This is a genomic window from Cellulomonas chengniuliangii, assembly GCF_024508335.1.
Lineage (GTDB): Bacteria > Actinomycetota > Actinomycetes > Actinomycetales > Cellulomonadaceae > Cellulomonas_A > Cellulomonas_A chengniuliangii.
Map to the genome: position 1 here is coordinate 3,479,460 of NZ_CP101988.1, position 54,106 is coordinate 3,533,565.

At 71.7% G+C, this 54,106-nt stretch carries 60 protein-coding genes and 1 pseudogene (2 of these 61 only partly in view); 27 read left to right on the top strand and 34 right to left on the bottom strand.

Annotation, left to right across the window (positions count from 1 at the left end; all coding sequences use genetic code 11):
- Positions 1-631, bottom strand: partial view of a class I SAM-dependent methyltransferase gene (locus NP064_RS16150; RefSeq protein ID WP_227568651.1) — the 5' portion only. The gene continues 512 nt to the left of window position 1, outside the view; 631 of the gene's 1,143 nt are visible here — the first part of the coding sequence; it begins with the start codon at positions 629-631; its stop codon lies beyond the left edge, outside the window.
- On the bottom strand, positions 628-1,020 hold the full coding sequence (locus NP064_RS16155; RefSeq protein ID WP_227568671.1) for a YchJ family protein: 393 nt from the start codon (positions 1,018-1,020) through the stop codon (positions 628-630). The genes NP064_RS16150 and NP064_RS16155 overlap by 4 nt, the downstream gene beginning before the upstream one ends.
- Before the next feature lie 97 nt (positions 1,021-1,117).
- Between NP064_RS16155 and NP064_RS16160 the strand changes: the two genes are divergently transcribed.
- Positions 1,118-1,534, top strand: a complete 417-nt coding sequence (locus NP064_RS16160; protein WP_227568650.1) for a VOC family protein — start codon at positions 1,118-1,120, stop codon at positions 1,532-1,534.
- 21 nt (positions 1,535-1,555) lie between these two features.
- On the opposite strand, the gene NP064_RS16165 is transcribed toward NP064_RS16160, so the two are convergent.
- Genes NP064_RS16165 through NP064_RS16185 form a run of 5 tightly spaced genes read right to left on the bottom strand, consistent with a single transcriptional unit; the run spans position 1,556 to position 4,571 of the window.
- On the bottom strand, positions 1,556-2,068 hold the full coding sequence (locus NP064_RS16165; protein WP_227568649.1) for a hypothetical protein: 513 nt from the start codon (positions 2,066-2,068) through the stop codon (positions 1,556-1,558).
- Positions 2,068-2,499 (bottom strand): hypothetical protein, encoded by a 432-nt coding sequence (locus tag NP064_RS16170; RefSeq protein ID WP_227568648.1) that lies wholly within the window; start codon positions 2,497-2,499, stop codon positions 2,068-2,070. The genes NP064_RS16165 and NP064_RS16170 overlap by 1 nt, the downstream gene beginning before the upstream one ends.
- Entirely contained in the window at positions 2,486-3,877 is a 1,392-nt protein-coding gene (locus NP064_RS16175) for an ADP-ribosyltransferase (RefSeq protein ID WP_227568647.1), read from the bottom strand. The genes NP064_RS16170 and NP064_RS16175 overlap by 14 nt, the downstream gene beginning before the upstream one ends.
- Positions 3,874-4,197, bottom strand: coding sequence for a type VII secretion target (locus NP064_RS16180; RefSeq protein WP_227568646.1), 324 nt, complete (start codon positions 4,195-4,197; stop codon positions 3,874-3,876). Before NP064_RS16180 ends, NP064_RS16175 begins: the two co-directional genes overlap by 4 nt.
- Complete coding sequence (locus NP064_RS16185) at positions 4,194-4,571, bottom strand: YbaB/EbfC family nucleoid-associated protein (protein WP_227568645.1); 378 nt, start codon at positions 4,569-4,571, stop codon at positions 4,194-4,196. The genes NP064_RS16180 and NP064_RS16185 overlap by 4 nt, the downstream gene beginning before the upstream one ends.
- Positions 4,572-4,815: 244 nt before the next feature.
- On the opposite strand from NP064_RS16185, the gene NP064_RS16190 reads away from it, so the two are divergent.
- Entirely contained in the window at positions 4,816-5,862 is a 1,047-nt protein-coding gene (locus NP064_RS16190; protein WP_227568644.1) for a lytic polysaccharide monooxygenase auxiliary activity family 9 protein, read from the top strand.
- Between the two features lie 93 nt (positions 5,863-5,955).
- Here the strand turns inward: NP064_RS16190 and NP064_RS16195 are convergent, their stop codons facing one another.
- Complete coding sequence (locus NP064_RS16195; RefSeq protein WP_227568643.1) at positions 5,956-7,383, bottom strand: FAD-binding oxidoreductase; 1,428 nt, start codon at positions 7,381-7,383, stop codon at positions 5,956-5,958.
- A gap of 303 nt (positions 7,384-7,686) precedes the next feature.
- Here NP064_RS16195 and NP064_RS16200 point away from each other — a divergent pair, with 303 nt between their 5' ends.
- Positions 7,687-8,184 carry a hypothetical protein gene (locus NP064_RS16200; protein WP_227568642.1) on the top strand — a complete coding sequence of 166 codons (498 nt, stop codon included), beginning with the start codon at positions 7,687-7,689 and terminating at the stop codon, positions 8,182-8,184.
- A gap of 102 nt (positions 8,185-8,286) precedes the next feature.
- Complete coding sequence (locus tag NP064_RS16205) at positions 8,287-9,549, top strand: PP2C family protein-serine/threonine phosphatase (RefSeq protein WP_227568641.1); 1,263 nt, start codon at positions 8,287-8,289, stop codon at positions 9,547-9,549.
- Positions 9,550-9,616: 67 nt separating this feature from the next.
- On the opposite strand, the gene NP064_RS16210 is transcribed toward NP064_RS16205, so the two are convergent.
- Positions 9,617-11,899, bottom strand: a complete 2,283-nt coding sequence (locus tag NP064_RS16210; RefSeq protein ID WP_227568640.1) for an exo-beta-d-1,3/1,6-glucosidase — start codon at positions 11,897-11,899, stop codon at positions 9,617-9,619.
- Positions 11,900-12,112: 213 nt separating this feature from the next.
- Between NP064_RS16210 and NP064_RS16215 the strand changes: the two genes are divergently transcribed.
- A complete protein-coding gene (locus NP064_RS16215) occupies positions 12,113-14,452 on the top strand; it encodes an LLM class flavin-dependent oxidoreductase (protein WP_227568639.1) in 2,340 nt (779 codons plus the stop codon).
- Positions 14,453-14,459: 7 nt separating this feature from the next.
- Here the strand turns inward: NP064_RS16215 and NP064_RS16220 are convergent, their stop codons facing one another.
- Positions 14,460-15,206, bottom strand: coding sequence for an SDR family NAD(P)-dependent oxidoreductase (locus tag NP064_RS16220; protein WP_227568638.1), 747 nt, complete (start codon positions 15,204-15,206; stop codon positions 14,460-14,462).
- A 122-nt stretch (positions 15,207-15,328) separates the two neighbouring features.
- Between NP064_RS16220 and NP064_RS16225 the strand changes: the two genes are divergently transcribed.
- Genes NP064_RS16225 through NP064_RS16235 form a run of 3 tightly spaced genes read left to right on the top strand, consistent with a single transcriptional unit; the run spans position 15,329 to position 17,084 of the window.
- Entirely contained in the window at positions 15,329-16,297 is a 969-nt protein-coding gene (locus NP064_RS16225) for an SPFH domain-containing protein (RefSeq protein WP_256813705.1), read from the top strand.
- Positions 16,294-16,563, top strand: coding sequence for a type II toxin-antitoxin system antitoxin (locus NP064_RS16230; RefSeq protein WP_256813707.1), 270 nt, complete (start codon positions 16,294-16,296; stop codon positions 16,561-16,563). Before NP064_RS16225 ends, NP064_RS16230 begins: the two co-directional genes overlap by 4 nt.
- Before the next feature lie 38 nt (positions 16,564-16,601).
- Positions 16,602-17,084, top strand: coding sequence for a GNAT family N-acetyltransferase (locus NP064_RS16235; protein ID WP_227568636.1), 483 nt, complete (start codon positions 16,602-16,604; stop codon positions 17,082-17,084).
- A 53-nt stretch (positions 17,085-17,137) separates the two neighbouring features.
- Here the strand turns inward: NP064_RS16235 and NP064_RS16240 are convergent, their stop codons facing one another.
- The 3 genes from NP064_RS16240 to NP064_RS16250 form a co-directional block, all read right to left on the bottom strand.
- On the bottom strand, positions 17,138-17,356 hold the full coding sequence (locus NP064_RS16240; protein ID WP_227568635.1) for a hypothetical protein: 219 nt from the start codon (positions 17,354-17,356) through the stop codon (positions 17,138-17,140).
- Between the two features lie 106 nt (positions 17,357-17,462).
- On the bottom strand, positions 17,463-18,938 hold the full coding sequence (locus NP064_RS16245; RefSeq protein ID WP_227568634.1) for an MATE family efflux transporter: 1,476 nt from the start codon (positions 18,936-18,938) through the stop codon (positions 17,463-17,465).
- 196 nt (positions 18,939-19,134) lie between these two features.
- Positions 19,135-19,785 (bottom strand): CG0192-related protein, encoded by a 651-nt coding sequence (locus tag NP064_RS16250; protein WP_227568633.1) that lies wholly within the window; start codon positions 19,783-19,785, stop codon positions 19,135-19,137.
- Between the two features lie 126 nt (positions 19,786-19,911).
- Between NP064_RS16250 and NP064_RS16255 the strand changes: the two genes are divergently transcribed.
- The 3 genes from NP064_RS16255 (at position 19,912) to NP064_RS16265 (ending at position 22,828) form a co-directional block, all read left to right on the top strand.
- Positions 19,912-20,331 carry a YciI family protein gene (locus NP064_RS16255; RefSeq protein ID WP_227568632.1) on the top strand — a complete coding sequence of 140 codons (420 nt, stop codon included), beginning with the start codon at positions 19,912-19,914 and terminating at the stop codon, positions 20,329-20,331.
- Positions 20,304-21,629: an RNA polymerase sigma factor gene (locus tag NP064_RS16260; protein WP_227568631.1), complete on the top strand. Its 1,326-nt coding sequence runs from the start codon at positions 20,304-20,306 to the stop codon at positions 21,627-21,629. Before NP064_RS16255 ends, NP064_RS16260 begins: the two co-directional genes overlap by 28 nt.
- A 182-nt stretch (positions 21,630-21,811) precedes the next feature.
- Positions 21,812-22,828 carry a zinc-dependent alcohol dehydrogenase family protein gene (locus NP064_RS16265; RefSeq protein ID WP_227568630.1) on the top strand — a complete coding sequence of 339 codons (1,017 nt, stop codon included), beginning with the start codon at positions 21,812-21,814 and terminating at the stop codon, positions 22,826-22,828.
- Between the two features lie 32 nt (positions 22,829-22,860).
- Here the strand turns inward: NP064_RS16265 and NP064_RS16270 are convergent, their stop codons facing one another.
- On the bottom strand, positions 22,861-24,102 hold the full coding sequence (locus NP064_RS16270) for a hypothetical protein (protein WP_227568629.1): 1,242 nt from the start codon (positions 24,100-24,102) through the stop codon (positions 22,861-22,863).
- A gap of 87 nt (positions 24,103-24,189) precedes the next feature.
- On the opposite strand from NP064_RS16270, the gene NP064_RS16275 reads away from it, so the two are divergent.
- Positions 24,190-25,101, top strand: a complete 912-nt coding sequence (locus tag NP064_RS16275) for an arginase family protein (RefSeq protein WP_227568628.1) — start codon at positions 24,190-24,192, stop codon at positions 25,099-25,101.
- Positions 25,102-25,144: 43 nt separating this feature from the next.
- Here NP064_RS16275 and NP064_RS16280 read toward each other — a convergent pair whose 3' ends face one another.
- The 3 genes from NP064_RS16280 to NP064_RS16290 are packed head-to-tail and all read right to left on the bottom strand — an operon-like array spanning position 25,145 to position 26,750.
- The gene (locus tag NP064_RS16280) at positions 25,145-25,720 is read right to left on the bottom strand and encodes a TetR/AcrR family transcriptional regulator (RefSeq protein WP_227568627.1); all 576 of its coding nucleotides are present in this window, start codon (positions 25,718-25,720) and stop codon (positions 25,145-25,147) included.
- 2 nt (positions 25,721-25,722) lie between these two features.
- Positions 25,723-26,307, bottom strand: a complete 585-nt coding sequence (locus tag NP064_RS16285) for a sugar O-acetyltransferase (RefSeq protein WP_227568626.1) — start codon at positions 26,305-26,307, stop codon at positions 25,723-25,725.
- A 26-nt stretch (positions 26,308-26,333) separates the two neighbouring features.
- Positions 26,334-26,750 (bottom strand): hypothetical protein, encoded by a 417-nt coding sequence (locus tag NP064_RS16290; RefSeq protein WP_227568625.1) that lies wholly within the window; start codon positions 26,748-26,750, stop codon positions 26,334-26,336.
- A 105-nt stretch (positions 26,751-26,855) separates the two neighbouring features.
- On the opposite strand from NP064_RS16290, the pseudogene NP064_RS16295 reads away from it, so the two are divergent.
- The 5 genes and pseudogenes from NP064_RS16295 to rsgA all read left to right on the top strand — a co-directional run.
- A pseudogene (locus NP064_RS16295) lies at positions 26,856-27,040 on the top strand (YnfA family protein); the annotation flags it as partial.
- Positions 27,041-27,156: 116 nt separating this feature from the next.
- Positions 27,157-27,474, top strand: coding sequence for an ArsR/SmtB family transcription factor (locus NP064_RS16300; protein ID WP_227568624.1), 318 nt, complete (start codon positions 27,157-27,159; stop codon positions 27,472-27,474).
- Entirely contained in the window at positions 27,471-28,019 is a 549-nt protein-coding gene (locus NP064_RS16305; RefSeq protein WP_227568623.1) for an SRPBCC family protein, read from the top strand. Before NP064_RS16300 ends, NP064_RS16305 begins: the two co-directional genes overlap by 4 nt.
- A gap of 126 nt (positions 28,020-28,145) precedes the next feature.
- Entirely contained in the window at positions 28,146-28,466 is a 321-nt protein-coding gene (locus NP064_RS16310) for a DUF6176 family protein (RefSeq protein WP_227568622.1), read from the top strand.
- A 28-nt stretch (positions 28,467-28,494) separates the two neighbouring features.
- On the top strand, positions 28,495-29,517 hold the full coding sequence (rsgA, locus tag NP064_RS16315) for a ribosome small subunit-dependent GTPase A (protein ID WP_227568621.1): 1,023 nt from the start codon (positions 28,495-28,497) through the stop codon (positions 29,515-29,517).
- A 47-nt stretch (positions 29,518-29,564) separates the two neighbouring features.
- On the opposite strand, the gene NP064_RS16320 is transcribed toward rsgA, so the two are convergent.
- Positions 29,565-30,470 carry an oxidoreductase gene (locus NP064_RS16320; RefSeq protein ID WP_227568620.1) on the bottom strand — a complete coding sequence of 302 codons (906 nt, stop codon included), beginning with the start codon at positions 30,468-30,470 and terminating at the stop codon, positions 29,565-29,567.
- A gap of 131 nt (positions 30,471-30,601) precedes the next feature.
- Here NP064_RS16320 and NP064_RS16325 point away from each other — a divergent pair, with 131 nt between their 5' ends.
- Entirely contained in the window at positions 30,602-31,483 is an 882-nt protein-coding gene (locus NP064_RS16325) for a helix-turn-helix transcriptional regulator (protein WP_227568619.1), read from the top strand.
- Positions 31,484-31,549: 66 nt separating this feature from the next.
- Complete coding sequence (locus NP064_RS16330; protein ID WP_227568618.1) at positions 31,550-32,179, top strand: dihydrofolate reductase family protein; 630 nt, start codon at positions 31,550-31,552, stop codon at positions 32,177-32,179.
- Between the two features lie 45 nt (positions 32,180-32,224).
- Here NP064_RS16330 and NP064_RS16335 read toward each other — a convergent pair whose 3' ends face one another.
- Entirely contained in the window at positions 32,225-34,075 is a 1,851-nt protein-coding gene (locus NP064_RS16335) for a carboxypeptidase-like regulatory domain-containing protein (RefSeq protein ID WP_227568617.1), read from the bottom strand.
- Positions 34,076-34,342: 267 nt separating this feature from the next.
- Here NP064_RS16335 and NP064_RS16340 point away from each other — a divergent pair, with 267 nt between their 5' ends.
- Positions 34,343-35,326, top strand: a complete 984-nt coding sequence (locus NP064_RS16340) for an HNH endonuclease (RefSeq protein WP_227568616.1) — start codon at positions 34,343-34,345, stop codon at positions 35,324-35,326.
- A gap of 52 nt (positions 35,327-35,378) precedes the next feature.
- Here the strand turns inward: NP064_RS16340 and NP064_RS16345 are convergent, their stop codons facing one another.
- A complete protein-coding gene (locus NP064_RS16345) occupies positions 35,379-36,251 on the bottom strand; it encodes an SMP-30/gluconolactonase/LRE family protein (protein ID WP_256813709.1) in 873 nt (290 codons plus the stop codon).
- Positions 36,252-36,470: 219 nt separating this feature from the next.
- Between NP064_RS16345 and NP064_RS16350 the strand changes: the two genes are divergently transcribed.
- Positions 36,471-37,871 (top strand): glycoside hydrolase family 10 protein, encoded by a 1,401-nt coding sequence (locus NP064_RS16350; protein ID WP_227568614.1) that lies wholly within the window; start codon positions 36,471-36,473, stop codon positions 37,869-37,871.
- Positions 37,872-38,013: 142 nt separating this feature from the next.
- Here NP064_RS16350 and NP064_RS16355 read toward each other — a convergent pair whose 3' ends face one another.
- Positions 38,014-38,700, bottom strand: coding sequence for an ArsR/SmtB family transcription factor (locus NP064_RS16355; protein ID WP_227568613.1), 687 nt, complete (start codon positions 38,698-38,700; stop codon positions 38,014-38,016).
- Between the two features lie 64 nt (positions 38,701-38,764).
- Here NP064_RS16355 and NP064_RS16360 point away from each other — a divergent pair, with 64 nt between their 5' ends.
- Both NP064_RS16360 and NP064_RS16365 read left to right on the top strand, forming a co-directional pair.
- Positions 38,765-39,226, top strand: coding sequence for an OsmC family protein (locus NP064_RS16360; protein ID WP_227568612.1), 462 nt, complete (start codon positions 38,765-38,767; stop codon positions 39,224-39,226).
- Positions 39,223-39,636, top strand: coding sequence for an ACT domain-containing protein (locus NP064_RS16365; protein WP_227568611.1), 414 nt, complete (start codon positions 39,223-39,225; stop codon positions 39,634-39,636). The genes NP064_RS16360 and NP064_RS16365 overlap by 4 nt, the downstream gene beginning before the upstream one ends.
- Before the next feature lie 26 nt (positions 39,637-39,662).
- Here the strand turns inward: NP064_RS16365 and NP064_RS16370 are convergent, their stop codons facing one another.
- From NP064_RS16370 to NP064_RS16380, 3 genes are all read right to left on the bottom strand, one after another.
- A complete protein-coding gene (locus NP064_RS16370) occupies positions 39,663-39,932 on the bottom strand; it encodes a hypothetical protein (RefSeq protein WP_227568610.1) in 270 nt (89 codons plus the stop codon).
- Positions 39,933-40,097: 165 nt separating this feature from the next.
- Positions 40,098-40,850 (bottom strand): class I SAM-dependent methyltransferase, encoded by a 753-nt coding sequence (locus tag NP064_RS16375; RefSeq protein WP_227568609.1) that lies wholly within the window; start codon positions 40,848-40,850, stop codon positions 40,098-40,100.
- Positions 40,851-40,872: 22 nt separating this feature from the next.
- Positions 40,873-41,835, bottom strand: coding sequence for a ketopantoate reductase family protein (locus tag NP064_RS16380; protein ID WP_227568608.1), 963 nt, complete (start codon positions 41,833-41,835; stop codon positions 40,873-40,875).
- A gap of 125 nt (positions 41,836-41,960) precedes the next feature.
- On the opposite strand from NP064_RS16380, the gene NP064_RS16385 reads away from it, so the two are divergent.
- Entirely contained in the window at positions 41,961-42,527 is a 567-nt protein-coding gene (locus NP064_RS16385) for a TetR/AcrR family transcriptional regulator (protein ID WP_227568607.1), read from the top strand.
- A gap of 31 nt (positions 42,528-42,558) precedes the next feature.
- Here NP064_RS16385 and NP064_RS16390 read toward each other — a convergent pair whose 3' ends face one another.
- From NP064_RS16390 to dnaB, 5 genes are all read right to left on the bottom strand, one after another.
- On the bottom strand, positions 42,559-42,828 hold the full coding sequence (locus tag NP064_RS16390; protein ID WP_256813711.1) for a hypothetical protein: 270 nt from the start codon (positions 42,826-42,828) through the stop codon (positions 42,559-42,561).
- A gap of 56 nt (positions 42,829-42,884) precedes the next feature.
- A complete protein-coding gene (locus NP064_RS16395) occupies positions 42,885-43,355 on the bottom strand; it encodes a GNAT family N-acetyltransferase (RefSeq protein ID WP_227568605.1) in 471 nt (156 codons plus the stop codon).
- A gap of 160 nt (positions 43,356-43,515) precedes the next feature.
- A complete protein-coding gene (locus tag NP064_RS16400; RefSeq protein WP_227568604.1) occupies positions 43,516-43,656 on the bottom strand; it encodes a hypothetical protein in 141 nt (46 codons plus the stop codon).
- Positions 43,657-44,029: 373 nt separating this feature from the next.
- Positions 44,030-44,797 carry a hypothetical protein gene (locus NP064_RS16405; RefSeq protein ID WP_227568603.1) on the bottom strand — a complete coding sequence of 256 codons (768 nt, stop codon included), beginning with the start codon at positions 44,795-44,797 and terminating at the stop codon, positions 44,030-44,032.
- A gap of 52 nt (positions 44,798-44,849) precedes the next feature.
- Complete coding sequence (dnaB, locus tag NP064_RS16410; protein WP_227568602.1) at positions 44,850-46,226, bottom strand: replicative DNA helicase; 1,377 nt, start codon at positions 46,224-46,226, stop codon at positions 44,850-44,852.
- Positions 46,227-46,556: 330 nt separating this feature from the next.
- Here dnaB and NP064_RS16415 point away from each other — a divergent pair, with 330 nt between their 5' ends.
- The gene (locus tag NP064_RS16415) at positions 46,557-47,900 is read left to right on the top strand and encodes an MATE family efflux transporter (RefSeq protein WP_227568601.1); all 1,344 of its coding nucleotides are present in this window, start codon (positions 46,557-46,559) and stop codon (positions 47,898-47,900) included.
- 100 nt (positions 47,901-48,000) lie between these two features.
- On the opposite strand, the gene rplI is transcribed toward NP064_RS16415, so the two are convergent.
- The 5 genes from rplI to NP064_RS16440 all read right to left on the bottom strand — a co-directional run bounded on the left by rplI (position 48,001) and on the right by NP064_RS16440 (position 52,228).
- Positions 48,001-48,450 (bottom strand): 50S ribosomal protein L9, encoded by a 450-nt coding sequence (gene rplI, locus NP064_RS16420; RefSeq protein WP_227568600.1) that lies wholly within the window; start codon positions 48,448-48,450, stop codon positions 48,001-48,003.
- A 15-nt stretch (positions 48,451-48,465) separates the two neighbouring features.
- Positions 48,466-48,702: a 30S ribosomal protein S18 gene (rpsR, locus tag NP064_RS16425; RefSeq protein WP_227568599.1), complete on the bottom strand. Its 237-nt coding sequence runs from the start codon at positions 48,700-48,702 to the stop codon at positions 48,466-48,468.
- An 83-nt stretch (positions 48,703-48,785) separates the two neighbouring features.
- Entirely contained in the window at positions 48,786-49,307 is a 522-nt protein-coding gene (locus NP064_RS16430; RefSeq protein WP_227568598.1) for a single-stranded DNA-binding protein, read from the bottom strand.
- A 62-nt stretch (positions 49,308-49,369) separates the two neighbouring features.
- Positions 49,370-49,663 (bottom strand): 30S ribosomal protein S6, encoded by a 294-nt coding sequence (rpsF, locus tag NP064_RS16435; RefSeq protein WP_227568597.1) that lies wholly within the window; start codon positions 49,661-49,663, stop codon positions 49,370-49,372.
- A 177-nt stretch (positions 49,664-49,840) separates the two neighbouring features.
- A complete protein-coding gene (locus NP064_RS16440; protein WP_227568596.1) occupies positions 49,841-52,228 on the bottom strand; it encodes a transglycosylase domain-containing protein in 2,388 nt (795 codons plus the stop codon).
- 346 nt (positions 52,229-52,574) lie between these two features.
- Between NP064_RS16440 and NP064_RS16445 the strand changes: the two genes are divergently transcribed.
- Together NP064_RS16445 and NP064_RS16450 are read left to right on the top strand one after the other, a co-directional pair.
- The gene (locus NP064_RS16445; RefSeq protein ID WP_227568595.1) at positions 52,575-53,231 is read left to right on the top strand and encodes a PadR family transcriptional regulator; all 657 of its coding nucleotides are present in this window, start codon (positions 52,575-52,577) and stop codon (positions 53,229-53,231) included.
- A protein-coding gene (locus NP064_RS16450; protein ID WP_227568594.1) for an inositol-3-phosphate synthase crosses the window boundary here: on the top strand, positions 53,228-54,106 show its 5' portion. The gene runs 216 nt beyond the window's last position; only the first 879 of its 1,095 coding nucleotides appear in the window; its start codon is at positions 53,228-53,230; its stop codon lies off the right edge, out of view. Before NP064_RS16445 ends, NP064_RS16450 begins: the two co-directional genes overlap by 4 nt.

Sequence of the window (54,106 nt, forward strand, 5' to 3'; positions counted from 1 at the left end):
CGTGCGCGCACACCATCACACTGCGCCCTCCGGGCAGGCTGTGGCGCTCCCGCGCGGGCCAGGCGCCCGCGGGCCGCTGATCCTCGGGGAGCGGGTCGGCGGCGACCAGCACCCGGGACTTCTGCCGCGCGAGCCTGGCCTGCACCGACGCGAAGTGCCGGCCGAGCACGTCGTTCATCGTGCGGCTCATGTGCTTGAGCCGGCCGCCGGCCACCACCACGACCCGGGGGTCGGCGTGCTCGGCGATCAGGCCGGCGATCTCGTCGAGCGCCTCGAGCGATCGCGGCAGCTGCAGCAGCACCACGCGGGCCCCGGCCACCAGGGACGGGCCCAAGGGCAGCGACTCGAAGGCGCCGGCAAGGCCCGCCCGCTCCGCGTTGGCCGCGAGCGCGAGCTCGCCCGTCAGACGGTCCTGGTGCGTCCTCATCCCCGTGGCCCCGAGCCGGGCGGCAGCGCCCAAGGTCAGCGCGCCGTAGTGGTCGCCGATCACGACGACGGAGCCTGCGGGCGCCTCCGCCAGCGAGGGGGCTGCCTCGTCAAGGATCAGCCGGTCCGAGGCGTCCACCGCGAACAGGTTCGGCGCCTCCAGGTCCGGGGCGCGCCGCAGCGTGTCCAGCACGTCGTCGGTCATGACGTCACCCCCGCGACGTAAAGCCAGGCGCCGTCCTCCCGGACGAACCGGCTGACCTCGTGCTGCGAGCCCGCGCCGTCAGCCGACCGGTAGAACGCGCGGAACTCGACCGTCCCGTCGGCGTCGAAGGGCCCGCCGGCGGTGCTGGCGACGATGTCGAGGCGGTACCAGCGGACATCGGGATCGAGCTCCAGGGTCGCCGGTCGGGCGCTCGGGTGCCACGTGCGCAGCAGGTAGTCGACATCGCCGACCGCGAAGGCGGAGAACCGCGAGCGCATCAGCGCCTCCGCCGTGGGCGCCAGCGCCTCGCCGCGGTGGAACCGCCCGCAGCACTCGTCGTAGGTCTGGCCGCTCAGGCACGGGCAACGGTCGTGGTTCACGTCGTCCATCATCCCGCGAGTTCTGGCCGCTCTCGGCCCAGATGTGCCCCGCAACGGCCCGGTCTAGTGTCCGAGAGGAAGGCCATCGACTCATCGGAGGACGACCATGAGCACCCAGGGAAACGACGCCCCCGGCCTCTCATCGATCACGGGGATCCGCACCGTCGTGGTGCCGGTCACGGACATGGACCAAGCAGTGGGCTTCTGGACGAGCGCGCTCGGCTTCGAGGTCCAGATGGACAGCACCTTCGACGGGGACCGGCGCTGGGTCGAGGTGGCCGCTCCGAACTCCGCGGACGACGCCACCACCATCGGCCTCACGAGCGGCTCGGACCTCCCCACCGGGGTTCAGACGGGCATCCGGCTGACCACCGACGACGCAGCCGCGGCGTGGCGGGCCCTCTCCGAGCTGGGCGTCGACGTGGACGAGGTGCTCGACCTGCCCGGCACGCCGCCCATGTTCACGTTCCGCGACGGCGACGGCAACGAGCTGGTCCTCGTGGAGATCCCGGCCCAGGGCTGAGCCCGACCAATCAGCCCTGGCTCACCTACGCTCGGCGACCTGGGCGGGCCACGGCCCGACGAACTTCCCAGGTGAACCGATCTCGTTCGGCGCCGCCGCGAGCGACTGCTGGACCGCCCGGGTCACCCGCGCGGTCAGCTCGGCGAGGGTGTCGCCCCACTCGGTGGGCGATGCCGTGACATCCGCGACGTCGAGCTCCTCGAGCACCAGCAACGGCGCCGCGATTCCCGGCGTCTCGAACTCCGTCAACCGGTGCCACACCGAGCCGGGGCGCACCACGATCTCGGCGTCGGCGGGGCGCTCCGCGAACATCGAGACGTCGCGACCCGTGCGGTTCAGCAGCACCAGGAGCCGCCCCGCCGTGAAGTTCTCGCTCGCGACCCGCGCGTCACGCGACGCCGCGAGCACCCCGGTCACCACGCCCAGCGGAGGCGGCTCCACCTCACCGGCGGCCAGACCTCGGAACGCGATCCCGTTGAACGCAGGCAGTTTGTCGATCGCATCCAGGAACTGGCCGAGCCCGGACTCGCTCATCAGTGGTCCTCTCCCTCAGGCCGCTTCGCGGCTCGCTCACGCTCACGTGCGCGGATCACGCTCGGACGCTCATCCTCCGGCAACAGGTTCCCGTGGCCGTCGTAGTCGTAGATCAACTCCGCATCCCACGTCGGCGGCTCGATCGGAGGGTCGAACACCACCTCGGTGCCGTCCGGAAGGGTCCTCCCCACAGTCCGAGTGATGACCGGGAACTTGCCCTTCTCCCGGCTGATCTTGCTCGGATCAAAAGGGCCCCACTCGCGCTCGTACTCCTCGTCGATCCACTCCAGGTAAGCCCGCTCGCGCGCCTCATGGTCAGCCGGATCGAGAGCCATCAACTCGTCCGCCGACAAGAACCGATACAGGCTCCGCGGATCGACATCCTCTTCCGGAGGCACAGGAGGGGACTCACGCTTCTTACGAAATATCATCGACAACCTCCCTGGCCGCCATCTGCCAAAATCCCCCTGGATCCCACTCTCGGCTCATCACGCGAAGTGGCGCCCCAGGGAGAACTAATACCTCAGCTTCGCGGCCATAGTGCGATAGTGCTCGCACATCAACCCCGCGTCGGCCACCCCTGATCGTTATGAACGCGTTGCCACCATTCCTGAATTCCTCCGCGATCGAGGGTTTGGTGCTGGTACTCCAGAACGCCGGATCGGAGACCTTCTCCCCGGGTTGCCAGCGTTGGAGGACGTCAGCAGGAAGGTCTGTCCCCCGAAAGTACGTCCCACTTGTCTGAGGAAGTTTGCTGAGCCCTGCCACCGCATCGTCGACGTCCCGCTGGATTCGCGCCGCATCCTGCGGAGAAGGTGGTGACGTTCCTCGCAGGAAGCCGTTCATCTCCTCATACCCGTCGTCAGTGGTGTAACGATAGATCGCCTTCACCTCGTCAGGTGTGAGGTCGGGATGGCGACCGGCAACGGCGTCGGCCCACGCGTCGAGGTCTCCCCCGTCCCGTGGGTGGCTCAGGTCGGAGATGTCGGGCAGCGCCGTCCGAGCCGGCGGCGTCGAGGGCAGACGCGAGGGCAGGAAGACGTCGCCGACGTCAGGGCTCTTGGCGCGGACGCTGCCGGCGAGCTGCCGCAACGCGTCCTTCATGGCCTCGAGCAGGTTCTTGAGCGACTTCGCCGAGGTGAGCACGTCGGTGACGGACTTGCCGACCTTGGTGGCCAGCGAGCTGACACGTGTCGAGACCTGCCCCACGATCACCGGGGTGGCCAGCCCGAGGGTGAACACCGCCTCGGCCGCCCAGGAGATGATCGAGCCGACCAGCTGGGCCAGGGTGTCGCGCACCAGGTCGTGCACCACCTGCACCACCATCGCGCAGGTCGTCAGCGCCGATCCCATCGCCGACGCCGAGTCGCCGGTGACTCGGATGCGCTCGGCCAGCGCGTCGGCGTAGGCCGCGTAGGCGGTGATCGACTCCCCCGACATGTCTTCCAGGTCGGCCCGCACCACCCGGACGAGCTCGTCCCCGGCAGCGCCCATCGCTCCGGCGACGTTGTCCCATGTCCCCGCGAAGCCCAGCACCGCTCCCGCGTCACCAGTCAGATCGTTGAGCCACCCCTTGAGCGGCTGCAGGTGCTCCATCAACCAGCCCAGGCCCGCCGCGATCAACGACCCCAACGGGTCGATCACGGTCGCGGCGACGTCCATCACGGCCCCCACCCCGGCCATGCCCGTCGACAGCCACGACCCGGACTCGAGGGCCGAGCACAGGTCCGCCACCGACTCCACGACGCCCAGGCCGCCGAACGCCGACGACGTGTTGACCGGCCCCGCGACGAGCGGGTTGGCGCTCACCGGTCGAGCGCCGCGAGGAGACCACGGAGAGCTTCTTGCACCCGCTCGTCGACCGCGTCGATGGATCGCGCCATGGACCCCAGCTCGCCGACGGCGGCGTCGGACGCCTCGTGGACCGCCGAGATCGCCTGCCGTGCGGCGTCGTCCACACCCTGCACGATCGGCGGCAGGAACGAGCACAGCAACCCGAACGCCCCGCTGTGGAGGCTCGTCGTCGCGGCGGCGGCCTTCGCGGTCGCGAGGTCGGAGGCAACCTGCTGGACCCGGGCCGCGTGGCGCCGCAGCACCTCGGTGTCCACGACCATCGCGTCCGCGCTCACCGGGATACCTCGCGCGCGTCGAGCTCGGCGCGCAGCTGGCCGCTGATGGCCGACCCCTCGCCGTACGCGTCGTCGGTCACGGCCACGGCGCGCCGTCCCGCGTCCCGAGCGGCGGCGTCGACCGTCTCGCGGATCAGCGCGGCGAGGTCGTCCGGCCGCAGCGCCGTCGCCGCGTCGGCGAGCACCAGGTCGGTCAGCCTGCCCGTCGCATCGACCTCGGCCTCGACCTCGCCGCGGCTGCTGCGCATGCGGCCGCGGACGCGGTCGATCGACGCCTTGACCTCTCCGGCCCGCCGGGCCCGTTCCTGCGCGTCGGCGATGTCGCGCTGCACCTTGGCGATGGCTGCGTCGGGGTCGTCGTAGAAGGCCGTCACGCGCGCAGGCTACCGAGAGATGGGCCGTTTCGACCCGGTCTGTCCCTCGATCGGTCCAGCGACGAGGAGATCGCTCCCTAAACCATTCGCGTGCTGGTCCGACGCCCGTCCGGCGTCGAAAGTGGCTGTGCACTCGACTGTGGTGGTCATGACCTCCGCGAGCGACACAGCCGTCCTCCTGATCGGGGCGCCCGCAGGACGCGGGGACCACACGCAGCCAACACGCCGAGCACCGGGAGATCGCATGTCCATCCGCGCGCATCTGCGCAAGGTCGCCGTCGCACTACCCCTCGCCATCGTCGCCGCCGCGCTCACCACCTCGCTCGTGGCCACCACCGCGTCCGCCCACGGGTCGGTCACCGACCCGCCCACACGCAACTACGGGTGTCTGGACCGCTGGGGCGACCGGCACCAGGCGCCCGAGATGCAGCAGCAGGACCCGATGTGCTGGGGCGCCTTCCAGGCGAACCCCAGCGCCATGTGGAACTGGAACGGCCTCTACCGCGAGAACGTGGGCGGGCGCCACGAGCAGGCCATCCCCGACGGGCAGCTCTGCAGCGGCGGCCGCACCGAGGGCGGCCGCTACAACTACCTCGACACCCCGGGCAACTGGACCGCCACGTCCGTGCCCAACAACTTCACGCTGACTCTGACCGACGGGGCGCAGCACGGCGCCGACTACCTCAAGGTCTACGTGTCCAAGCCGGGCTTCGACCCCACCACCCAGAGCCTGGGGTGGGGTGACCTGACCCTGCTGAAGGAGACCGGTCGCTACGCCCCGGCAGGGCAGTACCAGACCGACGTGAGCATCCCGGGCCGGAGCGGCCGCGCGGTGCTCTACACGATCTGGCAGGCCAGCCACCTCGACCAGTCGTACTACCTGTGCAGCGACATCGTCATCGGCGACGGGCCGATCCCGACGCCCACGGTCACCCCGACCGTGACGCCCACGCCGACGGTGACCCCGACCGTCACCCCGACACCGACGCCCACGGTGACCCCGACCATCCCGCCCGTCGGCGCCTGCGCGGCGACAGTAACCGTCGGCAACAGCTGGAACGGCGGCTACCAGGCGCAGGTGACGGTCACGGCCGGCTCCAGTGCGATCAACGGCTGGAAGGTCACCGTCAACGGGGCGACCATCACCCAGGCGTGGAACGGCACCCTGTCTGGCGGCAACGTGATCAGCAACGCCTCGTGGAACGGCAGCCTGGCGGCTGGCGGGTCCACGACCGCCGGATTCCTCGGCACCGGGTCGACCAACCTGACGGCCACCTGCGCGCTCGCCTAGCCCCACCCCGCACGGCGCGGTCCCGTTGCCGCGCATGCCGCCGGTCGGCCCTGACCTCCACGCGTCGGGGCCGACCGGTCAGGCGCGAGCCAGTCAGGTGGCCGGGGCGGGCCGCACCGGGTGGACGGGGTGGACGGGGTGGTTCGACCGGAACAACCCGTCCGGATCGACGGCCTGCTTGACCTCGCGCAGCCGGCCCACCGCCTCGGCGCCGTAGGCGTCCTCGATCGGCTGATCGGCCTGCAAGAAGGTGATCCCCAGCCCGTGCTCCGAGCGCGGCACCGCGGAGACCAGGCCGCGCAGGGCCTCGTCCACCACCGCCGCCGCCTCAGGACTGAACGCCGGCGCCATCGCCGCGAGCACGTAGCCGGGCCGGATCTGCGCTCCCGGCCCGGTGCTCGGGTCCGCGGCGGTCTGCGCGCCGCCCAGGTGCCGCATCTGCACACCCACCAGCGGTGTCCCGCTGCCGACGCCAGCGGTGGCGAGCACGTGCTCGAGGACGTCGTCGTCGAGCACGTCGAACGGGTGGGACACCGCGCGCATCGGCGGCCCAGGCTCGACGGGCTCCTCGGCGATGCCGCCGATCTCGCTCGCGCGCAGCGCCCGCACGGTCTCGCGGATGGTCGGGCCCACGGCCCGCAGCGGGGCGAGCAGCGCCTCCGCCTCGTCGGGGAGGCCGACGAACATGACGTCGACGCTCATGAACGAGCGGCCGCGCACCTCCTCGGGGATCTGCGGCAGGTCGGGAAGGTGCATGAGCATCGCCCAGGTGGCGAGCTCGTCGGGCGCGGTGCGGGTGACCTCGGCCCACGCGCGCAGGACCTCGGGAGCCTGCTCGCCCGCGAAGGCGAGGCGTCCGCCGTAGAGCTCGGGCGCGGGGTGGAGCGCGATCTCGACGGCCGTCACCACCCCGAAGTCGCCCCCGCCTCCGCGCAGCGCCCAGAAGAGGTCGGGGTCGGACTCGGCGGTGACGGTGTGCGACGTCCCCGTGGCGTCGACCAGGTCGACGGCGAGCAGTGAGCTGGCGGGGGTGCCGAAGGCCCGGCCGAACCAGGACAGCCCACCGCCGAGCATCAGGCCCACGACGGTGACGCTCGGATTGGAGCCGGACAGAGCGACCAGCCCTGTGCCGTCCAACGCGTCGAACATGGCCTGCCAGGAGACGCCCGCGCCAACCCGCGCCGTCCGGCGGGCTGCGTCGACGGCGATCTCGTCGAGGGCCGCCGTCCGCACCAGCACCGTGCCGTCGAGGTGCGCGGTGGCGCCATGGCCGCGTGGCTGGGCGGCCACAGCCAGCCCGTGCTGCTGGGCCCAGCGCACCACCGCCTCGACATCGGCGGCGTCGGCGACGTGCGCCACGAGCGCGGGCTGCTGGTCGACGCCGGAATGCCACGGGCGTCGGGATGCCTCCCACTCCTCGTCCTCGGCGGCGACCACCGGCCCGCGGTGCGCGCCTCGGAGCAGAGCGATCGCCGCCTGGTCGAGCGCTGGGGCGTTCACGGACGAGCGGGTCTCGGACATGACGGGCCTCCGGTCGGATGACGGGCGCGCAGCAGTCATTCCATCGTGGAGCACGCCGCCGACACGGGCCACGGGTCTCTCGTCGCGACCATCGCCCGCCCGGACGGATCGGCACTGCCCACGCCACACAGCGATCGACGGCGGACTCGCGCGCATTGTTGTCGCCATCCAACAAATGGTTCGCCGTGCTGCTCGTCAGACCTGCGTGTCACGGGTACGCGCGAACAGGGGTTTCAGGTCGCGCGGTCGGGACCGGGATGCAAGCGTGGTAGCGCACTCACCACACCGACACTGGAGGCTTTCATGGCTGCACCCCGCACACCCGGTGGCAACGCCACCCGCGAGCCTCACAAGGCGAAGACCACCGGCCTCGTCGTGGCCGCAGTAGGGATCGTGCTGTTCAACATCTCGCCATTTCTCAACTGGGTGAACCCCGATGGGGCCGACCCCAGGACGGGGTATGAGACCGACTCCCTCGTGCCCTTCATCGCCTACCTGGGGATCGGGCTCCTCATCGCGCTGATTTACGCGAACAAGCGGGCTCGGCGCGGGCAGCACCGGGGCCTGACGCTGGTGACCATGGCCGTGGGCATCGCCGCGGCTATTCAGTGCCTGGCCTTCGCGATCAACCCCATGGGCGGCCTCGAGCGCGGTGACGACCTGTCAACCGACATCGGGGTGTGGGTCGGCCTCATCGGCGCGGCGATCTGGGCCATCGGCGCCGGCCTCCTGGCGAAGGAAGACGAGGGCGACGACCGCGTCGCCGACAGTCAGGTCGCCAACGCGGCAGGCACTCGCTGATCGTCAGCGGGCGGTGGAGGGGACCGACTGTCGTCTCCACCGCCCGCGCGACGTCCCAGGGTTTCCTCGGCGGCCGCCGTCCGGGCGTGGCATCGTTGAACAGTGACGGATTCCCCTCTGGTCGACATCTCCTCCCTGCTCACAGCCGCAGAGGACGTGTCCCCCGCCGAGGCGATGTCCGCTGCCGCGGACACGCTGCGCCGGACCTTGGGCGTCGAGTCCGCCTCGTTCCTGATCGCCGACGCCGCGGGCAACACGCTCGTCGACCACGCTGACCCCGACATCCGCTTCTCGCTCGACGGCACCGACCCGGGACGCGCCTGGCGCGAGCAGCGGATGGTGCAGGACGCGCGCGGACGCGCCTACGCGCCTGTCACCGTGCGGGGCGACGCCCTGGGCGTCCTCGCGGTGCAGATGCCGCACGGCTCTGGCGCAGACGCCGCCGAACTGGCGCTCGATGCGGCGTCGGCCGAGCAGCTCGCGGCGGTGGCGCACGCCCTGGGCTACGTCGTGGTCGCCAACCAGCGCCACACCGACACCTACGAGACGGCCATGCGGTCAGCCGACTTCACCCTCGCCCGGGAGATCCAGCGCCGGCTGCTGCCGCTCGGTTTCGTGTGCGAGGGAGGCTCCTTCACGCTCGCCGGCTGGCTCGAGCCCTCCGCCAGTGCCGCCGGTGACACCTTCGACTACGTCGCGTCCGCCGACCGGCTCATCGCCACCCTCACCGACGCCGTCGGCCACGACCTCAACGCCGCCCTCCTCGCGACGCTCACGGTGAACGCGCTGCGCAACGCCCGTCGGCAGGGGGCCACCCTGGTCGAGCAGGCCCACGCCGCCAACACGGCGCTCATCGGCTACGGCGGCAACGCCGGCAGCGGTGTCGGCGACTACGTCACGGGAATCCTCCTGGAGATCGACCTCCGGCCCTCCGCCGACCCGGACGACGGCGACGGCAGCGTGGTGGTCCGGATCATCAACGCGGGGCACCCTGGCGCCCTCCTGCTCCACGACGGGCACGTCACCAACGTCGCGCCGACCAACAACCCGATGCTCGGTCTGCGGGCGCACGAGTACCAGCCCCAGGAGATCACGATGCACCCGGGCGACCGCCTCCTGCTGATGACCGACGGCATGCTGGAGCGCAGCGCCGCCGCCTTCGACCTGCCCGGGGCGCTCCGCGACACCGCCGACCAGCATCCCCGGAACGTCGCGCAGGACATCTCACGCACGTTCCTCGAGACCGTGGGCGCCGAGGTCCAGGACGACGCCGCCCTGCTGCTGATCGAGTGGCACGGCGGCACCACGCGCCGCCGGACCAACCACGGGTCAGACACCACGCACGGGTCAGCCGACGCGCGGTAGTCGCGTCGGACAGCCCCGAGCTCGGCGACCCCCTCACATCGGACGGGCCTGGACGCCGGCGACGAGCTCAGTCGGCCGTGACCGTGAAGCCCGCGCGCAGCAGTGCCTCATCGCGTGAGCACGGCCCGACGAGCAACTCGAAGGCGCCCGGCTCCACGAGGCGGCGCCCGTCGGCGTCGACCAGCGTGCAGTCGGCCACTGGCAGCTCGAGGTCCACGGTGCGGCTCTCCCCTGCTGGCACCTCGACCTGGCGGTACGCCTTGAGCTCCTTGTCGGCCCAGGTGACCGACGTGACGGTGTCACTGAGATAGACCTGCACGGTCTCCACCGCGGGCCGCGATCCGGTGTTGCGCACGGTGACCTGGGCCCGGACCGTGTCCGCGAGGCCGACCTCGGGGGTCAGCACGCGCAGGTCCTCGTACTCGACGGTCGTGTAGGCGAGCCCCTCGCCGAACGCGAACGCGGGGCTCTGCGTGAGGTCGGCGTAACGGGCGCCGTGCTGGCCGCGGACCTGGTTGTAGTACGTGGGCTGCTGGCCGACGTGCCGCGCGAACGAGATGGGCAGCCGCCCGGACGGCTCGATGAGGCCGAGGGCGAGCTCGGCGACGGCGCGGCCGCCCCGCATGCCAGGGTTGGCGGCGTAGACGATCGCCGCGGCGCCCATGGCCGAGGGCGGCAGCACCAGCGGCTTGGAGCTGACGAGCACCACGATCATCGGCGTCCCGGTCTCCGCGAGCGCGTCGAGCAGGGCCACCTGCCCGCCGATGAGCTCGAGGGTCGCCGTGGACCGGCACTCGCCGATCAGCTCGATGCGGTCTCCCACCACGGCGACCACGTAATCGGCGGCCTGCGCTGCGGCGACGGCCTCGGCGATCATCGCCGCGTCGGGCTCGGCGGGGATGACCACCTCGGGCCGGGGCTGGCCGTCGGGGAAGAACTGGCCCTCGGGGTCGGGGCCGACGGTCAGGATGTCCGCGCCGCGGGCGTGCGTGACGGTCCAGTCGGACGGCACGTGGTCGCGGAAGCCGTCGAGCACGGTCTGCGTCATGTGGCGCGGCATCCCGCCGACCATCCAGTCGACCTGCCCGGACGCGCCGGCCCAGTCGCCGAGCTGCGTCTGCGGGTCGTCGGCGTTCGGGCCGACCACCGCGACGGTGCGCGGCGTCCCGTCGCCCACGGCGCGCCCGCCGGCGTCGGCGGTGAGGCCGCCGGCGAGCGGCAGCGTGCCGTCGTTGGACAGCAGCACCACGGCGCGTCGGGCGACCTCGAGGTTGAGGGCGGCGTGCTCGGCGATGCCGATGACCTCCGCCTGGCGGGCGGAGTCGGGCAGGCGCGGGTTCTCGAAGAGCCCGAGCTCGAACTTCAGCGTGAGGATGCGGCTGACGGCGGCGTCGACATCGGCCTCGGTGACCAGGCCCCGCGCGACGGCCTCCTGGGCGCCCTCGAAGAACTGCGGGGTGGTCATGACCATGTCGTTGCCGGAGCGCAGCGCCGCGGCGGAGGCCTGCACGTAGTCGGGGAACAGGTTCTGCTCCCAGACCATGCGGCCCACGTTGTCCCAGTCGGTGACGAGGGTGCCGGTGTAGCCCCACTCGCCGCGCAGCACGTCGTTGAGCAGCCACTGGTTGACGGTGATCGGCACGCCGTCGGTGGACTGGTACCCGAGCATGAACGTGCGGCAGCCCTCGCGGGCGACCCGCTCGAACGGCGGCAGGAACCACGAGCGCAGCTTGCGGCGCGAGATGTCGGCCTCGCTGGCGTCGCGGCCGCCCTGCGTCTCGGAGTAGCCGGCGAAGTGCTTGGCGCACGCGAGGATCGCGGTGGGGTCGTCCAGCCCGTCGCCCTGGTAGCCGCGCACCATCGCGGAGGCCATCTCGCCGATCAGGAACGGGTCCTCGCCGAACGTCTCGCTCACCCGGCCCCAGCGCAGGTCGCGCGTGATGCAGAGCACCGGGGAGAACGTCCAGTGGATGCCGGTGGCGGCGACCTCGACGGCGGTGGTGCGGGCGACCTGCTCGACGAGCCCGGGGTTCCAGGTGGCGGCCATGCCGAGCTGGGTGGGGAAGATCGTGGCGCCCTCCCAGAAGGAGTGGCCGTGGATGCAGTCCTCGGCGACGAGCAGCGGGATGCGCAGGCGCGTCTTCTCGGTGAGGGCGGCCGCCTCGAGCACGTTCTCGGGCGAGGTGTGCAGGATGGAGCCGACGTGCAGGTCCTGGACCAGGCGCTGGACGCCGTCCTGGGCGTTGAGCTGCAGCATCTGCCCGACCTTCTCGGGCAGGGTCATTCGGCCCAGGAGGTCCGCGACCCGCTCGGGGACGGGCAGGGTGCTGTCGAGGTAGGGCAGGGTCACGGGGGTCCTCTCACGGCGGCTGTGGCGTGCTCTCCGGGGAGCACCGTACCGGTCGCGGCGTCACGCTTCGAATCGATTCGAAGCAGGGTGCGTCGCCCGCCCTCGGATCCCCGGGCGCCCGCGTCACGGGGTTAGTTGCGAATTCAACTACCTGTGCCTACGATCGACGGGCTGGACGGTCCTGTCCGGCGGCGCCGATCGAGCGAGGCACGCATGACCGACTACGGGCACGACCTGACCTTCGGCTCGTTCCTCACGCCGACCGCCGCCGCACCCGAGCAGACGGTGGCGCTCGCGCAGGAGTCCGAGCGCGCAGGACTCGACCTCGTGACGTTCCAGGACCACCCGTACCAGCCCGGCTTCCTCGACACCTGGACGCTGCTCAGCTACGTCGCCGCCCGCACCGAGCGGGTCCACCTCTCCGCGAACGTGCTGAACCTGCCGCTGCGCCAGCCCGCCGTGCTCGCCCGGTCCGCCGCCAGCCTCGACCTGCTCAGCGGCGGCCGGGTCGAGCTCGGCCTGGGCGCAGGCGCGTTCTGGGACGCCATCGAGGCCATGGGCGCCCAGCGGCTGACCCCCGGGCAGGCGGTCGACGCCCTGAGCGAGGCCATCGACGTGATCCGCGGGATCTGGGACGCGGACGAGCGGGCGCCCCTGCGCGCCGGCGGCGAGCACCACCACGTCCGCGGCGCGAAGCGCGGCCCGGCGCCCGCCCACCCGATCGACATCTGGCTCGGCGCCTACAAGCCCCGCATGCTGCGGCTGACGGGGGCCAAGGCCGACGGGTGGCTGCCGTCCCTCGGGTACATGAAGTCGCTCAGCGCCCTGACCGACGGCAACACGATCATCGACGAGGCGGCCGCCGCGGCCGGTCGCGAGCCGTCCGCCATCCGCCGCCTGCTCAACATCGGCGGCCAGTTCGGCGCCGCGGGCAGCGGGATGTTGTCCGGGCCGCCCGAGGAGTGGGTCGATCAGCTCGCCGTGATGACCCTCGAGCACGGGATGTCGACCTACATCCTCAGCAGCGACGACCCCCGCGACCTGGCCGTCTTCGGGCAGGAGGTCGCCCCGGCGCTGCGCGAGCTCGTGGCCGCCGAGCGCGCCACGGCCCGCGACGGCGGCCCCGACCGCCCTTCCGTCCGGCTCACCGCCCCCGGGCGTGGCGGGGCCATGCGCCGGCCCAGCCCCGCGCACCCCGACGACGAGCTCAGCGCAGCGGTCGACTACGGCGCCATCCCCTCCCGCCTGCAAGGCAAGGCGTTCACCCCGCGCGACGCCGGCTACGACGACGTGCGGTCCTCCTACATGCGGGTGGGCCACCCGGCGCTGGTGATCATGGCCGAGGACGCGGACGACGTCTCCGCCGCCGTCCTGTTCGCCCGCGAGCAGGACGTGCCGCTGTCGGTCCGTTCCGGCGGCCACGGGATCGGCGGCCTGTCCACGAACGACGGCGGCATCGTCATCGACGTGTCCCGCCTCGACGACTACGAGGTGCTGGACCCCGCGGCCCGACGGTTCCGCGTCGGGCCCGGCGCCACCTGGGGCCACGTCGCGGAGCGGCTCGCCGAACGCGGCTGGGCCATGACGTCGGGCAACTTCGGCGACACCGGCGTCGGCGGCCTCGCCACCGCTGGCGGCCTCGGCTACCTGGCCCGCAAGCACGGGATGACGGTGGACCACGTCACCGCCGCCGAGCTAGTGCTCGCGGACGGCAGCCAGGTCCGCGCGGACGCCACCACCGACCCCGACCTGCTGTGGGCGGTGCGCGGCGCCGGGTCGCACGTCGGCATCGTGACCGCGCTCGAGCTGGAGGCCCTCCCCCTGCCCCATGGCAACGTCGTCTTCGCCCAGCTCGTCTTCGACGCCACGGACACCGCGGCGGTGATCGAGCGCTGGGCCGACCTGCTCGCCGCCTCGCCGCGCGACCTCACCAGCTTCCTCAACGTCTCCGCCGGCCGCGGCGCCCAGCCGCCCGTCGCGCACGCCCTGCTGGTCTGGGCCGGGGACGACGTGGACGCGGCGGCGGCCGCGCTCGAGCCGCTGCTCGACATCGGGCCGGTGCTCCAGCAGCAGGCCCAGCTGGTCCCCTACGCGGCGCTCATCGCCCCGCACGACGGCCGGCACGTGGGCCAGCAGCGCATCAAGATGCGCAACGGCTACCTCCGCCGCATGACGGCTGAGGATGCGGCGGCCATCGCTGCCCTGCTGGACCACTCCGTGATCGGCCAGCTCGAGCTGCGGTCCGTCGGCGCGGCCGTCAACGACGTCGCCCGCGAGGCCACGGCATTCGCCCACCGCGACGCCGAGGTGCTGGTCGCCGCCTGGGGCATGCCCGACAGGGAGGACGACCTCCGGATCGCCTGGGCCACCGTCGAGCCGCGGCTCCACGGTGTCTACGCGGCGTACACCTCGGACGCCCGCCCGGAGGTGGCAGCGAGCGCCTACCCGGGCGCCGCGCTCGACCGGATCCTGGAGATCAAGCGCCGTGTCGACCCCCAGGGCGTGTTCCACGGCCTCGTCGCCCTGCCGGACGGTGACGCCGTCACAGCGTGACGCGCTCTCACATGCGCAGCAGCGAGGCGCCGTTCAGGTCCAGCACGGTCCCGCTGGCCATCGTGGCCTCGGGGGACGCGAGGTAGAGGATCGCGGCGGCGACCTCCTCCGGGGTGGCGACCTGGCCCAGCGGGCTTTCCGCCCGACGCCGGTCCCCCTCGGGCCCGGCCAGCCGGGTGGCTGCCATGTCGGTGGCGACCCAGCCGGGGGCGACCGTCGTCACAGCGATCTGCCGGGGCCCGAGCGCGCGGGCGAGCGACTGCGCGAACGCGATCAGCCCGGCCTTGCTCGCGCCGTACGCCGGCTGCCCCGGCTCACCGCGGAAGGCGCCGCGGGAGGACACGTTCACGATCCGGCCGCCGTCGGGCATGTGCCGCACCGCGCACCAGGTCACGTTCGCGGCGCCCACCAGGTTGACGCCCAAGGTCTGGGCCCAGGCCTGCTGCCATTCCTCGTACGTCGAGTCGGTGATGGGGTGCGGCAGGAAGGCGCCGGCGTTGTTGACCAGGACGTCGATCCCGCCGAGCTGCCCGGCGACGGCCCCGACCATCGCCTGCACGGCCGCCGGGTCCGCGAGGTCGGCCTGGGCGAGCACGTGCCCTGTGCCCTCCAGTGAGGCCAGCGTCTGCTCGGCGGCCTCACCTGATCGCCCGTAGTGCACGGCCACCCGGTCCCCCGCCGCCGCGAACCGTCGTGCTGTCGCGGCTCCGATGCCCCGCGAGGCCCCTGTCACCAGCACTCGTCGTCCTGTCATCGCCCCAGCATGGCGCCGGCCGCGCGCGATTGGCGGGGTGATCCGCGACAACGGAATTCATTAATGTGATATCACTTTGCTATACACGTCGCATCGGTGACGTCGGCAGAGAGGATCCCCCCGTGAACGAGATCGCGAGCCCACCGCAAGAGTCCGTCGGCGGCGACCCCGCAGGCCTGCCCGTCGGGCACGAGGGCACCCGGGTGGACGTCACGGAGCGGCTCGCCTGGTCATGGGGCGCCGGCGGCGCCGCGCTCGCCCTGCTCGGGATGCTGGCGCTCACCGGCGCAGGGATCGGGATGTTCGTGGCGATCGAGTCGGGAAGCGCCAGCGAGCCGTTCCTGGTCATCGGCGGCGTGGCGCTGATCTGCCTGGCGACCCTCCTGCTCACCGGCCTGTCCGTGATCAGCCCCGGCCAGACCCTCGTCGTGCAGCTTTTCGGCCGCTACCTCGGCACCATCCGCCGCACCGGCCTCGTCTTCACCGTGCCGCTGACCACCCGCAAGCGGGTCTCCGTGCGGGTGCGCAACTTCGAGACCAGCGAGCTCAAGGTCAACGACGCCGACGGCAACCCGATCAACATCGCCGCGATCGTCGTGTGGCAGGTGGCCGACACGGCCCGTGCCAGCTTCGCGGTCGAGGACTACGCGGACTTCGTCCGGGTGCAGTCCGAGTCGGCACTGCGCCACGTCGCGATGTCCCACCCGTACGACCAGGCCGACGAGGGCGAGGAGAGCCTGCGCGGGGCCACCGACCTCATCTCCGGCGAGATCGCCGCCGAGGTCGCGGCGCGCGTCGTGATCGCCGGCATCGAGGTCGTGGAGGCCCGCATCTCCAACCTCGCGTACGCCCCGGAGATCGCCCAGGCCATGCTCCAGCGCCAGCAGGCCGGCGCGATCATCGCCGCCCGCTCGCGGATCGTCGAGGGCGCCGTCTCCATGGTCGAGGACGCGCTCGGCCGGCTCGAGAAGGACGGCATCGTCACCCTGGACGACGAGCGCCGGGCCTCGATGGTGTCCAACCTGCTCGTGGTGCTGTGCAGCGACTCGCGCGCCACCCCGGTCGTCAACGCGGGCTCGCTCTATTCATGACCGCGGAGGATCCCCAGGGGGCTTCGGATCCCGCTGAGCCGTCGCCGCCCGCACCCGCGCGGGCGGCGACGCGCAAGTCCGTGCTGCTGCGGCTCGACCCCGCCGTGCACGACTCCCTCGCCCGCTGGGCAGCCGACGACCTGCGCAGCGTCAACGCCCAGATCGAGATGCTGCTGAGGCGCTCGCTCGCTGACGCCGGACGACTCCCCCGGAACGTCCGGCCGCAGCGCCGGCCAGGACGCCCAGCGTCCGGCTCGGAAGAATGATCGTGCCCTCGCCCACCGCGGCGGCCACCATAGAACCCATGCGCCTGCGCCCCACGACCTCAGCTGACCGCGACCTGCTCGAGCTGCTCCTGGTCGAGGCGTTCAACTGGACCGGCGAGGTGCGGGTCACGCTCGCGCAGGTCGGGCCGGGCACTGAGCACGGACACCATCTGGCGGACTGGCAGCGACCGACCGATCTCGGCGTCGTGGCGGAGACCGACGCCGGCGAACCGACCGGCGCCGCGTGGGCCCGGGTCGTGCCAGCATCCGAGGCGGGGTACGGGTTCGTCGGGGAGGACGTGCCCGAGCTTGGCATGGCGGTGCTGGCGCCCTATCGCGGGCGCGGGGTCGGATCGCTGCTGCTCGACGCGTTCCTCGCCCGGCTGAAGGACAGCGGCCACGACATGGTCAGCCTCAGCGTCGAGGACGGCAACAACACCGCTCGACGCCTCTACGAGGCGCGTGGCTTCCGGGCGGTCGGGCGCAACGGCTCGTCCGACACGCTCCTCCTGCCCCTCTGACACCCCGGCCCGGCGAGCCTGCTCAGACCTGGTCGACCGGGTGGAGGCGTCCGTCAGCCGACGAGCGCGACCAGGCCCTCGAGCCCGAGGTTCACGGCCGCGGCGCCGAGCAGCCCCACAGCGGTCCACACCAGGGCGCTGACCACGACGTAGCCGATGAGGCGGCCTCGCGACCCGGCCTCCCAGCGGGGCGGCGCGGACTCCCTGGTCGCGCGCAGCAGGTCGCTCAGGCCGGTGCGGCGACTCGGCGCGGAGATCGTGGCGGTGCTCATGGTGCGCTCCCGAGGGTGTGGGGCAGACGTGGTCGCCGTGGGTGTCCGGCTGTTCCATCGTCGGCCGTGGCGCCCCGGGGGACAAGGGACAAATGACCCGGGGGCCTCAGCGCTGGGCGAGCGGCGCGTCCGCGGAGTCAGCGGCGTCACGCAGGCCCATCTGGGTCGGGATGACCGCCTCCACCACGGCCGAGCCCTCGATCGGCCCCTCGAGGACGAGCACGTCGGACACCACGTCCTCCGGCGGCTCGTGCGCGTCGCCCAGGTGGCTGCGGGCGCGCAGGTAGGCGGGGATCAGGATCGCGACGGCGCCGATCCACGCGAGCGGGTTGCCCCAGACCACGCCCGTGAACCCGAACGCGGCGCCCAGGACGATCGCGGCGCCCACCCGCATGACCAGCTCGATCACGCCGGTGATCGTGGGGATCACCGTGTGCCCGAGGCCTTGCAGGGCGCCGCGCAGCACGAACAGGACGCCCAGCACCACGTACAGGGAGCCGTTGACGACCAGGTAGGTGGTCGCCGCGGAGACGACGCGCTCCTCCCCCTCGCCGACGAACAGCCGGATGATCGGGCTTCCGGCCGCGATCAGGACGGCGGCGAGGACCACTGCGCCGATCAGGGAGATCCACACGCCCTGGACCACTCCCTGACGGATGCGGTCGGGCCGCTGCGCGCCGTGGTTCTGCGCCACGAACATCGACACCGCCAGGCCCAGGGACGCCAGCAGCGCCACCGCGAGCCCGTCGACGCGGGTCGCCGCGGTGTAGGCCGCCACCGCGCTCGAGCCGAGGTCGTTGAGCCGCACCTGCACGGCGATGGCGCCGATCGCGATGATCGAGGCCTGGAAGCCCATGGGCAGCCCGATCCGCAGGTGCAGGGCCAGGTCGGCGCGACTGACCCGCCAGTCCTCGCGCCGCACGTGCAGCACCGGGACGCTGCGCCGCACGTACACCAGGCACAGCACCACCGAGACGCCCTGCGAGACGACGGTCGCCCAGGCCGCTCCCCCGACGCCGAGGCCGAGGCTCCCGACGAACAGGAGCACGAGGCCGATGTTGAGCAGGCAGCTGATCGCGAGGAACATCAGCGGCGTCCGGGAGTCGCCGATGGCGCGGATGATCGCGGCGAGGAAGTTGAAGAACATCATGGTGCTGGCGCCCAGGAAGCTGATCACGGCGAATGTCGTGGCCTGCGGCACCAGCTCCTCGGGGGTGCGCAGCAGTCGCAGGGCCGGTCCCGCGAGCAACGGCGCGAGCACGGTGAGCACCACGCTCGTCCCCGCGGTCAGCACGGCGCCGGCGGCCACCGAGCGGCGCACCGCCGCGGCGTCGCCCGCGCCGAAGGCCTGCGCCGTGGGGATCGCGAACCCGTTGGTCAGGCCCCAGGCGAAGCCGAGCAGGAGGAATATGAAGCTGCCGGTGGCGCCAACGGCCGCGAGCGCGTCGACGCCCAGCACCCGCCCGACCACGATCGCGTCGACGACCTGGTACAGCTGCTGGACGACGTTGCCCACGAGCAGCGGGATGGAGAAGGCCAGGATGACGCGCCACGGGCGCCCAGTGGTCAGGGTTTTGGACATGAGCGGGGGGACCTTACGAACGCGGCACAGAACGGGGAGCGGCGCCATTGCCGGTGGGGCGCGGTCGAATCGTATCGTTACGATTGGCCGCCGGTCGACATCACATCCGCCCTCTGCCACACCGCTTCGACGGGCGCCGATCCGTGCGATGCGGGGGCCGGTCGGGCAGCCTCCCGCTCGACGGCGGACGTGCAGGTCAGACGCGGCGCGCGGTCGCGAGCAGCACCGGCTGGCCCTGGCCGGGCCAGGTCGCCACCACGCCGGGCAGCGTCTCGTCGGCCTCCGCATCCACGTCGAGCACCCGGCGCAGCTCCACGTCGACGTCGCCGATCCTCATGGTCGTCATCCCGCCCGCCGTCGCGCACGCCACCGGGGCGCCCTGGGGCGGCGCCGGCAGCGCAGCCGCCGTCACCGCCGAGGTGACGCGAGCCGTGGCGCCGGGCGCACGCACGGTCCGCGTGCCGTCCTGCCCGATCAACACCTCCTCGGCCTGCGCCGCCTCACCCCGGAGCATCGCCACCAGCACGCCGGCGAACACGGGATCACCGCAGGCGTCGTACACCCACCGCCGCCCTAGGACTGAGTGCTCCATCGTGCCCACAAGCCAGGCGTCGCCCCCGGGCAAGGGCGCCCCGCGGTACGTCAGCGGCGTCTGGAGCACCGAGTCGCCAGCCTTGACGAGCAGGACCTCGACGCCCACCTCGCCCGCCGGGTCGTCGAGGCGGAAGGCGCCCAGCCGCTCCAACTCCGCGCCCAGGCCGTCGCCGGACCACTGCTGCTCCGGGAGCCACTCCGCCAGGAGCTCGAGCTTGGTCGGGTGTAGTCGCGCTCTGTGCAGGAGGGCCATGGGCCGACCCTAGGGTCCCCGACCACCGGGCGACCAGGGCCGCGCGAGGTGTCGATCTGCCGGTTCCCCGTTCGACCTCAAGGTGAGAGGGTCCAAGAAAGGGCCCTGCACCCTGAGGAGAAGACCATGAAGTACATGCTGATCATGCGCGCGACCGACGAGGCGCTCGCGTCGTTCGAGAACGTCGACTTCACCGAGATGCTGGACGTCATGGGCCGCTTCAACGACGAGATGATCTCCGCGGGGGTCCTCGTCGCCGCCGAGGGCCTCGAGGACGCCGCGGAGAGCGTGGTCGTCGACTACTCCTCGACGCCGCCCCTCGTCACCGATGGCCCGTACGGGGAGGTCAAGGAGCTGTTCAACGGCTTCTGGATCCTCGACGTCGCATCGAAGGAAGAGGCCGTCGAGTGGGCCTCGCGGGCTCCCGGCGGCGGGCCGGGCGTCAAGACCGAGATCCGCCGGGTGGCCAGCATCGACGAGTTCCCGCAGGACAACGTCTGGATCCAGAAGGAGCGGGCGTGGCGCGAGGCGACCGGGCAGCTCTGAGCCGGTCGGGCGGCGGCCGGGAGGCCGTCGAGGCGGTGTGGCGGATCGAGTCCGCGCGCATCGTCGCCACCCTGGCCCGGTACACCGGCGACTTCTCCCTCGCGGAGGACGTCGCCCAGGAGTCGCTGGCCGAGGCCCTCGTGACGTGGCCGCGGGACGGTGTGCCGCGGAACCCGGCGGGGTGGCTGCTCACGGTCGGGCGGCGTCGCGCCATCGACGCGTTCCGTCGCCGCTCGGCCCTGGACGACAGGTACGCCGCCCTCGCCCGCGGACTGGGCGAGGGCGGCGCGCCGGCCGGTGGCGACGCCGCCCGCGACTTTGACCTGCTGTGGGACCCGGACCAGATCGACGACGACGTGCTGTCGCTGGTCTTCATCGCCTGCCACCCCGTCCTCTCGCGCGAGGCGCAGATCGCTCTGACGCTCCGCGTCGTCGGCGGCCTCACGAGCACCGAGATCGCCCACGCCTTCCGGGTGCCGGCCGCCACCATGCAGGCCCGGATCACCCGGGCGAAGAAGACGCTCGCGGCCGCGCGGGTGCCGTTCGCCCCGCCCTCGCCCGACGAGCGCCGTGAGCGCCTGGGCTCGGTGCTCGGCGTGCTGTACCTGATCTTCACCGAGGGCTCGAGCGCGACGTCCGGCGGGGACTGGCTCCGCCCGGACCTGGCGCACGAGGCGATCCGGATGAGCCGCATCGTGGCGCGCCTGGTTCCCGGCGAGTCCGAGGCCCACGGGCTGCTCGCCCTCGTCGAGCTCACCGCCGCCCGGTTCCCCGCCCGCGTCCAGGACGACGGGGCCCCGGTGCTCCTTGCTGACCAGGACCGCAGGCGATGGGACCGTGCGGCCATTCGGCGAGGCCGCGCCGCGCTGGCCGAGGCCGGACGCGTGGGACGGGGCCTGGGCGCGTACGGCCTGCAGGCGGCGATCGCGGAGTGCCACGCGGTGGCCCCGTCGGTGGGCGAGACCGACTGGGAGCGGATCGTGGTGCTCTACGAGGCGCTCGGCCGCCTGGCCCCCTCGCCCGTGGTGGAGCTCAACCGGGCCGTCGCGCTGTCGATGGCACGCGGCCCGGCGGCGGCGCTGCCCGTGGTGGACGACGTGCTGGCCACCGGTCGGCTCGACGGCTCGCACCTGCTGCCGAGCGTGCGCGGCGAGCTGCTCCGCCGCCTGGGCCGCGTCGAGGAGGCACGACGCGAGCTCGAGCTCGCGGTGCGGCTGTGCCAGAACGAGCGCGAGCGCGACGTGCTCCGGCACAAGCTCGCCACGCTGGGCACCGAGGCGGCGCCGCCGTGCTGGTGATGGTCGTCACCATCCGGCTGGCAGCCCTCACTGCTGCACCGCCTCCCCCGCCGTGGGCGGCGGGCGGCCGGGCGCCCGCCGCCCGTTCACGCGAGGATGGCATTGCACCCGGCGGAGGATGGACCACCCCCATAGAGGGGCGGAGGGTGGCCACCATGTCGACGACATGACAGGAGCACGACATGCGCGGAACGGTGATGCACGCTCCCGGCGACGTCCGAGTGGAGGACGTCGCACCGCCCACCCTCCAGGCGCCCACTGACGCCATCATCCGCATCACCGCCGCGTGCGTGTGCGGCTCGGACCTGTGGCCCTACCGCGGCATCGAGGCGGTGGACCAGCCCCGCCCGATGGGCCACGAGTACGTGGGCGTCGTGGAGGAGGTGGGCGAGGCGGTCACCACGGTCACCCCCGGGCAGTTCGTGATCGGGTCCTTCTTCGCCTCGGACAACACCTGCGAGATCTGCCTGTCCGGCTACCAGTCGGGCTGCGTGCAGCGCCAGCCCGTCGGCGGCGCCCAGGCCGAGCGCATGCGGGTCCCCCTGGCCGACGGCACCCTGGTCGCCACGCCCGACCTCCCGCCCGACGACCTGGTGCCCAGCCTCCTGACGGCGTCCGACGTGCTGGGCACCGGCTGGTTCGGCGCCGTGGCCGCCGCCGCCGGACCCGGCAAGACCGTCGCCGTGGTCGGCGACGGCGCCGTGGGGCTGCTCGCCGTGCTGGCCGCCCGGCAGCTGGGCGCCGAGCGGGTCATCGCGATGAGCCGCCACGAGCCCCGCCAGCGCCTCGCCCAGGAGTTCGGCGCCACCGACATCGTCACGGAGCGCGGCGACGAGGGCGTGGCCGCGATCAAGGACCTGACCCACGGCCTCGGGGCGCACAGCGTCGTCGAGGCCGTCGGCACCCAGCAGTCGATGCTGCAGGCCATCCGCTCCACCCGGCCCGGCGGGCACGTCGGCTACGTCGGCGTCTCCCATGACGTGGTCCTCAAGGGCGCGCCGCTGTTCTTCGCGCTCGTCCACCTGCACGGCGGCCCGGCGCCGGTGCGGCGGTTCCTGCCCGATCTGATCGACCTGATCTGGGACCGCCGGATCGACCCGGGCAAGGTCTTCGACCTCGAGCTGCCGCTCGACGAGGCGGCGGAGGGCTACCGGGCGATGGACGAGCGCCGGGCGATCAAAGCGCTCCTGCGCCCCTGACCAGAGGCGTTGCCAGGACGCGCGGGGACGGCTCAGCCGGCGAGCGAGGCCGGGTCGAGCTGCCGCTGCAACGCGTTGAGGTCGTCCACCAAGGCCTGGACGCGCACGCGCTCAGCCGCGGCAGCGTCCTCCGCGGCCCGGATCGCGGCGTCGCGCGCGGGCAGCTCCGCGTCGTCGCGGGCCAACAGGGCCGCGGCCTTCGCGAGCGTCGTGTCGGCTGCCGCCATCGGCAGGTCGGTGCCGTCCCACCACACCCAGGACAGCCGCAGCCGCTCACGCTGCTCGGCGGGCATCCCCGCCACCTCGGCGCGCTTGGCCTCGTACTGCTGGCGGTAGGCCTCGACGCCCTCGGCGTCGGCGGTGTGCTGGGCCCGGTCCTGGGCGGCGGCGGCCTCCTGCTCGGCGAGCGCCTGCGAGGCGGCTTGGATGTCCGCCGCCATGCCGTCGAGCATGGACTGCCACCCCGAGTGCACGGCGACCAGCGCCGCCCGGTCCGTGATGAAGCGCCCGTACACGGCCTCGAGCGTCGGGTCGAGGCCGCCGTCCCGCCACACCTGTGTGCCGATGTAGGCGAACAGCTCGGTCGCACGGTTCTCCGGACGCTCCCCGACCGACGCCGCGACCTGCTCGTGGATCGTCGCGTCCGCGGGCATCCGGGCCATCTCCGCCTCGAGGAGCCCGGTGAGGTCCGCGCGCTCCGCCTCGGCCAGCCGGGCCCACGCGGCGTGCAGGGTCTCGTGGGCTGCGGTCTCCACCGCGAACCCGCGCAGCCGCGGGTCGGCGGGGACGTACATGACGATGGTGTTGGCGGCTCCCGAGTAGCAGCCCACGGCGCCGTCGGCGCGGACTCGCGGCACGCCTTGGTCGACGCAGCGGCCCGCGAACCCGGCCGCGCCCAGGAACTCGGGGCGCGTGTCGTAGAAGAGCCGGCGGCCCTCGTCGGAGAGGTACGCCTCGTCCGCGAACGCGATGGCGTCGGGTGACGGCTCCACCGGGGCCTGCTGCTCGACACCGGGAGTCTGGCCGAGCAGCGACCCGAGGCCCTCGGGCAGGCCGAGCGAGCCGTTCGCCCACCAGGCGCCGCCCAGCACCGCCATGCCGATGAGGATCACGGGCCCGAGCGCGCGCCACCGCCGACGCGGCCTCTGCGGCGGCGGGCTCGGCGCGGCGCGCCAGCCGAGCGGGTCGACGTGGACCCCGGCGGCGTCGTCGACGACCCACTGGGGAACCCGCCCCGAGGGCGAGCGCGGCAGGTCGTCCGGGGCAGGGGGCACACCACATCATCGGGCGCCGGCAGGCCGGACTTCAGCGATCGGCGCGCGACGGGTGACGAACCGGGCACATCGCCCTAGGGTCGAGCGATGACGACGATGTCGACCCCTGACCGCCGCTGGGGGATCCTCGGGGTCCCGTCGAGCCGTGCCGCGCACTGGCCTGGGCTAGAGCGTGGGCCGGCCGCGCTGCGCGCCGCCGGGCTCGTCGCGGCCCTCGAGGAGCTGGGCCTGGACGTCACCGACCACGGTGACCTCCCCGAGGCGCGGTGGCGGTCCGCGCCGTCCACCGGCGGCCCGCACGACGTCGAGGGCGTGCTCGACGTGCTGCGCGACGCTGAGGCGGCCATCACCGATGTGCTCGCCGAGGGCCTGACCCCACTGGTCCTCGGGGGCGAGTGCACCCTCGCGTTGTCCCTGGTCGCGGCGGCCGCGCGGGTCCACGGGGACATCGGCCTCGTGTACATCGACGGCGGGCAGGATCTGCAGCTGCCCGCCGACCACCCCGAGGAGCCAATCCTCGACTCGATGGGCGTCGCCCACATGCTCGACCTCCCGGGCGCGCTCGCCGACCTCGCCGGACGCGGCCCGCGGCGCCCGCTGCTCACCCCCGAGGCCGTGTGCTTCCTCGGGTACGGCGACAACGAGGAGGACGTGCACGGGCTCGTGCCCAGCCTGCGCCTCACCGCCGATGACGCCACCGCCGATCCGGCCGGGTCTGCGGCGCAGGCAGTCGCGGCCGTCACCGCCGGACAAGACGCCCCGCCCAGGTTCGTCGTCCACGTCGACGTCGACGTCCTCGACGCGCTGCTGCTGCCCGGCCCAGACATCCCGCAGTACGGACGCGGCCTGACGCTCGACACCCTCGTCGCGCTGCTGACCGCACTGGTCGCCGCGCCCGGCTTCAGCGGCCTCACCCTGGTCGAGTACAACCCGGACCACGACCCCGACGGGGCCTCGGCGGCACGGATCGTCGACGGGCTGGCGCAGGCGATCCGCTAGCCGCCCCCTGCCGCCGCGCCCGCTCCCGGGCCGTCGGGGCCTCTCAGCCCTGGGTGAGGCGGCGCACCGCGAGCTCCACGTCGGCCTCGTCGCACGGCTGCGTGTCGAGCGCCCGGTGGATCGTCAGGCCCTCGATCAGCGCGTCCACCACACGCGCGGTCGCCGGGTCGAAGCACCGTTCGAGGGCTGCACGGCTGCGCCGCATCCACGCGTTGGTCAGGTCCCGGTAGGCCGGGTCGCGCGCCGCGAGGGTGTACAGCTCGTGGGTGAGCACCAGCTCGCGCCGGTCGGGGAACACGTCACGCCGGATGATGTCGACGACGGCCTGGACGACGCCCTCGCGGTCTCCGGGCACGACCTGGTCGAGCCGCGCCGCGAACCGCTCCGAGGTGGACGTGGTGAACCGGGTGAACGCCTCGCGCAGCAGCTCGTCGCGCCCGCTGAAGTGGTACGTCATGGACCCCAGCGGCACGTCGGCGTGAGCGGCGACACGGCGGTGGGAGGTGCCGTCGACGCCATCCTCGGCGATCACGTCGAGGCACGCGCCGATGATCCGGTCCCGTCGCCCGGGGTCGTTGCGCCGGGGGCGGGCGGCGGGCGACGGATCCGTCGGGGGCATGCTCAGATGTTCTCGCGGATGACGCGCGCGGGGTTGCCGACGGCGACGACATTCGCGGGGATGTCCTTGGTGACGACCGAGCCGGCGCCGACCACAGAGTTCTCGCCGATGGTCACGCCGGGGCACACGATGACGCCGCCTCCGAGCCACACGTTGTCCCCGATGGTGATGGGCTTGGCCGCCTCGAGCTTGTCGCGTCGGGGCTGCGGGTCGACCGGATGCGTGGGCGTGAGCAGCTGGACGTGCGGGCCGATCTGGCAGTCGGCGCCGATGCTGATGGGCGCCACGTCGAGCGCGGTCAGGCCCATGTTGACGAAGGTGCGGGGGCCGATGGTGATCTGGCTGCCGTAGTCGACGTAGACCGGCGCCCGCACGAAGGCCGTCTCGTCGAGGCTGCCGAACAGCTCGCGGGCGACGGTCTGGCTGCTCTCGGGGTCCGCGTCGTAGGCGGCCTGGAACTGCGCGACGCTCCGCACCGCCGACTTCTGCGCCTCGATGATCGCCGGGTCGTCGGAGATGTAGAGGTCTCCCGCGAGCATGCGCTCGTGATTGGTGCGGGTGTCGCCGGCGAAGTAGTCGGTGGTCATGTGTACGAGCGTACACATGACCGGGGTCACCTCCTGATCTGCCGGCGCCGCCGCATCACGAGCGTGACCACCAGCGCGAGCGCCGCCAGGATGATGAGCCCGATGAGCACCACCTCTGTGGTCGAGACGTCCTGGCCGGTCTGCTCCTCGTCGGTGTCCTGGTGGGGGCCGTCGACTCCACCGCTGTACCCCGCCGAGGGGGTGGCCTCGGTCGACGAGGTCGTGGCCTCACTGGACGTGGTCGCACCCCCGGTCGAGGGCGTCTCGCTGGAGGAGGGGGACGACGTCACCTCCTCGGTCGAGGCCGACGCGGCAGGGCTGAGCGCGAGCGCCACCCCCAGCATCGAGGCGACGGCCAGGCTGGAGGCGGCCAGGGCCCGTCGCCGCCAGCGGTGCGAGTCGAGAGCTAGCGAGCCTGCGACAGGTGCGGACATCGGAGTCATGGGCGCCATCGTGCGCGACCAGGCGAGGGCTCGCACCTCGAGCGCGACACACACCGCAGGGTCGACACCTCCCGCCACGCGGTCCCGACGACTGACACTCGGGCGATGGCCAGGTCGATGCTGCTGTTCGCCGCCGCCGCCCTCTTCGAGATCGGCGGGGCGTGGCTCGTCTGGCAGGGCATCCGCGAGCACAAGGGCTGGGTGTGGATTGACGCCGGGTGATCGCGCTCGGCGTCTTCGGGGTCTTCGCCACCCTGCAGCCCGACGCCAGCTTCGGGCGGATCCTCGCGCCCCGGCCGCAGTAGGCCGACAGTCAGCCGCTCGACGGTCGCCGCCCAGCCGGACGCTGCGTGCCTTCGCTGTCCGTACCCTAGCGGTTACGTAACTGCAGAGGTACGCTCATGTCATGGATGCAGTCCTGCAAGCGCTGGCAGATCCGAGCCGTCGCACCGTGCTCGAGATCCTGCGCGACCACGAGGCCACCGCCGGCGAGCTCGCCGAGGCCCTGCCGATCGCCCGGCCCGGAGTGTCCCGGCACCTGCGGGTGCTGCGGGAGGCCGGCCTGGTCGAGGCACGCCAGGTCGCGCAACGGCGGATCTACCAGCTTCAGCCCGAAGCGCTGATGGAACTCGATGACTGGCTCGAGGGCTACCGCGCGTTGTGGGGCAACCGCCTCGACGCGCTGCACACCGAGATCACCCGAGGGAAGAAGGCCAGGCCATGATCCGCACCGCGACGATGCGCGCACTCGACCCCACCGCAGGAGCGGTCCGGGTCGAGGACGTGTACGACACCGACATCGACGACCTGTGGGACGCCTGCACGACGCCCGAGCGCCTCGCTCGATGGATCGCCCAAGTCACCGGCGACCCGCGGCTCGACGGCTCGATCGAGATGACATTCACCAGCGCCTGGACCTGCACAGCCCGTATCGAGGAGTGCGACGCGCCCCGTCACCTTCTCGTCTCCACCTCCGCCCCCGAGGGCGGAGAGGCGGCCCAGATCGAGGCGTGGCTGACGCCCGAGGGCGACCGGACCCGCCTGGTCATCGAGGAGCGCGGCCTGCCCCTCGCAGGCCTGCACTTCCACGGGGCAGGCTGGCAGACCCACCTCGAGGACCTCCGTCGCTCGCTCCAGCTCGACGGCACCGCACACCCCGAGGGGTGGTCAGCCACAGCGCCGTCACCCGACTGGAGCCGTCGGTCGAGCGAGCTGAACCCGGCCTACGAGGCGGTCGACGTGTCCCTCCCTCCGGCGGCATCCGCCTGAGCTATCGCGCCAACGCCCGGGGCGCCGCGCGCGGCAGGCAAACTCCTGTCGCGCGCGGCGTCCCGTGGCTAGGGTGGCTTGCCCCGAGCCCCACCACGCGAATCGCCCGGAGGCACCGTGATCGAGATGACCGTCCGCCGCGTCCGTCCCGGCCACGAACAGCAGCTCCGCGACTGGCTCGCCGAGGCTCAAGGGCCACGCCGCGCCGAGGCCCAGGCCACGCTCGTCGAGGAGGGCATCGACCACGAGAAGGCCGCCCTCGTCGACACCGGCGACGGCCTGCTGCTGTTCTACGCGATGCAATCCGACGACTTCGAGCGCGCCAGGAAGGTCGCCTCAACGTCGACGCTCCCGATCGACGTGGAGCACCGCGCGCACATGCGGGACTGCCTGCTGCCCTTCGACGAGGCCGACCTCGACGTCGTGCTCGACCTGGCCCCGAGCTGACCGGGCGCAGGGTGCGGGAGGGAACGCCATGATCTCCGACCTCGGCTGGGACGAGGCCCGGGACGAGGAGTGGCGCGCCGACCCCGTTTCCCTGACCGGCGCCGCGCCCGGCCGGGTCGTGCGCGTCGAGCGCACCACCATCCGCGTCGCGCTCGACGACCGGGTCGTCACCGTGCACGCGAACGGGCTCGCCGTCGGCGACTGGGTCGCGACCGACGGCGCCACGTGGGCGAGCCCGCTCCCCCGCCGCACCCAGCTCGCACGGCAGGCGTCGGGCCGGACGTCGGACGAGCAGGTGCTCGCCGCGAACGTCGACGCCGTGCTCATCGTCGAGCCGCTCCACCCGGCGCCGAACGCCCGCCGGATCGAGCGGATGCTCACCCTGGCCTGGGCCAGCGGTGCCACGCCGATCGTGGTCCTGACCAAGAGCGACCTCGCGGAGCGCGACTCGGCGCCCGAGATCGAGTCCACCGCCTCCGGCGCGGACGTCGTCGTGGTGAGCTCGGCGACGGGAGCGAACCTCGACCGGCTGCGCGGCCTGATCCACCCCGGGCAGACGTTCGTGCTGATGGGGCCGTCCGGCGCCGGCAAATCCAGCCTCGTCAACGCCCTGGCCGGTCGGGAGGTGCTGGAGACGGGCGAGGTGCGGGGTGACGGCAAGGGCCGGCACACCACCACGCACCGCGAGCTCATCGTCATCGACGGCCTCGGCTGCCTCATCGACACCCCCGGCATCCGCGAGGTCGGCATGACCGCCCATCAGAGCGGGCTCGGCGCCACGTTCGCCGACGTGCTCGACGTCGCCGCCGAGTGCCGGTTCCACGACTGCACGCACACCGTCGAACCCGGCTGCGCGGTCCGCGGCGCCGTCGAGAACGGGCTGCTCGACGGCGCACGCGTGGCCAGCTTCCAGCGCATCGAGCGAGAGATCGCCCAGCAGGCCCTCCGCAAGAGCACCCACGACCGGCGCGACGAGCGGATCGAGACGAAATCCCGACGGGCGGGCATGCGCGCGGTGATGGACGCCAAGAAGCGGCCGCGCGGGCAGTGACCCGAGCCCGCACGCAACCCGGCGGCACAGGTCAGAGGCGGCACAGGTCAGAGGTAGCGGACGCCCGTCAGCTCCTCGGCCGCCGCCCAGAGTCGGGCGCCGACGACCGGATCGCCGGCCTCCCGGCTGAGGCGCCCCTCGGCGACCCGGCCCCGGGTCTCCCAGGGACCGGACGGGCCGAAGAGCTGGCCGCCCCGCACATCCGGTCCGGTCGCGGCGAATAGCTGCGGCAAGGCGCCCTGCGCCACCGACTGGGTGAACAGCAGGCCGGTCCGCGCGATCACCCGACCCATCCGGCCACGGTGCTCCCAGGCCCGCGGAGTGAGGTTGGTGCGGGTCAGACCGGGATGGGCCAGCACGCTGGTGATCGGCGACTGGACGGCGCGCAGCCGACGCTCCAGCTCGATGCCGAAGACCGTGGTGGCCAGCTTGGATCGGCCATAGGCGGATGAGGCCCGGTAGCCGCGCTCGAACATCAGGTCGTCGAAGTCCAGGTGCGCGCCCTTGTGGGTGATCGAGCTGAGGCTGACCACTCTCGGTCCCTTCCCGTCGGTCAGGGCGTCGAGCAGCAGGCCGGTCAACGCGAAGTGGCCCAGCATGTTGGTGCCGAGCTGGAGCTCGAAGCCGTCGGCTGAGGTACGGCGAGGGCCTAGCAGCACCACGCCGGCGTTATTGACGAGCAGGTCGATGCGCGCGTGCTCAGCGACCAGCTTCCCGGCGAACTCGCACACCGAGTCGAGGGAGGCCAGGTCAAGCTCGCGCACCTCGACGTCACCGTTGATCCGCCGCGCGGCCTCGGCGCCCGCGGCGGTGTTGCGGACGGCAAGGACGACGTGCGCGCCGTGGCGGGCGAGCTCGGTGGCGGTGACCAGGCCGAGGCCCGAGTTCGCCCCCGTCACGACGGCGGTCCGGCCCTTCTGGTCGGGGATGTTGTCGGCTGTCCAGGTGGTCATGTCCTGCTCCTTGGAGTGTCGGGGCGATGAGCCGCCGACGCTAGGAGCAGCGCGCGGGAGTTCCGTCGTTCGTGGTTGCCTGGGTCTACGAGACCTCCCCTGAACGCCCAGCGAGGCGGGAGAGTGGCCGCATGACCGATCCGTACGCTCGCGAGCTCGGAGACTTCCTGCGTGCCCGGCGCAGCCGGTTGCACCCACGCGACCTCGGCCTGGAGCCAGGCGGGCGGCGCAAGGTCAGCGGCCTGCGACGCGAGGAGCTGGCCCTCCTGGCCGGGCTGAGCACCGACTACTACCAGCGGATGGAACAGGGCCGGAAGGTGCGCCCGTCCGACGGAGTGCTGGACTCGCTCGCCGACGCCCTGTGCCTCGACGAGGAGGAGCGCCGGCACCTGTTCGCCCTGGCCCGCGCCTCCCGCCGCTCGACGGACGCCCTGGCGGAGCGCGACCCGGAGGAGGTGCCGGACAGCACCCGGGCACTGCTGCGCGTGATGGGCACCCCGGCTGTCGTGCTCGGCCGCTACCTGGACCTGCTCGACTGGAACCTGATGGCGGAGGCGCTGCTCGGCGACCCGGGCGACCAGCCGGCCGACCGGCTCAACATGCTCCTGCTGATGTTCGACGACACGTTGACCGGCGATCGCACCTGCCAGGACTGGGAGCGGCAGGCGCTCGACTACATCGGCATGATGCGCACCGCCGTCGCCGCCGATCCCACCCATCCCCGCGCCACGGCGATCGTCGGGGAGCTGAGCATCCGCAGCGCCGAGTTCCGGCGGCTGTGGGCCCGGCATGACGTGCGCGAGTCGGTCAGCGGCGCCAAGACCTTCCGCGTCCCCGAGGTCGGCGACATCGACCTGCACTGGGACACCTACCCGCTGCCGGGCAACCCCGGGCCCGTCATGCTGGTCTACACCGCCGAGCCCGGCAGCGCCGACGCTGACCGGCTCGAGCTTCTGGCCTCGCTGCACGCGACCCGCACAGCATTCCCCCGGGCCCAGACGCGCGGCATGTAGGGACGGCAGCAACAGCTGGCGCCGGACGGACGGCATTGGCCACATCGACGACATCGGGAGCACACCGTGGGCCTCATCGACATCGAGCTGTTCACCACCCTCGACCTCGTGGGGCAGTCGCCCGGCTCACCGGACGAGGACCCGCTGGGCTTCACGTTCGGCGGCTGGCAGGCGCCCCTGATCGACGACGTCACGGGGGCGCAGATCAGCGCGGCCTACGAGGGCACGGACGCGCTGCTGCTGGGCAGGCGCACGTACGAGATCTTCGCCGCCTACTGGCCGCGCCAGGAGAGCGGCCAGATCGCCACGCTCTTCAACAGCATCCCCAAGTACGTCGCCTCCCGTGGCAGGCCCGACCTCTCCTGGGAGGGGTCCACCCTGCTGGGGCCCGACCTCCCGAGCGCGGTGCGGGAGGTCCGGGATCGCCACGAGCAGGTCAAGGTGGTGGGGAGCCTGAACCTGGTGCAGACGCTGCTGCGCGAGAGGCTGTTCGACCGGCTCGACCTGTGGGTCCACCCGATCGTGCTCGGCGTCGGGAAGAAGCTGTTCGAGGGCGGCGTCGTGCCGACCAACCTCACGCTCCTGGATCCGCCAGCCGCCAGTCCGAAGGGCACCGTCCACCTGCGCTACGGCCTGGCGGACGGCGCCCCCGCGACGGGTGACATGGGGGCGCCTGACCGCGGCACGGAGCCCTGAGGCCGACGCGCCACACCAGCCGCCTGCGCCGCGCCTACGCCGCGCCTACGCCGTGCGCCGCCGACGCAGCACCACCAGCGCTCCACCCAGGAGCACGATGGCGAGAGCAGATCCCGCCATCCACAGGACGTCGGCGCCCGTGGCGGCGAGAGCACTCCCGCGCGCCCCAGCCCCAGGTGAGCGAGTCTCGGAGCGGGCGGGCGTCGACGCGGCGGCGGACCCCGCGGCGGCGCCCGGCGCGGCCGCCGGAGGGTCGACCGGAGCCGCACCGGGACCGGCCGCGGCCACGACCGTCAGGTCGGCCCACCCGAGCAGGTTGCCCCCGGGGGTCGTCACGGCGAGGCGGTGCGGGCCGGGCGCGACTCCCGTCGGAATCGTCACCTGGAGCGTGCCGTCGGCGGCGACCTGGGCGTATCCCAGGCCTTGCGGGGAGGAGAAGAGCCACACGTAGCTCAGGCCCGGGTCCTGGAGCCCCGAGATGGCGACCGTGCCCCCGGTGACGACCGGCGCGGCGACGCTGAGTCCACCGCGGTTGTCGTTCGTGAGCACCTCGCTCGGAATCGGCGGGGTCCCGACGTAGGCGTCGGAGAGGATCAGCTCGACGTCGGTGATCGCATAGCCAGGCCGGACGTCGAGGGTGCGGGCCGTCTCGAAGCTCGTTCCCCCGACCCACCAGTAGCCGTCGCCGGGCATCGCGGCACGCATCCGGTACACCCCGGCGGGGAGCGCGCTCGGCGACTCGAAGTCGGCTCCGGTCGCCCGGTCCTGCGCGGGCGCCCGCGCCACGACCGATCCGGCCGCGTCGAGGAACTCGACCGAGATGCCAGGACCGTCCCACCCGGGGTCGCCCACGACAGTTCCCGAGATCGTCCCGCCGATGCGGCGCACCAGATCGCCGACGGCGACGTCGTCCTGCGCGGCGACCTTGACCCACACCGCACGGTCGTGGGCGAGCGCGCCACCGAGGAACTCGGGAACCACCGACCCGGAGCCCGGAGCAGGTGGCGATGGCCGCGCGATCTGCACGGTGTAGTCGCCGGCGTCCAGACCACCGAACGCATAGGCGCCATCGGCCCCGGTCACGACCTTCTCGACGACGATGGGACGGACCCGCCCTGACCACAGCGCGACGGCCACTCCCGAAGCGGGCTGCCCCGCCTCGTCCACCACGCGCCCCGTCAGGCGCGACTCGGCGGCGAGCTCGACGTCGACCCCGGACTGGGTGCGCGCTGTCGCGCCAGCGAAGTAGACGGTGCCGTAGGAGTTCCCGCTGTGGTTCCACCACGCGGGGGCGAGGCCGGACCCTGCGGGGGGCGTGACCCTCACCGAGTACACGCCGGGCGCGACCCAGCGGGCCGTCCACGTGCCGTCATCCGATGTCGTGACCGTCCGGACCTGCGAGGGATCGCCGGCCGACCGCGAGAGCCCCACTGTCGCTCCGGCCACAGGGACGCCCCCAGCCGTCACGACACCGGTCACCGTGTTGTCGACGAAGGTCACGTCGACGCCGTCACGGACCTCCCCCTCCTCCAGCGGCGGCGCCCATGTGAAGGCGTGCGTGCCGTACGCCGTCCCGTCCCAATACAAGGACGACAGCTGACCGGCCGGCCCTCTCAGGATGAACCGCACGACGACAGGGCCTGCGTCCAGGTCCGCGGCCTCCCACGTGCCATCCGCCGCAGTCTGCGTGCTCCCGCCCCCACCGGAGACCTCCACGTCGACGCCCTCGAGAAGCGCGCCCGTCCCGTCCGTGACCCGGCCCGACATCGACGCGGTGCTCGACGAGGCAGACGCCTCCACCTCTGCCGGAGCCGACGGTGTGGGGTCGGCCTGGGCGGAGGTCGCGGGCCACACGAGCGAGACGGCGAGGAGCGCAGTGGCTCCCGCACGGATCATCCGTCGGCTGATTCGGGGCCGGGCCGGGCTGGCGGGGCGCGACAGGGCAGGGTGGTTCGGGGGGCGGTCGGCCACGGTTTCCCTCTGCAGGTTGAAGGGTGCGACGAATGCCCGAGACCTGGGGACGCCGGGCCAGGGGACGCCAGAAACGTACCAATCGGGACAGCACAGACAACGGGCCATAAGTCACGCTTATGTCACGACCTCGCCGGCGCCGACGCCTGCTGGAGACACTCAGCAGTCCCCCGTCGTGCCAAGCTGTGCGCCATGGCCGACGTCCCCCCGCAGCGCGCCTGGCTGCTGATGGCCGCAGGCGACAACCGCGGGCACGGGGGCAACGCCGGGTACGACGACCAGTTCGACGCGTACTACTCGTGGGACAGCAACGTCCCCAACCACAAGAACCTCCAGGTGGGCGATCCCATCGCGTTGTGGGACAAGGAACGCCTGCTCGGCGTGTCCGTGATCGAGGAGATCACGACCTCCCCTGACAAGAAGCTGCTCAGCCGCTGCCCCGAGTGCCGGACGACCCGGATCAGCGAGCGCAAGAAGGCCGAGCCGCGGTACCGGTGCATGAAGTGCCGGCACGAGTTCCCCGAGGCACTTCCCGATGTTGTCGAGGTGGTTCGGTACCAGGCTCGGTACGACGCGGCCTGGACCTTGTTGGACGGGGTGCTCGGCGAGCACGAGCTCCGCTCCCTCGCCGTCAATGCCGGCGACATCAACGCGATGCGCCCGCTCGACTGGTCCGCGTTCCGCGAGGCGCTCGTCACCAAGGGCGCCGCCCGGGCCGTCGACCGTGTCGCGGCGCGCGTCGACCTCAGCTGGCCGAGAACCCGCGGCCCCGCCGTCGAGTTCCCGCAGGGCTTCAGCCAGGCGTTGGTCCGGGTGCGCAAGGGGCAGCGGCAGTTCCGTGACCGCCTCCTGACGGCCCAGGGCAGCCTGTGCGCGTTCACGGGTGAGGCTCCCGCACGCGTCCTCGAGGCGGGCCACTTGTACAGCTACGCCCAGCTGGGGACGCACTTCGAGCACGGCGGGCTGATGCTGCGGCGGGACATCCACCGGTTGTTCGACGACGGGCTGCTCGCGGTGACGCCGTCGGCGCTGCGCATCGACGTCGCACCGAGCCTCGCGACGTACCCGCAGTACGCGCGGCTCCACGACGAGCCGCTGACCCTGCGCCTCAGGGACGAGCAGGTCGACTGGCTGGGCAAGCACTGGCGCGAGCACCGGATGGCGCACTCCGCCTGAGCCCGTGGCCGGGCGCGCAGCGTCCGGCCGTCGGCCGCCCGTCAATCACGCGTCAGCCGCCGAATGGCAGCACCGGTCGCCCGGGGACGTCGACGCGGACGCGGAACAGGGCGCCGGCCTCCGGCTCAGGGTCGTCGAGGTTCTCGCGGGACGTGGTGATGTACAGGTCGCGCAGGTCGGGGCCGCCCAGGGTGCAGGCCGTCACGAGTCGGACGGGCAGCTCGACCTCCGCCAGCACGTCCCCCGACGGGGAGACGCACCGGACCCGTCCGTCGCCGTTGAGGGCGACCCACACGTTGCCGGCGGAGTCCACGACCAGGCCGTCGGGGCTCTCCTCCGCTCCGGAGGTGAACGGCTGGCGATTCGTGAGCCGGCCCCCGACGACGTCGAACACGTCCGTCCGACCGGTCGCGGTGTCGTTGTAGTGGGCGCGGGCTCCGTCCGGCGAGAAGTCGATGCCGTTGGAGATGGTCACGTCGTCCAGCACGACCTCCACCTGGCCGGCGGGCATGATCCGGTACAGCGTCGCCCCGCCGAGTGCCGCGTCGTACGCCATCGACCCGGCGTACAGCGCGCCCCAGGGGTCGCACCCCGCCTCGTTCATCCGCACCCCCGGGTCAGACCACAGCTCCGGCAGCGGCGTCGGCGCGCCGTTCTGCGCGTCCGCCAGGCCGAGGCCCCGCTCGAGCCCCACGACATACCCTCCGCGGCTGCGCGGGCGCACGAACGCCGCCACGGTGCCGACGTTCAACCGGTCCACCTCGCCGTCGTCCCCCAGCGTCAGCAGGTCGCCCGCGAGCATGTCGACCCAGCGCAGCCCGCCCCACGTGGGAGACCAGCACGGACCCTCACCGTGGTGGGCGACGGCGTCGGTGATCTGCTCGGCTCTCAGCACCTGGGCTCCTCCGGGTCGGCGGGTCGACATGCGCACGAGCCTCGCGCGGACCGGGACGGCAGGCACGTCGGCACGCGGGGAACTACGCAGATCGGGCACGTCCGGCCCTTTTCCGACCTCGACCTTTCGAAGAACCGTCCGAAACCATAACGATTCACACGTTGACGGGCACCGACCCGTGACGGAGAGAGTGGACCGCCGCCGCCCGGCTCAGCGTTGACCCGGCAATCGGCTGATCAAGGAGGAACGATGACCCCATCCACGCTCCGACGAGGGAGCGGACGCCGCCCCGGCGCTCCAGGCGCAGCAGCCGCAGCCTTCCTCGCACTCGCGGTGACGGCCGCTATCGCCATCCCCGCCCAGGCCGCCGGCTCGACGCTGCAGGAAGCAGCGTCCGACCGCGGCCGCTACTTCGGGACGGCGATCGCCGCCAACCGGCTCAGTGACTCGACGTACTCCACCATCGCGAACCGTGAGTTCAACATGATCACGGCCGAGAACGAGATGAAGATGGACGCGACCGAGCCCAACCAGAACCAGTTCAACTACAGCCAGGGCGACCGCATCCTGCAGTGGGCGCAGTCCAACGGCAAGCAGGTGCGCGGTCACGCGCTCGCGTGGTACTCGCAGCAGCCCGAATGGATGCGGCGCATGGAAGGTCCGAGCCTGCGCAGCGCGATGCTCAACCACGTCACGCAGGTCGCGACGCACTACAAGGGCAAGATCCACTCCTGGGACGTCGTGAACGAGGCGTTCGCGGACGGCAGCTCCGGCGGGCGCCGCGACTCGAACCTCGAGCGCACGGGCAGCGACTGGATCGAGGCGGCCTTCCGGGCCGCACGGGCCGCCGACCCTGCCGCCAAGCTCTGCTACAACGACTACAACATCGACGACTGGTCGCACGCCAAGACCCAGGGCGTCTACCGCATGGTGCGGGACTTCAAGCAGCGAGGCGTCCCGATCGACTGCGTCGGGCTGCAGTCCCACTTCAACCCGCAGAGCCCGGTCCCGGGCAACTACCAGACGACCATCGAGAGCTTCGCCGCACTCGGTGTGGACGTGCAGATCACCGAGCTCGACATCGAGGGCTCCGGCTCAGCGCAAGCGGAGAACTACCGCCGCGTCGTTCAAGCGTGCCTCAACGTCTCCCGCTGCACCGGCATCACGGTGTGGGGTGTGCGTGACACCGACTCGTGGCGCGCCTCGGGGACCCCCCTCCTGTTCGACGGCCAGGGCAACAAGAAGGCCGCGTACACGGCCGTCCTCGACACCCTGAACAACGGCGCCGGGCCCGGCCCGACGACCCCGCCGCCCACCACCCCACCGCCCACCACCCCACCGCCGACGACTCCCCCGCCGACCACCCCGCCACCGACGGGCGCCTGCTCCGCCGCGCTGACGATCGCGAACAGCTGGCCGGGCGGGTACCAGGCCACCGTCACGGTCACGGCCGGCTCGACCGGGCTCAACGGCTGGCGCGTCACCCTGCCCGGCGGTGTCACGACCGACAACGTCTGGAACGGCCAGATCTCCGGGAGCGTCGTGACGAACGCCCCGTACAACGGCTCCGTCGGAGCCGGGCAGTCGACGTCGTTCGGGTTCATCGGCCAGGGAGGCGCCCCCAGCGCCAGCACGCTGACCTGCAGCTGAGACCAGTTCCGACCGACTCGCTCTGACGGCGGCGTCGCACCCCCACGGTGCGGCGCCGTCGTCGTGGCGCACGGCGCCTGCTGAGTGCGGATGCCGTCAGGTCAAGCGGACCACGGCTGGGCCTGGACCGGGACCTGCCGGGCTAGGCCCACGAGTCGGGCGCGACGGTCCAGATGCGCGCGAGAGCCTCGCTCCCCTCCCGGGTGATGTCGAGACCGCGCCCTCGGGCCCGGCGCCGCACCCACGCGCGCTCGGTGAAGAGGGTGGCGAGCGCCGCACCGAGGCCGCCTGCCAGATGGGGTCGTCGCTCGGTCCAGTCCGGGCAGGTCCGCACGATCGGTCGGGCCCGCGACTCCAGGTCCTCGATTGGGACGCCGAGCCCGGTGAGGGCGGCGCGTCCCCCGGCTGTGAGGCGGGCGTCGCCGGGCGTGAGCCACGCCGAGCGCTGCATCGACTCCAGCAGCGCGACGCCCACGCGGCCGGCGATGTGGTCGTAGCACAGCCGCGCCCGCGCGAGGTCTCGAGCGTCCCGCGATCGGCGGTACGACGTCGTCGAGGCGGGCGGGCACAGGTGGCCCAGCTGCTCCAGCGCGGCAGCGACCGAGTCGTCGGCCAACGCGTAGAACCGTTGACGTCCACGCGGCTCGCACCGGACCAGGCCGGCCTCGACCAGGACGGACAGGTGCTCGCTCGCTGTGGCGGCGGACACCCCGGCCGCGCTGGCGAGCTCCCCCGCAGGCCGTCGCGAGCCGTCCATCAGGAGGTCCACGAACGTCGATCGCGCAGGCGCGGCGAGGGCCCGGCCGATGACGGAGAAGTCCCTGCCCACGTCTCGACCGTACCCCGCGGACACTTCGGCCCGACCCGAAATATTGCGGTCCTATGGTCGGCTCATGACGACACACCTGTACGCGACGCACCTCGACTGGTCGGGCTCGACAGGCGACGGCTACCGGTCCTATCGGCGAGACCACCACGCGGCTGGAGCCCAGGGCAACGCTCCGGGTGTCGAGCTCAGCGCCGCCCCGGAGTTCCGCGGCGACGCGACCAGGCTGAACCCGGAGCAGCTGCTCGTGATGGCGGCCAGCTCGTGCCAGCTTCTGTCGTTCCTGGCGGTCGCGGCCCAGGCGGGCGTCGACGTCATCACCTACACGGACGACGCCGAGGGGATCATGCCCAGCGGCCCCCCGCCCGCTCGACTGACACAGATCACGCTCAGTCCAGTCGTCCAGGTCGCTCCGGGCACCGACCACGACTTGGTCCGCGCGCTCATGGAGCAGGCGCACGACCAGTGTTACATCGCTCACTCGCTCACCGCCGACATCGCGATCTCCCCCACGGTGGTGGACGCATGAGCGCGCTGCGGGACATCGAGGTGCTGCTCGAAGACCGGCCCGGCGCGCTGGCCGAGCTCGGAGAAGTGCTCGGCGCGGCCGGCGTAAGCCTCGAAGGCGGCGGGGTCTTCGGCCACTCCGGCATCGCCGTGGCGCACTTCTTGGTGGCCGACGCCGACCGTGCCCAGGCTGCACTGGACGCCGCCCACATCGGCCCGGTCACCGTGTCAGAGGTGGTGCTGCTCCGCCTCGATCAAGGCGCCCCCGGTCAGCTGGGCCAGGTCGCCCGCCTCATGGCTGACGCGGGCGTCAACCTCCGCACGCAGTACAGCGACCACGACAACCAGCTCGTTCTCGTGCCCCACCCGGCCGACCACCGGCGATGCGCCGCAGCGGCCGCCCGTTGGTGTCGGGATCCGGGCCTGGGCTGACCGGGGCGCGGTGGCCGGCGGATCGTTCAGTCGGTCGGCTCGACCGCCGGCGGGTCCTCTACGAGCTCGCCAGGCGCGGGCGTGTCTTCCTCACCGCTGTCCTTCGCCTCACCGCTGACCTCGGCCTCACCGCTGACCTCGGCTGACTCGGCGTCACTGCGCGCGGAGTCGCCTGGCCCGTCGGACTCGGCGCCCGCCTCCAGCACCTCCGGGGTGACCTCCTGCTCGAGGGTCGGGTACCCGTAGCCGCCTTCATCCTGCGCCCCGGCGTCCGGGTCGTGCGATGTGTCGCTCATGGTGGCCCCTTCCTGCCGCGCCTGGACCGTCACGGACCAGGTCGGTCCCATCCTCGGCGCCCGCGCGGTGCTGCGCCATCCGTCCGGGCGTCGTGTCGAGATTCGCGCCGTGCGGCCGAGCTCGAGGGCACGTCGACTGAGGCTCCGCGGCCCCACGTCTGGGCTCTAGTCCGACTCGCAGACGCAGAGTTGGATCGGCGCATCGCTGGTGAATGGCCCACCCGACCAGTCGCCGAACCGCTCGACGAGCCGAAGCCCTGCGGCGGACAGCAGCAAGGGGAGTTCCTGAGGGAAGACGCTCCTGAGCTCGAGCGGGGCGACGAGGAAGTCGGGCTCTGACTCGGCGGAGAAGTACCACGTGCCCCGGGTCACCTGCGCGGCAGCGTCGTAGGTCTCGGCGACATCAACCCTCACGTCGCCACGATCGGGATCCACGAAGGACAACCCGTCACGGGTGCGTCGAACGCCGTCAGCATCGGCAAGGAAACGCGCGTTCGGGTTGAAGACGTCGAAGACGAAGCGAGCTCCGGGCGCCAGGTGCGCTCGCACCGATCGGAAGCAACCCAGCAGGTCGGCAGTCTCGTGCAGATGGAGCAGCGAATTGGCTGCGATGAACACCAGATCGAACGTGCGGCCGAAGTCGAACTCCCGCATGTCGCCGCGCACCCACTCCACGGCGAGCGCGCGCTCGTCCGCCTTGCGCTGGGCTTCGGTGAGCATGTCCGCCGAGAGGTCCAGGCCGGTGCACGGATACCCGGCGGAGGCGATGGGAATCAGTTTGCGCCCGGTGCCGCACCCGAGTTCCAAGACCGACCCGCCCTGTTTCTCGGCCTCGGCCCGGTAGAACTCGGTGGCCGGCTCCCCACCCGCGAACAACCGGTCGTACAGCCTCGCGTCGGAGTAGAACCGTTCACTCATGGAGCCCCCTCGAAGACAGCGCTCAGACCGGGCCTGAATTCTGCCCGACAGCGAAATATGGCTCGGCCGCCTCAAGTCGCGGCGCCGACACGCCCAGGCGGCGCGCCTCGGCCAGGGTGTCGCGGCAGACCGCGCGAAGCTCCTCGGGGTTGGCGTGCGCCTCCATCACCCTGCGCATGGGCGGGAAGTGGCCCATCAGCGTCGCGAGCACCGGCGCCGCCAACCAGACAGGCGCCGTGAACGGCAGCACGTCGCCGCGATGCCGCCGCAAGTCGACGCCGCGCGCCTGGGCGAGGGGCAGTAGCTCTCGGGTCGCGAGAATCGCCTCGCGGATGTTGCGTGGGTTCCCGGCCAGCTTGGAGAGGGAGCCCAGCCTCAGGCTCTGCGTGTGCAGGCCGGCGTTCTGGATGAAGTGGATCAACAACCAGCCCCGGAAGTCGGTGGTCTCCCGAATCCTGAACCCGGCCTCGCGGAACGCCGCGCGCACGGCTTGCGCCCGCTCCGTCGGCGGCCCGCCAAGGGTGCCGAAGAAGGCAGCGGGCAGCAGGGCGGCCCTCAGCACGCCGTCGTCTCCGACGCCGCCACCGGCGCCGGGGAAGCCCCAGGCCACCTGGCCAGCGGGCAGGGCGTCGATTGCCGCCGACGGCTCGGCCCACAGGTTGTTGAAGACGAGCACCGTCGCCTTGCCGACGCGCGGAGCCAGGAAGGACACAGCCTCGGCGAGGCCGTAGTGCTGCACACTCACCACGATCAGGTCGAAGTCGTGGTCCGGCTCCAGCGATTCGCGGTAGCGAACCGGCCATTTCTCGACGACGCGTCGTCCTCGCAGCCGGCGCCGCGCGTCGAGCAGGTCGAGGTCGATCGCTCCTCCGTATTCGGCTGCTCGACCGGGACGCACGTAGAACTCGATCTCGTGCCCGGCGCGCTCCAACGCCCACCCGTACGCCACGGCGATGACACCCCGGCCGAACATCAGAATCTTCATGCCCGCTCCTCCCGCCCAGGACACGTGGTCGCCGTTGACCAGGTGTGGTCGGCGAGGTAGCGTCAAGTGGAGACGATCTCCAGTTCGAACATATGGAGACGGTCTCCACTTGTCAAGGAGCTCTGTTGACCACCACCAAGCCCCTGCGCGCCGACGCCCGGCGCAACCGTGAAGCGCTGCTCGCGAAGGCCCGTGAGCTCTTCGCCGAAGGCCGCTTCGACATGCGTTTCGATGACTTCGCGCGGCTGGCCGGCGTGGGCACGGGGACGCTGTACCGGCACTTTCCGACCCGCGAGGCGCTGGCCGAGGCCGTCTACCGTGAAGAGATCACAGCGATGTGCGCCCGCGCTCGCGAGCTGCACACCACGCTCCCCGCGGCGGCGGCGCTGGCAGCCTTCCTGCGGGAATTCGTGGATCATGTGCATGCCCACCAGGGCCTGGCCCGCACGCTCGCCACGCAGATGGCCGGACGTTCAGACACGCTCGCCGACGGCGGCCGGGAACTGGGCCAAGTCATCGCCGACCTGCTGGCCGCGGGCATCAAGGACGGGACCATCCGCGACGACGTGGGCGCCGGCGCCGTCATGATGGTCCTGGAGGGGATCTGCACGGCCTGTGCCCAGCCAGGCTCCCGGGACGACGCAGACGGCGCCATCGCCCTCGTGCTCGACGGGCTGCGCCGCCCCGGCTGATGAAGTCATCGCGACCCCACGTGCAGGGGCGTCAGTCCCGCAACTCCCAGAGATCCGCGCGGACTTCGAGGTCGCGGCCGATCTGGGTGGTGAGCTCGGCCTCGATCTCACGTGCTAGCCGGGCGTGCGTCTGCTTGGCCTGATCGCAGTCCCAGTGGCTGAGGTGGTCGAAGTGCTCATGGAAATGCCGTGCCCACGCACGGACCTTCTCCTCGAGGTCCCCCGACAGGTCGAGGTCCTCCGGCTGTGCCTGTAGCCCTTCGGCCCACCAGATTGGCCAGTCACAGGCGTAGTCGTTCATCAGACGGACGCCCACGTGCCCGTCACGCATCAGCACCTGCCTCCCGGGCAGACACGTCATCCATCGCTGCCCTCTGGGGCTCTCGTGTAGGTGAGGAACTCGCCGTCCTGCGGGGCGTCGGCGGCGAGGCCGAAGCCCAGCCGCTCGTACAGCGCGCGGGCGCGAGTGTTCGTGCGTTGCGTCTCGAGCCTGACCTCATGCGCACCGGCGCCGGCGGCCTCCGCGAGGACGTGACGGACGAGAGCAACGCCTGCTCCGCCGCCCCGGACGTCCGAGGCGACGAACAGGTCGTTGAGCTGCCACGTTGTGTGCAGCCGCAGGGACGAGTGGCCCGGGTACACCTGCGTGAACGCGACCGCGCGACCGTCGTCGAGCACGGCCCACACCAAGGAGTCGCCGCGCTCGACGCGGGCCCTCAGGAACGCACGCGCGGCGGTATCGTCGCCCTCGCGTCCGTAGAAGCCGCGGTAGGCGACGAACAGGTCAGCCACCTGCGCCACCGTCTCGGTGTCCGTCTGCGCGGTCACCCGGACCACCCTCATGGCGTCCCCTGTCCTTCAGTGCCCCTGCCGCCAAGCGGCGTGCGATCGCCGGCGCCTGCGCGAACCCGCCGCCCGCCGAGGCCGTGGATGGCGAGCACGTTACCGTCCGCCGTGGCGTGTACACGTCCGCGAGCACGGGCCACGCCTAGGCGTCCGCATCGTCCACGCGCACGTCGTCTGCCGTCAGCGGCAGGATCACCACGTCATGCGAGGTGAGCCGGCCGGCCTCGTCGGACCGGCCCTCCAGTTTGGCTGTTCCTACTGGCTGGCTCCGCGATGCGCCCATCGGAGTACCTCGCGGGACCGTACTCGATCCGATCCCAGAAGGTGTCGACCGCTGAGATTGGCTGACCGGCGCGTGTCGTCCACTCGGGGTGGTCCGTGACTTCCCACCTCTCCGGGCCGGCATCGCGTCGCCGATCGACCTCTTCGCGCTGCCCGACCCCTGGCCCAGAGGTACGGCGTTCCCGCCACGAGGGAAGGTCGATCCCGAGGCGTAGTACTGAGGTGCCGTGCACCGCGATCGGTCAAATGCGGCGTGGTTGACGAGTGCCGACATGGCGACGCATAGCCGGCGCCTGATGCTGCGTGATCTCGTCTCGGGCGAGCGATGCCACCGTGCGGCGTAGAAGCCGTCTGTCAGCGTGGTGCCCTCTCCGTCAGCGTTCCTCCGGGAACTCGTGCGCCTGCGCCTGGGCGAGGGTGCGCTCACGGCCCGGCACACCACGCCCGCCGACCAGCTCGACGAGCACCCCCCACCCGTCCGGGGCGTAGAAGCTCTCGTCGTGGAGGCGGATACCGAGCGAGTCCGCGACCCGCAGGAGAGACGCCCGGGAGAACTTGTCCTGCGTGCGTCGAGCCTCGCGGTCCAGGGGGTCGGGAAGCGGCCACTCCTCGTCCGGCTCGGTGAGTTCCCAGCGGCGACCCGTGTCCGACACCTGCACCTTCACGCTCGAGCCGCGCACACCCCACTTCGCGCTCGGATCCGGGTCGAACACCGCGACCCCGCGCGCTCCCCACCACCCTGTTCTGGTCCGGCGGTCGAACGTCTGTGGGGAGTCCACGACGCCGACCCCGCGCATCCCGCCAGGCTGCGCGGCCATCCCTCCCGCGGCGCTGATCGCCTCGCTCCCGCGCCACGAGTTGTCCAGCATGGCCGTCCAGCGCGCGCCGGCGGTCGGCAGCAGAAGGTAGCGCGTCACGTACGCCGTCCTCAGCGGCAGCAGGGTGCCCAGCAGCTCCGGGAGCGTGCCCTCGACACGCCGCGTGCGCATGACGCCGCCGGTGAGCTCGGTCGTGGCACGGCCACGCCAGGACACGAGCACGTCCGCGCACGTCGCGGCATCCGCCGCGAGGAACGCGATGCCGTGCGTCACCGGGAACCACGCACCGTCGAGCAGGTACCGCTCATCCGTCCGAACGACCATGTCGGATCTTCTCACTCGCACGCGCCGACGACGAGGAGCAGCAGAGCAACGACTACGCCTGCATGTCGACGAACCGCGAGTAGTGGCCCTGGAATGCCACGGTGATGGTGTCCGTCGGGCCATTACGATGCTTGGCCACAATGAGGTCGGCCTCTCCCGCGCGGGGCGATTCCTTTTCGTAGGCATCTTCGCGGTGCAAAAGAATGACCATGTCGGCATCTTGTTCGATAGAGCCGGATTCGCGAAGGTCGCTCATCGCCGGGCGCTTGTCGGTGCGCTGCTCAGGGCCACGGTTCAGCTGCGAGATGGCGATGACCGGGACCTCGATCTCCTTGGCGAGGAGCTTGAGGGCACGCGAGAACTCCGAGACCTCCTGCTGACGGGACTCGACGCGCTTGCCGGAGGACATGAGCTGCAGGTAGTCGATGACCACGAGCTTGAGGTCGTGCTTCTGCTTGAGCCGCCGGCACTTCGCGCGGATCTCCATGAGCGACATGTTCGGCGAGTCGTCGATGAACAGCGGCGCCTCGGAGATCTTGCCCATCGTCGCGGCGAGCTTCTGCCAGTCGTCCTCGCCCATCTGCCCGGTGCGCATCTTCTGCAGATGGATGCGCGCTTCGGCGGAGAGCAGGCGCATCGTGATCTCGTTGCGGCCCATCTCGAGCGAGAACACAACCGAGGCCAGGTTGTGTCGAATTGCCGCAGAACGTGCAATATCGATTCCCAGGGTGGATTTTCCAATTGCAGGCCTCGCGGCCAAAACAATCATTTGCCCCGGGTGCAGTCCATTGGTCAGCCGGTCGAGGTCGGCGAAGCCGGTGGGCACGCCGATCATGCCCTCGCCGCGGTTGCCGGCGGCCTCGATCTCGTCGACGGTGCCGCCAATGACGTCGCCGAGGATGTGGTAGTCCTCGGTGGTGCGCTTCTCGGTGACGGCGTAGACCTCGGCCTGGGCGTTGTTGACGATCTCGTCGACGTCGCCCCCGTCCGTGGCGTAGCCGAGCTGGACGATGCGGGTGCCGGCCTCGACGAGGCGGCGCAGCACGGCACGCTCGCGCACGATGCGGGCGTAGTACCCGGCGTTCGCGGCGGTGGGCACCATCGAGATGAGGGTGTGCAGGTACGGGGCTCCGCCGATGCGGCCCATGTCGCCGCGCTTGGTCAGCTCGTCGGCGACGGTGACGGCGTCGGCGGGCTCCCCGCGGCCGTACAGGTCGAGGATCGCGTCGTAGATCGCCTCGTGGGCGGGGCGGTAGAAGTCGGAGCCGCGCAGCTGCTCGACGACGTCGGCGATGGCGTCCTTCGAGATCATCATGCCGCCGAGCACGCTCTGCTCTGCGGCGACGTCCTGCGGGGGCGTCCGGTCGAATCCGCCGCGGGCGTGCCCGGTGTCGGGCGGGCCGCCGTACTCGAGCTCCTCGATCGTCACAGACTCATCCCCAGATTCGCGTTCATCGGTCGAACAGGTGTTCTAGCAGGAGGGTCCGACACCATGCCCGTCACCATGTTCGTCACGCCAACCCTGTCGGTGGCCGCAGGCATCCCTGTCCTCCACCTGCTCGCGAGGTTAGGCGTGGGTGGCCAGCGTTCACAAACCCGTTATCCACAGGTCCTGTGGACGGCTTGTGGATAGCTGTGGATCTCACGCTCAGAGTTATGCACAAGCCGTGGACAGTCCTGTGGATACGGTGGTGGCTCGAGGCTGCGCGGCAGCCCTCACCGGCGCAAATGTCATCCACCTGGTGTGGACAGGAGAAAGTTGAACGACATCCCGAAGCGTGGACACCGCACGTCCACGGTCGACCGCCAGATCCTCACCCTGGCCGTCCCGGCCCTCGGCGCCCTCGTCGCAGAACCCCTGTTCGTGCTGGTCGACTCGGCCGTCGTCGGCCGCCTCGGCACCGACGAGCTGGCCGGGCTGTCGCTCGCCTCGACCGTCCTGCTGACCATCGTCGGCCTGTGCGTCTTCCTCGCGTACGCCACCACCGCGGCCGTCGCCCGGCGCACCGGGTCCGGCGACCGGGCAGGCGCCCTGCAGCTCGGCGTCGACGGCCTGTGGCTCGCCGCCGGGCTCGGCGTCCTACTGGCCGCGGCCACCTGGGCCATGGCGCCGTGGGCCGTCGAGCTGCTGGGCGCCCGCGGCGAGGTCGCGACCCAGGCGATCACCTATCTGCGCTGGTCGGCTCCCGGCCTGCCCGGGATGCTGCTAGTGCTCGCCGCCACCGGCGCCCTGCGCGGCATGCTCGACACCCGCACCCCCCTGGTCGTCGCGGCCTCCGGCGCCGTCGCCAACGCGGCCCTCAACGTGACCCTCGTCTACGGCGTCGGCATGGGCATCGCCGGGTCGGGCTTCGGCACGGCCCTCACCCAGCTCGCGATGGGCGCGACGCTCGTCATCGTCGTGGTGCGGGGCGCCAGGGCTGCCGGGGCGTCCCTGTCCCCCGCCCTCGGGGGCATCCTGGGCAATGCCCGTGCCGGCCTGCCCCTGTTCATCCGCACCCTGTCCCTGCGCGTCGCGATCCTGCTCACCGTGTGGGTCGCCACCGGCCTGGGCACCGTGACCCTGGCGGGCCACCAGGTGGTCAACGCCGTGTGGGGCCTGGTCGCCTTCGCCCTCGACGCCCTCGCGATCGCCGCGCAGGCCCTCGTGGGCCACGCCCTGGGCGCCGGTGACGTGGCACAGGCCCGCTCACTGCTGCGACGCACCCTGCAGTGGGGTGTCGGGGCGGGCGCGGTGCTCGGGCTCCTGGTGGGCCTGGGCAGCGGCGTGCTCGCCCTGGCGTTCTCGGAGTCCGGCGACGTGCGCCACGCCGTCACCGTGGGGTTGCTGGTCGCCGCGGTGACGATGCCGCTCGCCGGCTGGGTGTTCGTGCTCGACGGCGTGCTCATCGGCGCCGGCGACGGCACGTTCCTCGCGTGGGCGGGACTCGTGACCCTCGCCGCCTACGTCCCGTTCGCACTGGCCGTGCGGGCCTGGGCTCCCCCAGGCGCGGCCGGGCTGGCGTGGCTCTGGGCGGCCTTCGCAGGGGTGTTCATGATGGCGCGCGCCGTCACGACGGGCCTGCGGGCGCGCGGCGACCGGTGGGCCGTCAGCGGGGCCTGAGCCCTCAGCGGACCGGATCCGAGCACTCGGGGAAAGCAGACGCACGAAGGCCCGGCCCCTCCGAGGAGGGACCGGGCCTTCGGCGATCAGGTGAAGCAGGTCAGGCGGCGACGACCTTGACGGTCACGTTCGCCGAGACGTCCGCGTGCAGGCGGACCTTGACCTCGAACTCGCCGACAGCCTTGATCGGCTGACCGACCTCGATCTTGCGACGGTCGACGGACGGGCCGCCGGCAGCCTTGACCGCGTCAGCGATCTCAGCGGTCGTCACGGCGCCGAACAGACGGCCGGACTCGCCGGCCTTCGCCGACACGACGACCGGCTTGGACTGCAGCGAGTCACGCGTCGCCTTCGCCTCGTCGAGCGTCTCGATCTCGCGGGCCTTGCGGGCCTTGCGGATCGCGGCGATCTCCTTCTCGGCGCCCTTGCTCCAGCCGGTGGCCAGGCCACGGGGGACGAGGAAGTTGCGGGCGTACCCGTCCTTCACGTCCACCACGTCGCCCGGAGCACCGAGACCGGTGACCTCGTGGGTCAGGATGAGCTTGGCCATGGGTCTACCTCCTTCTCAGCGAGCGGACGACGAGTACGGCAGGAGCGCCATCTCGCGTGCGTTCTTGACGGCACGCGCGATCGCGCGCTGCTCCTGGGTGGTGACACCGGTCACCCGGCGTGCGCGGATCTTCCCGCGGTCCGAGATGAACTTGCGCAGCAGCGCGGTGTCCTTGTAGTCGACGACATCGATCTTCGCCGCCTTGAGCGGGTTCAGCTTCTTCTTGGGCTTGCGAACAACGGCCTTGGCCATCGCGGTGCTCCTTGTCATGAAGTCCGGGAGCCCGGGGCGTTGCCATACCCCGGGATGGGTGTGTCAGTGGTGCTGGGCGCCGATCAGAACGGAGGCTCGTCGGAGAAGCCGCCGCCGGAGCCGCCGGGGGCCGGCGTGGCCCACGGGTCGTCCTGCTGGCTGCCGCCACCGCTCGAGCTGCCGCCACCGGAGAAGCCGCCACCGCCGCCTCCGCCGAAGCCACCGCCGCCGCCACCCGAGCGCTGGGCCCGGGTGACCTTGGCGCTGGCGTAGCGCAGGGACGGGCCGACCTCGTCGACCTGCAGCTCGTACACAGTGCGCTTCTCGCCCTCGCGGGTCTCGTAGGAGCGCTGCACGAGCCGACCGGTCACGATGACGCGGGTGCCCTTGGTGAGTGACTCAGCGACGTTCTCCGCAGCCTCGCGCCAGATCGAGCAGCGGAGGAACAGCGTGTCGCCGTCCTTCCACTCGTTCGACTGACGGTCGAAGGTGCGGGGGGTGGAGGCCACCGTGAAGTTGGCGACGGCAGCCCCTGACGGGGTGAAGCGCAGCTCCGGGTCCCCGGTCAGGTTCCCGATCACCGTGATGACGGTCTCGCCAGCCATGCGGGCCTCCTCGTTCGTCGTGAGTCAGATGGTGCGTACGTTAAAGAGCAGGTCTGACGCGCTCAGGCGTTGGCGCGAAGGACCTTGGTACGCAGGACGACCTCGTTGAGGCCCAGCTGACGGTCGAGCTCCTTGGCGGTCGCGGGCGTCGACGTGAAGTCGATAACCGCGTAGATGCCCTCGGACTTCTTCTGGATGTCGTACGCCAGACGGCGCCGTCCCCAGATGTCGACCTTGTCGACCGTGCCGCCATCGGTCTTGATGACGGACAGGTACTTGTCGAGCGAAGGAGCAACCGTGCGCTCTTCGATCTCGGGGTCGAGGATGATCATGATCTCGTACTGACGCAGGCTCATACCCACCTCCTCTGGTCTCAACGGTCACGGTCTGTCCGTGACAGGAGGGTCATCGTGCGTCGCTGCGCCAGGGCCTGGGCCATGGCGCCGCCTGTCGTCGAGATCGATCTGCGACCTCATCGACAGGCACAGCAAGGGGCCTAGGCTACCGCGCTGCGGCCCGCCGCCGAAATCCGGTCACCCACCTGCCGGGGGATCCGCCGGGGGCACGGGCGGGTCCTGGGTGGGCTGCGGCGTCGGAGCGGGCGGCGGGACGGTCACCGGTGGCTGGGTGGGCTTGGGCGCGGGACCGGTCGAGACGACGATCGTCACGGTCGTGCCCTTCGGGACACTGGCGCCGGAACCGGGGTTCGCGCTGACGACGCGGCCCTTCGCCACGGTCTCGGACGGCTGCGACTGCACCGCCACCGACAGCCCGGCGTTCGAGAGCGCCGCCTCGGCGTCCGCCTCGAGCTTGCCCTCGAGCGCGGGCACCGCCACGTTCTCGATGACCGGCTCCTCGACCTCCGGCTCCTCGGTGACCTCCTCGGTGGGCGTCGCGGTGGGCATCCCGCCCACGTTGGCGCGCGCCGGGAACTGCTGCACCTGCGCGTAGGGCTCGAGGGTGAAGGCCTTCTTCATGTAGTCGGCCCAGAGCGCCGCGGGCCAGGTCGAGCCCGTGATCTCCCTCACCCCGCCGAACGCGGCGATGGAGTCCTGCCCCTTCCCGTCCGCCGCCTCCTGGCTCAGTGCCACGGCCGTGGAGATCTGCGGCGTGTACCCGACGAACCACGCCGACTTGTTGTCCGTCGAGGTGCCGGTCTTGCCGGCGATCGGCCTGCCGAGCGGCTTGACGTACTTCTTTCCCGACCCGTTCTCGACCACCTGGGTCATGGCGTACGTGGTGTCCGCCATGACGTCCGCCTCGAACCGCTTCTCCTGCACCCGGTCCGGGACGAGCGCCTCGGAGCCGTCGCTGATGTAGGTGATCTTGCGGACGATGAACGGCTCCGAGTACGTGCCCTGCGCGGCGATCGTGGCGTAGGCGCTGGCCATGTCGAGCGGGTGCACCAGCCCGGATCCGAGCACGTTCGAGGCGACGGCCTCCACCTCGGTCGTGATGCCGAGCTCGCGCGCCACCTCGGCCGTCTTCGCCGGCGTCACGTCGTTGTTGAGCTGGGCGTAGACCGTGTTGACCGACTGCTCCGTGGCCTTCACCAAGTCGATCGTGCCGAACGAGTCCCCGCCGAAGTTCTGCACCGCCTTGTCGCCCCAGCCCGGCAGGTCCCGCATGGGGCTCGCGCCGGAGTAGGTGGTGCCCAGCCCGATGCCCTGCTCCAGGGCGGCGACCAGCGTGAACGGCTTGAACGTCGATCCGGCCTGGATCTTGTCCCAGGTGACCCGGTTGCGCTGGTCCACGAGGAAGTCGCCGCCGCCGAACAGGGCGACGATGGCCCCGTCGGTGGGGTCGATGGACACGATGCCGGCCTTGGTGCGCTCGTTGGGCGCCTCGCCCGCGAGGGTCCCGTCGAAGAGGGCATTGGCCGAGTCAACAGCGGCCTGCTGCAGCGGCTCCTGGATCGTGGTGACGATCTTGTAGCCCTTGGTGGCGATCATCTCCTCGGTGATGCCCTCTTCAGCCAGCTCGTCCTTGACCATCTTGATGAGGTGGCCGTTGGTGCCCCCGTTGACGCTGCTGCGCTCGTGCACGATCGTCTCGGGGAACACCTGGGCGTCCCGCTCGGCCTGCGTGATGTGGCCGTCCTTGACCATGTTGGCGAGCACGGAGTTCCACCGCTGCTCGGCCTTCTCAGGCGACACGGCGGGGTCCCAGTTGTTGGGCGAGGGGATGATCCCGGCCAGGAGGGCGGCCTGCGAGACCGTGAGGTCCTTGGCCTCGACGCCGAAGTACGTCTTCGCGGCGACCTGGATGCCGTAGGCGTCGCGGCCGAAGTAGATGGTGTTGAGGTAGCGGCCGAGGATGTCCTTCTTGTCGACCGTCTGGTTGATCTTGACGGCGAGCAGGGCTTCCTTGGCCTTGCCCACGTAGGACTTGGTCGGCAGGTTGTAGTACCGCTCGACGTATTGCTGCGTGAGGGTCGAGGCGCCCTGCTGCTTGCCGCCGCTCACGTTGTTGAGCAGCGCGCGGACGGTGCCCTTCACGGAGACCCCGCGGTTCTCCCAGAAGGTGCGGTCCTCGGAGGCGATGACCGCGTCACCGACATGCTTGGGCAGCGTGTCGTACGGGACGATCTCGCGCTTCTGCGCGGCGATCGTGGCCATCTCGGAGCCAGGGGTGCCGTCGGGGTTGTCGGCGAAGTAGATCGTCGACGCCTCCGACTGGATCTCGGCGTCCGGGTCGGGCACTTCGATGACGACGTAGGCGGCCGCGAGGGCGCCGAACCCCAGGAAGGCGACGCCGAGCACGGACCCGAGCAGGAAGCGCCAGGACGGAAGCCAGCGGTGCAGGCCGCGGTAGCCGGTGCGCGGGTAGTCGAAGAAACGGCGGCGCGGAGCGGCCTTGCGTCCGCGGGCGGTGGAGCCGCGACGCGCGGGCGTGGAAGCCCGACGGTTGGAGCCTGCCAAGACCTTGCCTTCCTGCTGACATCCGGACCGCAATCCGCCCAGCAGGCAGCAGCACGCGCCGGGGGGACCGCCGGTTCAGTATGGGGGAACGGGTTGTGCATGGGCACGGAAGACCTCGACCGGGACCCCGGATTCACATGATCGTCACCGAATCCGCTCGGGGCGCCGCACCCCGCCGAGCACTGCTTGTTGCCGCGGGCGCCCCCGTAGCCGTACTGTCGATGTATCAACTCGATACATCGACACGCGCCCAACGGGGACAGAATCCCCCCAGCGAGCGCAGACGATGCCCCCGAGTACCACGTCAGAGCTCGTCGGAGCAGCAGACCCAGTCAGGAGGTGCCAGGTGCGCGGACGCGCTGATGTGCTCGAGCCGGCCATCCTGGGCCTCCTGCACGAGACTCCGATGCACGGCTACGAGCTGCGCAAGCGGCTCAACCTGCTCCTCGGGTCCTTCCGGGCGCTGTCGTACGGATCGCTGTACCCGTGCCTCAAGTCGCTCGTGGCCCGCGGCTGGATCATCGGCATCGACTCCCCCGCGGCCCCGCCGCACGCCCTGTCCGGCAAGCGGGCGCGGATCGTCTACCAGCTGACCGCCGAGGGCAAGGAGGAGTTCCTCCAGGTGCTCTCCTCCTCGGGCCCAGCCGCCTGGGAGGACGAGAACTTCGGCGTCAGGTTCGCCTTCTTCGGCCAGACCGACGCCGACACCCGGCTGCGCATCCTCGAGGGTCGGCGCAGCCGTCTCACCGAGCGGCTCGAGACCATCCGGCTGTCGTTCAACCGCACACGCGAGCGCATGGACGAGTACACGCTCGAGCTCCAGCGCCACGGCCTCGAGCAGGTCGAGCGCGAGGTGCGGTGGCTCGACGGCCTCATTGACAACGAGCGCGGCCAACGCCGCGCCCGTACCCCTGGCGCCGGCCACCCGGCCGACGCCGAACTCCCCGCTGTCGACGGCGCCCAAGGCACGCCGGCACAGACAACCGAGAAGGAGCGAGGATGACCTCCATCCGCGTCGCCATCGTCGGCGTCGGCAACTGCGCCGCGTCACTCGTCCAGGGCGTGCACTACTACGCCGACGCCCCGGTGGACACCAAGGTCCCCGGCCTGATGCATGTCCAGCTCGGCGACTACCACGTCAAGGACATCGAGTTCGTCGCGGCCTTCGACGTCGACGCGAAGAAGGTCGGCTTCGACCTGTCCGAGGCGATCCTCGCGAGCGAGAACAACACCATCAAGATCGCCGACGTCCCGCCGCTCGGCGTGACGGTCCAGCGCGGTCACACGCTCGACGGCCTGGGCAAGTACTACTCCGAGACCATCGAGGAGTCGGACGCCGAGGCTGTCGACATCGTCGCAGCGCTGCGCGAGGCGCAGGTCGACGTCCTCATCTGCTACCTGCCCGTCGGGTCTGAGAAGGCCGCGAAGTTCTACGCCCAGTGCGCGATCGACGCGAACGTCGCGTTCGTCAACGCCCTGCCCGTGTTCATCGCGTCCGACCCCGAGTGGGCCGCGAAGTTCGAGGCCGCTGGTGTCCCGATCGTCGGCGACGACATCAAGTCGCAGGTCGGCGCGACCATCACGCACCGCGTGCTCGCCCGCCTGTTCGAGGACCGCGGCGTCATCCTGGACCGCACGTACCAGCTGAACGTCGGCGGCAACATGGACTTCAAGAACATGCTCGAGCGCGAGCGCCTGGAGTCCAAGAAGCTCTCCAAGACGCAGGCGGTCACCTCCAACCTCCACGACGGCCCCCTGGCCGGCAAGAAGGAGGACCGCAACGTCCACATCGGCCCGTCGGACTACGTGGCGTGGCTCGACGACCGCAAGTGGGCCTACGTCCGCCTCGAGGGCCGCGCGTTCGGCGAGGTGCCCCTG

Excerpts from the sequence above, each read along its gene's own strand:
- NP064_RS16155 (WP_227568671.1), bottom strand. The coding sequence starts at position 1,020 with ATGGACGACGTGAACCACGACCGTTGCCCGTGCCTGAGCGGCCAGACC.
- NP064_RS16160 (WP_227568650.1), top strand. The coding sequence starts at position 1,118 with ATGAGCACCCAGGGAAACGACGCCCCCGGCCTCTCATCGATCACGGGG.
- NP064_RS16165 (WP_227568649.1), bottom strand. The coding sequence starts at position 2,068 with ATGAGCGAGTCCGGGCTCGGCCAGTTCCTGGATGCGATCGACAAACTG.
- NP064_RS16170 (WP_227568648.1), bottom strand. The coding sequence starts at position 2,499 with ATGATATTTCGTAAGAAGCGTGAGTCCCCTCCTGTGCCTCCGGAAGAG.
- NP064_RS16190 (WP_227568644.1), top strand. The coding sequence starts at position 4,816 with ATGTCCATCCGCGCGCATCTGCGCAAGGTCGCCGTCGCACTACCCCTC.
- NP064_RS16195 (WP_227568643.1), bottom strand. The coding sequence starts at position 7,383 with ATGTCCGAGACCCGCTCGTCCGTGAACGCCCCAGCGCTCGACCAGGCG.
- NP064_RS16200 (WP_227568642.1), top strand. The coding sequence starts at position 7,687 with ATGGCTGCACCCCGCACACCCGGTGGCAACGCCACCCGCGAGCCTCAC.
- NP064_RS16215 (WP_227568639.1), top strand. The coding sequence starts at position 12,113 with ATGACCGACTACGGGCACGACCTGACCTTCGGCTCGTTCCTCACGCCG.
- NP064_RS16220 (WP_227568638.1), bottom strand. The coding sequence starts at position 15,206 with ATGACAGGACGACGAGTGCTGGTGACAGGGGCCTCGCGGGGCATCGGA.
- NP064_RS16230 (WP_256813707.1), top strand. The coding sequence starts at position 16,294 with ATGACCGCGGAGGATCCCCAGGGGGCTTCGGATCCCGCTGAGCCGTCG.
- NP064_RS16235 (WP_227568636.1), top strand. The coding sequence starts at position 16,602 with ATGCGCCTGCGCCCCACGACCTCAGCTGACCGCGACCTGCTCGAGCTG.
- NP064_RS16240 (WP_227568635.1), bottom strand. The coding sequence starts at position 17,356 with ATGAGCACCGCCACGATCTCCGCGCCGAGTCGCCGCACCGGCCTGAGC.
- NP064_RS16245 (WP_227568634.1), bottom strand. The coding sequence starts at position 18,938 with ATGTCCAAAACCCTGACCACTGGGCGCCCGTGGCGCGTCATCCTGGCC.
- NP064_RS16250 (WP_227568633.1), bottom strand. The coding sequence starts at position 19,785 with ATGGCCCTCCTGCACAGAGCGCGACTACACCCGACCAAGCTCGAGCTC.
- NP064_RS16255 (WP_227568632.1), top strand. The coding sequence starts at position 19,912 with ATGAAGTACATGCTGATCATGCGCGCGACCGACGAGGCGCTCGCGTCG.
- NP064_RS16265 (WP_227568630.1), top strand. The coding sequence starts at position 21,812 with ATGCGCGGAACGGTGATGCACGCTCCCGGCGACGTCCGAGTGGAGGAC.
- NP064_RS16275 (WP_227568628.1), top strand. The coding sequence starts at position 24,190 with ATGACGACGATGTCGACCCCTGACCGCCGCTGGGGGATCCTCGGGGTC.
- NP064_RS16280 (WP_227568627.1), bottom strand. The coding sequence starts at position 25,720 with ATGCCCCCGACGGATCCGTCGCCCGCCGCCCGCCCCCGGCGCAACGAC.
- NP064_RS16285 (WP_227568626.1), bottom strand. The coding sequence starts at position 26,307 with ATGACCACCGACTACTTCGCCGGCGACACCCGCACCAATCACGAGCGC.
- NP064_RS16290 (WP_227568625.1), bottom strand. The coding sequence starts at position 26,750 with ATGACTCCGATGTCCGCACCTGTCGCAGGCTCGCTAGCTCTCGACTCG.
- NP064_RS16300 (WP_227568624.1), top strand. The coding sequence starts at position 27,157 with ATGGATGCAGTCCTGCAAGCGCTGGCAGATCCGAGCCGTCGCACCGTG.
- NP064_RS16305 (WP_227568623.1), top strand. The coding sequence starts at position 27,471 with ATGATCCGCACCGCGACGATGCGCGCACTCGACCCCACCGCAGGAGCG.
- NP064_RS16310 (WP_227568622.1), top strand. The coding sequence starts at position 28,146 with ATGACCGTCCGCCGCGTCCGTCCCGGCCACGAACAGCAGCTCCGCGAC.
- rsgA (WP_227568621.1), top strand. The coding sequence starts at position 28,495 with ATGATCTCCGACCTCGGCTGGGACGAGGCCCGGGACGAGGAGTGGCGC.
- NP064_RS16320 (WP_227568620.1), bottom strand. The coding sequence starts at position 30,470 with ATGACCACCTGGACAGCCGACAACATCCCCGACCAGAAGGGCCGGACC.
- NP064_RS16325 (WP_227568619.1), top strand. The coding sequence starts at position 30,602 with ATGACCGATCCGTACGCTCGCGAGCTCGGAGACTTCCTGCGTGCCCGG.
- NP064_RS16335 (WP_227568617.1), bottom strand. The coding sequence starts at position 34,075 with ATGATCCGTGCGGGAGCCACTGCGCTCCTCGCCGTCTCGCTCGTGTGG.
- NP064_RS16340 (WP_227568616.1), top strand. The coding sequence starts at position 34,343 with ATGGCCGACGTCCCCCCGCAGCGCGCCTGGCTGCTGATGGCCGCAGGC.
- NP064_RS16345 (WP_256813709.1), bottom strand. The coding sequence starts at position 36,251 with ATGTCGACCCGCCGACCCGGAGGAGCCCAGGTGCTGAGAGCCGAGCAG.
- NP064_RS16350 (WP_227568614.1), top strand. The coding sequence starts at position 36,471 with ATGACCCCATCCACGCTCCGACGAGGGAGCGGACGCCGCCCCGGCGCT.
- NP064_RS16360 (WP_227568612.1), top strand. The coding sequence starts at position 38,765 with ATGACGACACACCTGTACGCGACGCACCTCGACTGGTCGGGCTCGACA.
- NP064_RS16365 (WP_227568611.1), top strand. The coding sequence starts at position 39,223 with ATGAGCGCGCTGCGGGACATCGAGGTGCTGCTCGAAGACCGGCCCGGC.
- NP064_RS16370 (WP_227568610.1), bottom strand. The coding sequence starts at position 39,932 with ATGAGCGACACATCGCACGACCCGGACGCCGGGGCGCAGGATGAAGGC.
- NP064_RS16375 (WP_227568609.1), bottom strand. The coding sequence starts at position 40,850 with ATGAGTGAACGGTTCTACTCCGACGCGAGGCTGTACGACCGGTTGTTC.
- NP064_RS16380 (WP_227568608.1), bottom strand. The coding sequence starts at position 41,835 with ATGAAGATTCTGATGTTCGGCCGGGGTGTCATCGCCGTGGCGTACGGG.
- NP064_RS16390 (WP_256813711.1), bottom strand. The coding sequence starts at position 42,828 with ATGAACGACTACGCCTGTGACTGGCCAATCTGGTGGGCCGAAGGGCTA.
- NP064_RS16400 (WP_227568604.1), bottom strand. The coding sequence starts at position 43,656 with ATGGGCGCATCGCGGAGCCAGCCAGTAGGAACAGCCAAACTGGAGGGC.
- NP064_RS16405 (WP_227568603.1), bottom strand. The coding sequence starts at position 44,797 with ATGGTCGTTCGGACGGATGAGCGGTACCTGCTCGACGGTGCGTGGTTC.
- rplI (WP_227568600.1), bottom strand. The coding sequence starts at position 48,450 with ATGGCCAAGCTCATCCTGACCCACGAGGTCACCGGTCTCGGTGCTCCG.
- rpsR (WP_227568599.1), bottom strand. The coding sequence starts at position 48,702 with ATGGCCAAGGCCGTTGTTCGCAAGCCCAAGAAGAAGCTGAACCCGCTC.
- NP064_RS16430 (WP_227568598.1), bottom strand. The coding sequence starts at position 49,307 with ATGGCTGGCGAGACCGTCATCACGGTGATCGGGAACCTGACCGGGGAC.
- rpsF (WP_227568597.1), bottom strand. The coding sequence starts at position 49,663 with ATGAGCCTGCGTCAGTACGAGATCATGATCATCCTCGACCCCGAGATC.